We start from the raw sequence: 56983 nt of genomic DNA, 5'->3' as shown, positions 1-56983 counted from the left end.
CCTTTTTTGGTGGGTGGATCAGGTATGAGCGTGGATGGCCTGGGGTGGTCTGCAAGTGGGTGTTTTGGGTCGGAAGCAGCCCTGCTTCCGACCCGATTCACCTTGGAAAAGTGTGGTCTATCCCACACCCGTCACGAACGCCTATCTAGGGTCGATGACATCCAGCGCCCGGTTTGCCAATAGCAGGCCTAGTTCAATCAATTGTTGCAGCCCTAGTGCAACATGCCGTCGAGAATCCTCCAGGCCGAACGCCAAATCGCCGGCCATGGCATTCGCAGAGGCCAAGGTTTCGCTGAGGTTGGCCAACAGGCTTTCAGCATCGACACCCTCCACGACGGTGAATAGCTGCTCTGGAGGTGACTTCTTGTCAGGCTGGGCGGGTTTGGGGTTCAGATAGGAATCGATGACACGTTCGGCGTTGGCGTCGGCCGCGATGTCCAGGTGCAGCGGTGGAACGGGTGGGTCGGGGATGAGTTTGTCCATATGGACCTCCTAACGTCAGTCGGATCCGCCACTGTTCGCGACTAAACGAAGTGGGGTGGCGGCTGTGCGCAGGTTAGTCGACCGGGACGTTAGGAAACCGGCGCACTCGAAAGTGCCCTGCGCACAGCCACCATAAAATCAGCGAGAAAATCGTAGCCTGACTTCAAGGAGACCTTGCGCCTAACGAGATACCGAGCGACTAAACCCGACCGCTGAATTGGCAGCGGTGGACAAAGACTAGGCACCGAAATCAGCAGGCGCAAGGGACTGGAATTTTCTAGGAAATGTCCTGCAAGTCAATGGGGAATATTCGTTCCGTCGATTCCTACGACAAGCTCGTTCAACCATTCCACCACCGAAGCGCTGCGCGACGGGTGCAATGTGATTGGAAGACCACAACCATGGCTCAGCCAATTAATACAACAGATGCCATAATCCAAGCCTGCTCATACCTGAGACGGATCAATGACCACCGAACGCTACGACCAACTCGCCATCTTCGCCGCCGTCGCCCAGGAGCGCAGCTTCACCCGCGCCGCGGCCAAGCTGGGCATGTCGCAACCGGCGCTGAGCCGGGCGATGCGTCAGTTGGAGGAGCGGCTGGGGGTCAGGCTGTTGTCGCGCACCACTCGCAGTGTCGCCCCGACCGAAGCCGGTGAACACCTGCTGCGGGTGATCGCTCCGCGGTTCGAAGAGATCGATAACGAGATGGCGATGCTCAGTGAGTTTCGCGATAAACCGGCGGGTAAGTTGCGCATCACTGCCGGTGAGCACTCCGCGATCACCATCCTGCAATCCGTGCTTGCCAGGCTGTTGCCCGACCATCCCGACCTCAATATCGAAATCATCGTCGACTATGGCTTTACCGACATCGTCGCGGAGGGTTTCGACGCCGGTGTGCGGCTGGGTCCGCAGGTGGCCAAGGACATGATTGCCCTGCGCATCGGTCCTGACATGCGCATGGCGGTGGTGGGCTCGCCAGCGTATTTCAGCCGATACACCAAGCCAGTCATTCCTGACGATCTCACGACGCACAATTGCATCAACCTGCGCATGCCGACCCATGGCGGCCTCTACGTCTGGGAGTTCGAGAAAAACGGACAGGAGTTGAAAGTCCGGGTGGAAGGCCAACTGGTTTTCAACACCATCGCGATGCGCCTGGAAGCTGCCCTTCAAGGGTTGGGGCTGGCCTTCATGCCGGAGGACCTGGTGCAGGACGCCGTCGCGCAAGGCCGGTTGATTCGGGTGCTGGAAGATTGGTGCGAGCCGTTCTCCGGCTACCACCTCTACTACCCCAGTCGCCGCCAAAGTTCACCGGCCTTCACGTTGCTGCGCGAAGCCTTGCGTTATGAAGGTTGACTGGCCTGGACGGTGTCCAACGCGTCACTGGCACGCTTGGCCGCGGCGGCGTCGCCCTGCTCGCCCAGTAACTGGATCAACTGCCGCAACTGGGCAGCGCTCAAGCCGACTCGCAGGCTGGCGGCCATGTGCGAGCGCAGTTGCGACTCCACGCCGGGGGTGACCGCCAGCGCGGCGACTGTCGCCAGCTCACGGCTTTGCCAGTCCAGGTTGTCACGCTCGAAAATGTCGCCGAACAGGTGCGTCTGCAAGTACTGGTTGATGACCGGGACGAAGTCGAACAACGGCCCTTGGACGGGTGCACCGGCAATGCGCGTCTGATTGGCCTTGCCCGCCGCCAGCAGCGCATCGCCGGTAGGCACCGGGCGAGCGGGCTCACGACCCGGGTCGTCCTGGACGCCGCGCTGCTTGCGAGCCTCGACCACTTTCATCAATTCGCCGAGGGCGTTGAGGCTGCGGGGAAAGCCGCTGTAGGCGTAAAGCTGCACCAGGATTTCCTTCGCCTCGCTGACGGTGAGGCCCGCATCCAGCCCATGATTCAAGGCGGTATTGAGGCCAGGCATGTTGCTCGTCGCCATGGCGGCGGCAATCAGCGGGATGGCTTGCTGCTTGGTCGATAGGGTTTGCGAAACCGCCACGGCATCCGGCTTGGCCGATGGCGTAGCCGTTCCAGCGACACCGTACTGTTCTTCGCTGACCTTCTCCAGCCACTCCACGTTTTTGCCCTCCACCGTACCGGTCACGGCCAGGTGGGTCATGGCGCTCGTCGGCGCGGCGCCATGCCAATGCTTGACGCCTGGCGGGCAGACGATCACGTCGCCCGGGCGGATCTGCTGCACGGGTTTGCCCCATTCCTGCGTCAGGCCGACACCGGAAACCACCACCAAGCGTTGTCCGGCGGGATGGGTATGCCAGGCCGAGCGCGCGCCCGGCTCGAAGCTGACGTAGGCGCCGGAGACGTTGACTTCATGGGTTGCCGGGAATAATGGATCAACGCGCACTCGCCCGGTGAAATAGTCCGCCGGGCCTGCGACTGAAGCCTGGCTGCCGGCTCGGCTGATCTGTTGCGAAGTCCGCGACTCGCTGGTGCTTTCTGTACTGGCGGCGCCGGCAAAAGGCGCCGCCGCGCATAGCGCAAAACAAAGGCTACCGGTTGAACGCAGAGTCATTTGGCTTTCCTCTCGATTGATATCGTAGAGAAACAAATTACCCGCGCCGCATTAATCGATAAACCATCCCAACTACATAGCACTCATATCGCAATCGCATAAATCCGATTTACTTGATCTCAACCAACCGCACGGCCTGTGCCCCGTCCAGAGACAGGTGAATCACGGCGGCCCTGCTTGGGAAATTCGGCGCGTCCTCGTCGGTATTCTCCATCACGGGAATGTCGATCAGGGTCTGCTCACCCGTCGGATCGCTGACCAGCTTGGCATCCAGTTTGTCGATGGCACGCCAGCTGTCGCCACCGATGCGCATCACGTCCAACAGGCTGTAATGCGGCACACCTTCTTCGTTCTCTTCGGGCGTAAAGGCCGCCAGGTATTGACTGTAGTTGTTGCCCATGCCGAAACCCTCGACGGTGAAGACCGCGAGGGTGACCTGGCTGTCCTCGCCGGTGTCCAGCGTCTGCACCAGCGTTGCTTCGGGGTAGCCGGTGGCGTAGCTGTCCTTGATGAGCGCGACCAGGTGTCCGATCTGTTCTTCCAGGGCTTTGGGAACGGGTTTCGATTCAGCGGCGTGAGTCAGGGTGCAGGTGAACAACAAGGCAGCGGTCAGCAGGCGCAATTTCATGAAAGTGAAGTCCGGGTGTCAGGAGGTCAGCGCGCAATGGTAGCGGTTGGCAAGGGATTGGGTGGCGAATTGTTGATGGGTTCTGTGGCGGGATTCACAACCTCGAACGTTGTGGCAAGGTTGCCGAGCATTTTGATGAGTGGGGCACGCCCTGTGCCCCTTACGGCGTCCCGCCCAGCGTCAGGCTTCTGAGCGAATGCGCTCGACCAGACGCGCCTGGAGTATTTCCAGCTCCTCGGGATCGGCCTTGCCCCTGCCATGCACACCGGGCGCCTCACCTTCCCAGCGAGGGATGATGTGCATGTGAATGTGATAGACCGTTTGCCCGGCCACAGCACCATTGAACTGCGCGACCTGAACCCCGTCCGGCTGCAATTCGTCCACGATGATCCGCGTCAGGCGCTGCACGGCAGACATCATCGCGCCCAGGACGGCGGGCTCGACCTCGAGGATATTTCGCGCCTGGGAGGCTTTGGGGATGACCAGGACATGACCGCGCGATTGAGGAAAGAGATCCAGGAAGGCCAGCACATCGGCGTCTTCGTAAATCTTGTAGCACGGCGCATCGCCGCGAAGGATCAGCGCAAAGATGTTCTGCGGATCGTAATGACCGTGGAGACTCATGATCACTCCTTGAATGGGTTTGGAGAGGTGGGTTGCCGGTAAGAGATTTAGCACAGTCCAGGGGCGACGTCTTGTCGAGGGCTGCTTGAACACCGGGACTGGGCTTGCTGGGGAGGGTGTTGGATCAGTGGGGATCGGTGCTGAATGTCGGGCCGCCATCGCGAGCAGGCTCACTCCCACAGGGGGATTTGTGGAGGTCACTCAATCACAGCCCACCGCCGATCCATTGTGGGAGCGGGCTTGCTCGCGAAGGCGGCGGACCTGTCGGCATCGTAGTTGATTGACCCACCGCTTTCGCGAGCAAGCCCGCTCCCACAGGGGACTTGTGGTGATTACCCACTTACAAGTCCACCGCTACCCCATTGTGGGAGCGAGCCTGCTCGCGATGGCGGCGGGTCAGTTGGCATCGGTGCTGGATGCTAGGCCGCTTTCGCGGGCCTCCTTCAGCGTAACGGCCATTTTCTGCTGCAACTCACTTTGCGAAAATGGCTTGTGCAGGACCGGGCACCCGGCGTATTCGGCTGGCAGTCCGCTGGCGCCGTATCCGGTGCTGAACAGGAAGGGAATCTTGCGACCGTGAAGAATGTCGGCCACCGGGAAGACCCGCTCGCCCGCCAGGTTGACGTCCAGGATCGCCAGGTCAACCTGCGCCGAGCCAGCGACTTCACATGCTGCAGCGAGCCGCGCGACCGACGCCACCACCTCGCATCCGAATTCCTCCAGCATCTCTTCGATCAACAGGGCAATCGCGCCTTCGTCCTCGACGACCAGCACCCTGACGCCAGCAAATGGGGTCATGCCCCTGTCATCCCAATCAGGAACGAAAAGCGGCAGCAAACGCCTTGCGGAGCGTAGGTGAGGTCGAACTGGCCGGCCAAGTCGCGCTCGATGCAGCGCTGCATCAAGCGTGAACCGAGCCCTTCCCGTTCCGGCGGTGACACCGGTGGCCCTCCTTGTTCGCGCCAGTCGAGGGTCAGCAACGTTCCGTCCGCCTGGGCTTGCAGCTGCCAAGTGACGGCAAGCGTCCCGGTCTCGACCGACATTGCCCCATATTTCAGCGCGTTGATCGCCAATTCATTGAGGGTCATCGTAAGGTTGAGCGCCACGCGAGTGCCGACGTCCACAGAAGAGCCTTCAATCACGATGCGGCCAGGCTCATGCCCAAACACCGGCATCAGCACTTCGTGGGCCAGGGTGTCGAGCGGCGTCTGCCCCCAATGCCGTTTCGTCAAGAGATCGTGTGCCCGCGACAACGCCAGGAGTCTTGCCTCGAAACGCCTATAGCCTTCTTTCGCATCCTCGGCATTGCGCGCCGTCTGGGCTGCCAGCGATTGCACCGTGGCCAGGGTGTTCTTGACCCGGTGATTGAGTTCATCGATCAGCGTCTTCTGTCGATATTCCGCCTGTTTTCGCTCGGAGATGTCGACCAGCATGTTGATGGCGCCCACCAGGTTTCCATCGGCATCATGCAAAGGCGTGGGATAAGGCGTGAACGGAACACGGCTACCGTCCGGCCGTTCTGCAACGGCCTCGACGCCGCGTATCGGCCGGTTTTCCTTCAGGGCCACCGCCATCGGGCATTGATCGTGGGGTAGCGCGGTGCCGTCCGTGTTGAACAGTTTCCAGGTCACGCACCACATGTCGCCCAACTGAGGCATGCGCCCGGACAGTTCGACAGCGGCGCGATTGTAGAAGGTGATGCGGCCATCGGCGTCGGTGGTGTACACCGCGGCAGGCAACGCCTCGAGCAGATTGCGCATGTGCCGTTCGCTTTCACGGATCTGGTTTTCCATCCGCCGCGCCAGCGTGACGTCCTGCAGCACTCGCACGCCATAACGAAACGTACCGCTGGCGTCCCTCACCGACGAGCTATGGATGTCGAGGTAAACCACCTCGCCATCGGGCTTCAGGGCGCGCTTGCGCAGCACGTAGTTATCCAGCTCACCGGCCACCTGGCGGGCGTACAACCCCGCGTCCTGCGGGATGCAATCCGGGTGGGTATAGTCCAGGAATGTCATCGACAGGAGCTCTTCCCGCGACCGGCCCAGCATGTTGCACAGGGCGTCGTTCACCCGGAGTAAGCGCCCATCCATATCGACCTCGGAAATCCCGATGGTCACCGCCTCATAGGTCGCCGAAAGCCGGTCATCGCTCTCCTGGCGCGCCGCCTCCGCCGCGTGAACGCAGCTCCTGTCGAGGGTGAAGCAGCGTGTATTGAAGAGTTTTCCGTCCTCGAACCGGCCATTCGAAGTGATCGTGACATGCTTGATCGAGCCATCCTTGGCCCTCAGTCGCGCCGGATAGCTTTGCAGGCAGTCGCCGCTGCCCAACTTGGTGAGGATGTCACCAATGACCGGCTCGTCGACATGAAACTCGGTGATGTGTCGCCCGATGTATTCGTCTGCCGGATAACCCAGCAGCGCCAGCTCCGCCTTGTTGGCGCGCAGGATGATGCCCTCGCCACTGACGATATGCAGGCCCACGGCGCTGTTTTCGAAAAAGTCTTCCAGGTCGGCACTCTTGCGCCGAAGTTCCTCGGCCATGGCATGGTGCGCCGAAACATCCTGGAAGCAGTTGATCACCCCTTGAATGACGCCCCGCCAATCCCTGAGGGCGCGGATATTCATCAGCGCCACGAACCGCGAGCCATCCGGGCGCTGGATGAGCACTTCCTGATTGCGCGAGGCAATGCCGGTATCGAGTGCCGAGGCCGTCGGACAGTGTTCGAACGCCAGCGGCGTACCGTCGGTCAGGAACAGCCGATGGGCGCCGCAGAAACGGTCAGCGTTCTCTCCAAGTGCTGGCGCCCTTCCCCACAGCTCGGCCGCCTCGCTGTTGTACCTGACGAGCCACCCCTGGCGATCACAGAGGTACACGGCACCGGGGATGGCATCGAGTGCGCTCGTCCCCATCGCGATCAAGCTTTCGTACTCGCTTGGCGCACGCGTTTCCCTGGGTAGCTCTTCAATGTTCGACATCAGTCATCCTCAAACCGCCTGAATGGAGTCTAGATCCCTATTCACTGGGCGAGTTCAGGAAAACTTGACGTCACAGGCCGCGCGCCTCAAAACCTGAATAATGCCTGGGGTGCCTGGACCAATAACGCCTGCATCAGCGACGCCGAACATTCCAATGCGCGCAACTGCCCCATGACCGTTTCGAAACCGACATGTTCTTCATGCTGCGTGTGCGGCCAGTCGCTGCCCCACACCAGGCGCTCGGGGCCAAAGCTGTGTTCCAGCAACGTCAACGAGGCGCGGGCGAATTCATGATTCTGCGGCGCCGTTGCGCCCAATCGATAGATGCCGGACACCTTCATCCACAGGTGCCCGCCCTGTCCAAGCTCCATCAATTGGGCAAAGCCAGGTTGATCGAGGCCCAAACGCGCATCCGGGCGACCGAAGTGATCGACCACCAACGGGATGCCAAATGGCAACAGCTGATCAATCAGCCCCGGTAAGTCCATCAGGTTGGCGTGCAACTCGACATGCCAACCCAGTTCTGCGAGGTGCCCCAAGAAACCGTTCCAGGCAACGTCGCGAAAGTCAGGCAAGGCTTCGCCCATCAGGTTCAAGCGAACACCGACCACGCCCAACCGGGCCATGTCATCCAGCTCGGCGCGGCTGATATCTCGCGCCACCACCACGACCCCGCGCAATTGCGCTGGCGCCTGCCGCAGCGCGGCCAGCAAGTAGCGGTTATCGGTGCCAAGAAAACTCGGCTGCACCAGCACGCCATGGCTCAAGCCATGGGCGTGCAAGTGGCCCAGGTACTGGGCGAGCGTGGCGTCATAGTCGGGTGTGTAGCGCCGGACAGCGGCCAGTTCCAGCCCGCGGCTGAATACGTGGGCGTGACAGTCAATGCCGGTGATCGGCGTAGTACGGGTATCAACCATGGGTTTCATCTATCGAAAATAAGGAAAATCAGGCTCGGGCGCCCTGGCCGTCACTCTCCACCTCAGGCGCCGATGCAGCAGTGGCTTCCAGGCTGCGACCGCGGGTTTCCGGCAGGCAAAGCGCCGCGATCACCGCCACGCCGTAGGCAATCCCGGCGTCGATGCCAATGGCCGAGCCCAGGGACATGGAGTCACTCATGTGCCCGACCAGGAACGGGAACACCGCCGAGAGCACCCGGCCAAAGTTGTAGCAGAACCCCACGCCGGCGCCGCGGACATCCGCCGGGTACAGCTCGTTGAAAAACGCCCCGAGGCTCGCCGGAATGCCCGCCGCGAAGAAGCCGAGCGGGAAACCCAGGAACAGCATCTGGGTGTTGCTCAACGGCAGGAACACATAACACTGCACGGTCACCACGCAGCACAGCGCGAATAGCACGATGTTCTTGCGACGTCCGATACGATCGATCAACAAGCCACTGACCACGCAGCCGCACCAGAAAGCGAAGATGATCACCGCCAGGTAACCGCCGGAGTTGAGTACCGACAGGTTGCGCTCGGTCTTGAGGAAGGTCGGCAGCCAGGTCATCACCGCGTGGTAACCACCGTGTGCCCCCAGCCCCAGCAACCCGCCAAACAAGGTCACGCGGATCAGCTCGGGGCGAAAGATACCGCCCAGGGATTTGAAGAAGCTTTGCGGGATGACGTTTTCTTTTTTCAGGCGCTGGAAACTGTCGGGCTCTTCAACGTTGCGCCGCACCCAGATAATCAGGAACGACGGCAGCAGCCCCACGACGAACATCACCCGCCAGGCCATGTCTTGCGGCACAAGGGAGTAGATCAGCGTGAAGACGCCGACCGCCAGCCCCCAACCCACCGCCCAGGCGCTTTGTACCGTGCCCATGACCTTGCCGCGGTACTTGGGGTTGATGGTCTCGGCCATCAATACCGCACCAGCCGCCCACTCCCCGCCGATCCCAAAGCCCTGCAACGCCTTGACGATCAACAATTGGTGGAAACCGGTGACGAACGCCGACAGGAAGGTAAAGAACGAAAACCACAGGATCATCCACTGCAGCGTGCGCACCCGACCGTAGCGGTCCGACAGCGTCCCGCCGACCCAACCGCCAATGGCCGAAGTGACCAGGGTCACACCGCTGACCAGCCCGGCATCACCCTTGGTCAGGGCGAACGCGGCGATCAACGCCGGTATCGCCAGGCCGAACATCTGTACTTCCAGCGCGTCGAGCGACCATCCGCCGAAACAGGCCCAAAACGTTTTGCGCTCGCGCGCAGTGACTTGGCGATACCAACTGAACATGATTTTTATCCTTATGGCTGGAACGAAAGGCAGCCGAGAGCGAACCGCGCCGCTGCAAGGCCAGTCATGGCAAACAAAACGATAAGGGCTGCGGCGACCGACTCGCCGCTAGCCAGGTGGGGTCAGCGGATTTCCACGCGGTAGCGGAAATGCTCGGCGTGCCCGCGTGAGCGTCGCCACTCAAGGGGGTTGCCGGCGTAGTCCCGCGCCAGACGCTCGATCACCACCACCGGGCTGTTGACCGGTACTTGCAGCAATCGCGCGTACACCTCGTTCACCGATTCGGCGGTGAGAGTTTCTTCGGCATAGGCGACCACCTGACCGCAGGTTTCTTCATAGATGGGATAAAGCAGCGGTCCCTTTTGACTCAGGTCGATCTCGAGCAAGGGTTGGAAACGGTTGCGGGGCAGCCAGATTTCTTCGGCAAGCACCGGCGCAACTTCCAGCAGACGCACCCGCACGATGCGAATCACCGGCGCATCCGCCGGCAACCCCAGCGCCTGGGCCACCGCAGAAGGCGCGGCCACCGGTTCCACGGACAGGATCCGGCTCTCGGGAACCCGGCGTTCGCCTGAAGCGCTTTGAAAGCGGAAAAACCGGAACAGCGACGATTGAAACTGCGGCCGGCGAATGAAGGTGCCACGCCCCTGCTGGCGCTCCAGGACGCCCTCGCTGACCAGCGCATCGATGGCCTTGCGCACCGTGCCGGTAGACAACTGGTATTCGGCTGAAAGTGCCGCCTCAGTAGGAATCGCCTCCCCCGGACGCCAGCGGTTATTGGCGATCTGCTCAGCCAATTGATCGCGTAAACGTTGATACAGCGGCAGGCGGGCATCACTGGAGAGAGATTTCATTGACCTTATTCACCTTGTTATCTAGTCATATATATGAATATGGATGCGAGTATTTGCTCAAGGTCGATTGATTGTCAAGAATGCCTGGGCTAGCTGGCTGACGAATGGCCGACGGCAACGGTGGCAAGTGGTAGCCAGACCCGAACCTCGAACCCCTCCTCTCGGTCTTTTGCCGGAGACAACAGTTCGATTCGTCCATTGATCCCCTGCACAATCGTCTTGACGATCGCCAACCCCAATCCCGACCCACTGGTTTCGCTCTGGCCGCGCACGAAACGTTCGGTCAGGTGCTGCAGGACGGCCACCGGCACCACCGGTCCGGCATTGATCACCCGCAACAGCGCCTGGTCCGTGAGGGTGACTTCGATGGGTTGATCCATCGCACCGTACTTCAATGCGTTCTCGATCAGATTGCGCAACAGAATGCCAAAGGCATCCGGGTCGACGGTCGAATACACATGGGCCTGGGCAGGAAGTTGCAGCTCGATCTGACAGGTGTTGTTGTGCCGCCACTCATCCACCACGTGAGCCAATAATGGGACCAGGTCCTGGGGCGCTTGCGAGAGCAGTCCGCCCCCTTCAGCCTTGGCCAATTGCATGAGTTTTTCCGATAACCGGGCCAATTCGCGCAAAGCGCTTTCGATCTTTTTTGCACGCAAACGCAACGGACCTTCAGGGGCCTCCTGGTACAACCGCTGGACTTGCGCCAGTGTCGCGGCCAAGGGTGTACGCAGCTCATGTGCGCTATTGGCAGTGAAGCTGCGTTCGGCCTCCAGGGCCTTGCGCAAGCGCTCCAACAGGCGGTTTACCGCATCCGCCAAGGGGTTGATTTCTGCCGGCAGGCGCGACACCTTGATCGGCGACAGATCACCCACGCCACGGGCCTCTACCGCGTAACGATAGGCCAGCACGCTGCCCAGGCTCATGCGCACCAATAACCAGGTCCCCAACAGGCTGATGGGGACCAGCGCCAATAACGGCCACAACAAGGTAAACAAGGCCTGTCGTGCGGCCTCGCGGCGATGGCGCAACGGCTCGGCGACTTCGATGAATACCGTCTCACGCAGCGCACTGGCGCCATACAGACGGTACTTTCCAGTCGTGGAGAAACCTTCAATCGGATGTTTGCTGAATACCTTCGGGTTGGCATCGTGGGACTGCATCAGGACCTTGCCTGCAGCATCGCGCACCAGATAAGTCAGGTGCTCCTTGTGCATCTTCAGGGTGGCAACCTGTTGCACCTCCCCCGGGTTTTCCCGGTTGCTGATTTCCAGCACGGCCAGGGGGAGGATACGTTGGGCGGTCTCCTCAAGTGCGCTGTCAAAGGCCTCGTTCAGCTCATGTTGCACCCCGCGCCAAGTGCCGATTGTCGCCATCAGCCAGAGCAACGTCATGCCCAGCGTCAGTCCCAGGCCCAGACGTTTTTGCAGGCTGAAGGTCGTCTTCATGCCGACACCATCCGGTAACCCATGCCCCGCACGGTTTCAATCAGGTCGCGCCCGAGTTTCTTTCGCAATCGACTGATATAGACCTCGATCGTGTTGCTTTCAATTTCGGCGCCGAAGGCGTACAGCCGATCTTCGAGTTGCCCCTTGGACAGCAGCGCGCCGGGACGCTGGATGAATGCCTCCAACAGCGCCCATTCCCGGGCAGTGAGGTCCACGGCCATGCCGGCCCGATGCAACGTACGGGCCGTCATGTCGACGTGCAGCTCACCGAGCCTGATCTGGGGATTGGGGTTGCCGCTGTAACGACGGGCCACCGCAGCCACACGGGCCGACAGTTCAAACAGGTCGAAGGGTTTGACCAGGTAATCGTCGGCGCCGGCATTGAGGCCGGCGATTCGATCAGAGATCTGGTCCTGGGCCGTCAGGATGATCACCGCAGTCGCCTCACCTACGCTGCGTCGCTGGCGCAGGAAGTCCAGTCCTCGGCCGTCCGGCAACATCAAGTCAAGCAGGATCAGGTCATAAGCGGTCGTGCTCACGCTACTGCGTGCATGGGCAAGGTTCTGCACCCAATCAACGGCATGGCCGTCATCGGCGATCTGCTCGCGCACCGCCTCCCCCAACCTTGGCGAGTCCTCAACCAATAAAACCCGCATCGGGCAGCTCCTGTCATCGTGGTTTGCCGCACCTTAGCGGCCTTACCTGACGTGAATCTGAAGATTCAGCTGGCTGTCAGGAATGCACCGTAGGGTATGCCCACAACGAAGCCCCGGCAGGAGACAGATCATGAAATCAGGTTTTATCGCCAGCACTGCGCTGATAAGTGTGCTGGCCAACGGTTACGCCTTGGCCGATGACGACTGCAGCGAACCGGTCAACGACTGGCAACCACGGGAAACCCTGCGCCTGCAGGTGGAACAGCGGTACGGCTGGAAGGTGCAGCGCATCAAGGTCGACGACGGCTGCTACAAGCTCAAGGGCCTGGACCGCCAGGGCAATGTCATCGAAGCCCGCTACACACCAGCGTCGCTGCACCTGCGCGAGCTCGAGATCTACTTCCGGGACGATGACGATGCCAGCGCCTACCTCGCCCCTGCTCCCGCACCGTGACATTTCGACGCGTTGATCCTGCCATTCAGGTTGCTGTCAGCAAGCAGGTCCAGGCTCTCGCCCCAACGATCAAAAGGACACCTCCCATGAAAAAAATCATCGCTGCAATCTGCCTCGCCGGCGCCATCATCCTGCCGGGGCTGGCTCAAGCCCGTGAAGTAACCCTCACCACCCAGCTCAAGCGCTACAGCGGCAACGATGCGTACCTGGCGATCTACGTCACCGACGCCAGCGGCCAGTACCAGAAAACCCTCTGGGTGGCCGGCAAAAAGGCCAAGTACTACAAGCACCTGGCCGACTGGGCCCGTGGAAGCAAGCTGAGCCCCAGCGAGTACGACGGCGTCAGTGGCGCCAGCGTTGGCAGCGGCGACACCCTCAAAGTCAGCGTCGAGCTGGCAGACACCCTGATCGATGCCGGGTATCAGATCCGTATCGATAGCGCCGTCGAGGATAAGCGTGAAGCCCGGGCCGACGTCAGCGTGCCACTGACCAGCGAAGGCGCAGGCAAGCCGGCGGCCGGTAATACCTACGTCGAATCCTTTACCTACGATTTGTAGCACCTACCTGTTCGGAGGCCGAACATGCTTCGCCAGCTCCACTCCCTGCCCGGTCTGATCGCCGCCCTGCTGGTCATGCTCTTGGCCATCAGCGGCGCGATGTTGTCTGTCGATCCGGCCCTTGAACGCCTGAACAACACGTCCACTGCGATTGGGCAAGTCAATGTCGGCCAGTTGGCCGGACGCGTTGCCAGTCACTTTCCGGGCGTGGAGCAGATCCAGCGCACCGCGTCCGGGACCGTCATCGTCTACTTCAATCAGGACGGCCGGGTCGGGGCCGAAAAGGTCGACCCGCTGACCGGGCGAGGCCTGGCCCCGTACGAACCCTCCGCTTTCTCACGCTGGATGAAAGACCTGCACCGCTCGCTGTTTCTTGGTACGCCGGGCCACGGGGTGTCAGGCGTCGGCGCGCTGTTCATGCTGATGCTGTCGGTGTCCGGGGCGCTGTTGCTGGTCCGGCGGGTCGGCGGCTGGCGCAACCTGCTGCGGCCATTGCGGGGCGACTTCAGCCAGCGCTGGCACGCAGAGGTCGGTCGATTCGCGTTGCTTGGGCTGCTGTTATCGGCACTGAGCGGGCTCTACATGTGCGCCACGACCTTCGACTTCATCGCCGATGGCAGTCAGAGCGAACCTGCATTCCCCGACCACATCAGCGCGGGCTCGGCCTCGCCCGTGGCGAGCCTGCAAGCTTTGCAGGCCACCGATCTGACTGATCTGCGCGAGCTCGTCTACCCCAGCCCGAATAATCCGCAAGACGTGTTTTCCCTGCGCACGGCCCAGGGCGACGGCTACGTGGACCCGGTCAGCGGCGCCCTGTTGTCCTATCAAGCTCACGACTCGATGCGCAACGTCTACGAGTTGATCTATCAGTTGCACACCGGTGAAGGGCTCTGGTGGCTGGGCCTGTTGCTGGGCCTCTGTGCCCTCGGCGTGCCAGTGATGAGCATCACCGGCATCCTGATCTGGTGGCGTCGCCGCCAGGCCGGGCCGAATATCCGCCACAACAGCGCAGCACAATCCGCCGACACCGTTATCCTGGTCGGCAGCGAAACCAACAGCACCTGGGGCTTTGCCAACACCTTGCATGAAGCCTTGCATCAAGCCGGCCACCGCGTTCACAGCGCGGCAATGAATCAATACGCCAACGACTACGGCAACGCTCAACGCGTGTTCATCCTCACCGCGACCCACGGTGACGGCAATGCCCCGGCCTCGGCTTCGCAGTTCCTGGCACGGCTGGCCGAAGCCGGCCTGAAACCTGGCCAGCCGTTTGCCGTGCTGGGTTTTGGCGACCGGCTGTTTGCGCAGTTCTGTCAGTTTGCCCATCAGGTACAGGAAGCCTTGTTGCAGGCTGGTGGCACGCCGTTGATCGGACTGGAAACCATCAACCGCCAGTCATCCCAGGAATTTGCTCGCTGGGGCCACGCCGTGGGTGAGGTGCTGGGGCAAGACCTGACGCTGATCCACACCGCACAGCCGCCCCGCACCCATCAACTGATCCTGGTCGAGCGCATTGCCTATGGTGAACAAGTCGGCGCGCCCACCCACGTGCTGCGGTTCAAAGCCTCAGGGACATTACCGGCCTTTGAAGCCGGTGATCTGGTCGGCATCCTGCCCCCTGACAACCCCCTCCCTCGGTTCTACTCGCTGGCCAGCAGCTCACAGGACGGCGTGCTGGAGATCTGCGTACGCAAACACAAAGGAGGTCTGTGCTCATCATTCCTTCACAGCCTGGAGATCGGGGCGACCATCGACGCCTTTATCCAACCGAATCCACAATTTCGCCCAGCGTCGGGGGCGTACCCAGTGATTCTGATCGGCGCCGGTACCGGCATCGGCCCGCTAGCCGGTTTTATCCGGAACAACAAGGCCCACCACCCCATGCATTTGTATTGGGGTGGGCGAAACCCGGCCTCGGACTTCCTCTACGAAACCGAGCTCAACCATTACCTGGCTGACCGGCGCCTGACGGCGTTGCACGCGGCCTTTTCCCAGGTCATGGACCGTTCCTACGTGCAAGACCGGCTGATCAGCGACGCCCTGATGTTGCGTCGGCTGATCGAAAAAGGCGCCCAGGTACTGGTTTGCGGCGGTCGCGAGATGGCCAAGGGCGTGATGCTGGCGCTGGATGAAGTGCTGGCTCCCCTCAACCTGAATGTGCTGACCCTCAAGGCACAGGGACGCTACCGTGAAGATGTCTACTGAATGGCGACGCTACAGCCTGAACGGCGAAACCATGGGCACGCGCTACACCGCTCTGTTCTACGCCCTGGCCGAACCCGATATCCCCGCAATCAGCCACGCCCTGGCAAGTGCCGTGGCCCGGGTGGACCAGCAAATGTCGACCTGGAAGGCCGATTCGGAGCTCAATCGCCTCAACAACGCACCTTTGCAAGCATGGATAGCCGTGCCCGAGGAACTGACCACGGTATTGTCTGCTGCGCTGCGCGTCAGCCGGCAATCGGGCGGCGCCTTCGACATCGCCGTTGGTGATCTGGTAGACGCCTGGGGCTTCGGCCCCGGCGAGCTGTCCATCACCGAACCGGCGCTCGATGGGTTGCCTGCGCCCACTCGACGCTCGACTTGTGCAGCGCTGGTCGTTGATTCACAACGCAACCAGGTGCGCAAACAGGCACCGCTTAACCTCAACTTGAACGGCATTGCCAAAGGTTTTGGTGTCGATGAGTTGGCCCGCTGCCTGGACAGGTTTGGCATCACACGCTACCTGGTAGGCATCGACGGCGAGATGCGCGCGCGCGGCAGCAAACCTGATGGGCAGCCTTGGGTCGTGGCCATGGAAAAACCCCGTCGGGGCGTGCGTGAGGTCATGGGGGTGATGGAACTCAGCGACGCCGCCATCGCCACCTCCGGGGATTACCGACATTGGGTCGACGTCAGGGGGCAGTCCTACGCCCACACGATGAACCCAGCCACCGGCGCCCCCCTGTGCAACCCGCTCGCAGCCGTCACGGTGGTGTCGACTTCATGCATGCTCGCCGACGCCTGGGCCACAGCGCTGATGGTACTGGGCGAAACCCAAGGCCCCCGCCTGGCACAAGAACGCGGGATGGACGCATTGTTCGTCGTGCGCGACGGTTTGCAGCTCAAGGAAATATCCATAGTCGGCGGACAGTTGCAGGCTCAGGTTCAAACGCGCTGACGCCGACGCTCGGGGGTTGAGTCAGAAGAACAACCACTCACGCACCAGCCGGAGAAGGTCATCATGCACCCGCCTCACAGCGCAAACCTTGCAGCCATGTGCTGAGGGAGTGCAGCGTCCGGTGTTGCACCTGAACGCTGCCCCCTGTGGGAGCAAAGCTTGCTCGCGATAGGGCCAAAACAGCTGAACGCAATTAACAACGTTTAACTCGCGCGCGCGCGTCCCATGCCCAAGAATGAAGCTCTTGTCTTCCTGGCGCGAAAGCCCTCCTTCGCCCGCCCAATGTCACATGGAAATGAAGCATGTTGCCTGCACCACACCACTCAACCGTCGCCCTGAAACCGCTCTGGCTGCTTGCCCTGCTCACCGGCAGCGCCGCACCGGCGATGGCAGCGGAACTCGCGCAAAACACGCCTGGCTTTCTCGACGGGGCAACGCTGCAAGTCCTCAGCCGCAACTTCTACCTTAACAATGACTATCGCACCCCGACCCCGGCAGGCAAAAGCTACAAACAGGAATGGGCCCAGGGCTTCATCGCCTCGTTCGAGTCCGGCTTCACCCCCGGCACGATCGGCGTAGGCATCGATGCCCACGGGTTCCTGGGGTTGAAACTGGACGGCGGCAAAGGGCATTCCGGAACGGGATTATTGCCGCTGGATGAGAACGGGCGAAGCGAGGACCATTACTCCAGCGCCGGCGGCGCGCTGAAATTCAACACCTCACGCACCACCCTGGCGGTCGGCGAAATGACTGTGCAGAGCCCGGTATTCGATACCGCCGACAAGCGCCTGCAACCCGAATACGCCAGCGGCCTGCTGCTCTCCAGCCGCGAGTTCGAAGGGGTCGACCTGCAGGCGGGCCACTTCAGTGCGTTCAAGAATCAGGACGCCTCGACCAGCAAGGGTGATTTTTCCGGGTATGGGGCGACGACGCGCCACGGCGCCATCGACTTCATCGGCGCCGACCTGCTCACCGGCCAAGCCCTGGGCGGCGCGCTCTACACCTCCGAACTGAGCGATACATGGCGCCAGTACTATGCCAACCTGCATGCCACCCTTGGCGAACTGTTCCTCGACGGCAACCTGTACCACACCCGCGACGATGGCAAGGCCATAGCCGGGGCCATCGACACCACAGCCTATAGCCTGAGCGGCAAGTACCGGCTCAATGCCCAGGCGTTCACCCTGGCCTATCAGAAAATCAACGGCGACACGCCCTTCGATTTCGTCGGCGGCGACTCCATCTACCTGGCCAACTCGATCAAATATGCCGACTTCAACGGCCCCGGCGAGCGCTCGTGGCAAGCGCGCTACGACCTTGACCTGGGCACCTTGGGCATCCCCGGCCTGAGCTTCATGGCCCGCTATGTGACTGGGCGCGGGATCGACGGCAGCCATGCCCCCCAAGGCGGTGCCTACAACCCGTTCGATAGCGACACCGGTACTTACAGTCCGCAACAAGGCGCTGGCGGACGCCATTGGGAGCGAGACCTGGACCTGCACTACATCGTGCAGTCAGGCCCGGCCAAGGACCTGTCGTTGCAACTGTCCCACGTCACCCATCGCGCCAACAGCAGCCAGGGCGGCGATGACATCGACCGGCTGTATATCGTCGTCCAGTACCCACTCAAGCTGGGGCCGTTCTGACCCAGCCTCAATTGATGCCCAAAACTTTATCCGTTATGGCAGCGTCACCGGTTTAACCGCGACTGACCGAAGCCGGCCTGACGATCACTTCGCAATTCACCTTCAAGCCAGTCGAGCAGCGCGCTTACCTCAACCCGACCTTCCTCGCCCGGCCGGCTGAATACCGATATCGCGTCAGGCAAAGGAACGCTTTCTGCGCAAGGTCTCACCAACGCACCGCTCTCAAGCAGCCCTTGGGCGGTGCGCCGCCACCCCAACGCGATGCCATGCCCCTCGACCGCCGCCTGGAGCATCAATGGATAGCTATCGAACACCGAGCCCTTGGGAGCGTCGTCGAGCGACAGTCCAAACGCCTGGAACCAGGCACCCCACTGCATCCAATGAGGCGGCGTAGCGTGATAGTGCAAAAGGGTGTGGGACTTCAGGTCACGGACTTGCAACGTTTTGTGGGTACGCAGGTAATGAGGACTGCATACGGGAAACACTTCATCAGCGGCGGTAAACATCAAGCCATGGACGCCGCTGGGCCGTCCTGTGCTTTGCAGGGCCACGTCAAAATGCTCATTGAACTCAGTCAGCGGCCCGGTGGATGTGGCCACCTGGATCTCGATTTCCGGGTATCGCTGGTGGAACGTCGAGAGCCGCGGCATCAACCAATAGAACGCTTCGCATAATTGGCACAGCAAAACGACGCGGTTTTTACCTGGCGATTGACGAAGGCTGACAGCACTGGCACTGATACTTTGCAACGCGTTACTCACCACACGTCCCAACTCACGCCCTTGCTGGGTCAGGAAGACGGCGCGGTTACGACGGCAGAAAAGCTTCAGCCCCAAGTCCTCTTCGAGCCCTCGGATCTGCCGACTGATCGCCGCTTGGGTGATGTGCAGTTCCTCGGCGGCCTTGGAAAAACTTTCCAAGCGCGCAGCCGCTTCGAAGGGCAACAAGCTGGCAAGCGGCGGTAATGACTTTCCAAGGGTATTCATAATCAGAGGTAATGCATCCAGGGCCGAGAACTCGTTTGTAGCATAGCTGCGACGCTGTGCAACATGAGCTCAATGCCTTAAGGATATGCATGAATGCCCAATGCCTACTCGAACACCCTCGCCGGCGTGAGCCTTGCCGTCGTCGCGACGCTGAGCTGGGCGTTGAATTTCATTGCGCCTTACGTCGTCGGTGCCTACACGATCCACGATCTGATGATCATACGGTTCCTGATCGCCGGGGCGCTGGGTGTGGCTGTCGTGGTGGGCTATCGAACCCAGCTTCGGCGCCTGCGCCGCAGCCAACTGCTACTTGGCGCAAGCCTGGGGGTCATCGGGTACCTCGGTTACAGCAGTTGCATTGCCGCAGGCGTCATGTTTGCCGGGCCGGTACTGACCCCGGCGTTTATTGGCATGGTGCCGGTCTTGCAGGCACTGCTCGGCAACGCCACCCACAAAACCCTCCCATGGCGAAGGCTGGCGATACCGCTGGCTTTTTTAACGGGAGGGCTATTGCTGTCGAACCTCAGCAGCATCCAGCAGCCCCTGAGCGACGACGGTTCATGGTTGACGGGCGTGTTTTTCTCGATCGGTGCGGTGCTCCTGTGGCTCGTATTCAGTTGGTTGAACCAGGGCGCCTTGGTCAACCTGTCGGCCAGCGCTTCGGGGGCCTGGACCGGCCTCATGATGGTCGGCGCAGGGATCGGCACCTTGTGCTTGTTACCGGCGGCGCAAGCGTTTGATCTTCTCAAGCTGCCAAGCCTGGGTTTCAGTGTTTCCCTGGCGGGACACTTGTATACCTGGGGTCTTGTGATTGCGCTGATGTCGTCAGTCATCGGGGCCTGGGCCTGGAACGCGGCGTCCCGTCGCCTTCCCATGGTGCTTTCCGGGCAGTTGATATCCCTGGAATCACTATTTGCCACACTACTGGGCTTGTTGTTTCATCACCGGCTGCCAACGCTTCTAGAAGCGTCAGGTCTTGCTGGCGTGCTGGTGGGGGTGGTGATGGCAGTTCGTATCATTTTGACGTCCACTGTCCCTGATAGAAATGCCTCCTTCATCCGCTGATTACTTGCGCGTGGCCTTATCGGTCATCCGAGTGGCGCGGATGCTTGCCTCTTCAGCGGTACGTTGCGCCTGCTCGGCCATTATCTCGGCCTGCTCAGCCTTCCTGTAGGCCTCATCCGCCCTGAGTCTTGCCGTTGCGGCGTTATTTTCCGCCGACTCCAGTCGGGCATCCACTTCTTGGTGGACACCGGGGCCCGTCTGCTATTGGAAAGGGAAACCCTGCCCTTTGAAGAATTTGCACCGTTTCTACCGATCAAGCGCCCGGTGGCAGCGCTGCGACTTCTTTGACAGCCCTCTTTGCCCAAAGGTTGTCGCGATCCGCGCCTGGCAACCTTGTACAAAACAGGTACAAACCGATACTGAGCAGATTGCACTGACATCACTGTGATATCAATCATGACGGCGCATACTCCCGCTATCCTCAAGCAAGCGCCACTCCGGGAATGCTGAAAACAAAGCCAAGGACGTCCTGAGTAAAAGGGACACCGCGACTCCGAAAGGGTAAAGGCCATGTCGAACGATAAAGAAACCGGCGAACATTGCATAAATAGCACTATCGAACCCTGTCGCTCATCCTCCGAGTCCCCCTACTGGAACGGTCACCCCCCTCATCAAGACACCTCGCACGCCTCCCCTTCCCTGGACCCTCAGGTCAATGATGGAAATTGCCCCTCGATCAATAAGGCTGCTATTGCCAATATCCAGGTGGGTTCTACGACGCTGAATGAAGAGCTGATCACGGCGAGGAAACTCTGTCGCCAATCGAAGTCGGCAGTCGTTGCGATGTTCAGTGATGCACGAATGGGGCGTGCCATTTCCATCGACCAAGCGGATAAACTCGTCGACGATATAACCCGTTCAATCATGCGTCACCCAAGTGCTTTCATCAGTCTGGTCCGACTTAAAACGGCGACTGAATACACGTATATGCATTCAGTCGCCGTCAGCGCCCTGATGATTGCCGTGGCTCACCAGCTGGACTTTCCTGAAGAGCTTATTCATCAAGCTGGACTTGCGGGTTTATTGCATGACATTGGCAAGATGGCCATTCCCGGCATCATTATTAACAAGCCGGGAAAACTGACCGATGATGAATTCGCGGTCATTCGTCAACACCCGCGGCTAGGCGCGCAAATATTGCGAACCTCGGCACCGCTCTGCGAAGCGGTGATTGACGTGTGCCTGCATCATCACGAAAAAATGGACGGGTCTGGCTATCCAGATCGGTTGATCGGTGAGCAGATAAGCCTCTTCTCCCGCATGGCGGCCATTTGCGATGTCTATGACGCAGTCACATCGGAGCGCCCCTACAACGAAGCCTGGTCCCCCGCCGTTGCCATTCAAAAAATGTCGGGATGGAATCGACATTTCGATAAAACGGTATTCCAGGCCTTTGTAAAGTCAGTCGGTATTTATCCGGTTGGCTCCATTGTTCGCCTCAGCGGCGGCGCTATCGGCGTGGTCACTGAACAGAACCCGTGTTCGTTATTGAGCCCAAAAGTAAATACCTTCTTCTCCACCTCTTTAAACGCCTACGTCACCCCCTCGATCATCGACTTGAGTGAGCCGACCTCAAGCGAAAAGATCATTGAACGAATCACGGCAAAACAATACGGCTTCAAAAATACAGAAACATTGTGGAGCGAACTTCCCGCATAAAGCTGACACCTAGCGAAATAACCCAATTGCTGCCCCAGCTAAACGACGAATCGACCGAGGGTATGGCTTTAGCCGACAAAAAACAGGCGCGACGGGATAGTTCTTCTATGCTTGGTTCACCCAAAGGAGTTCATCCCTGTGCCCGAGCCCGAAGCCCGACTTCTACACGTGCACTCCCTCAAGGCTGCGTGCTCGAACTGCAGCGTGCTTGAACTGTGCCTGCCCATTGGCCTGACGGGTGGTGAAGTCGAGCGCCTCGACACGCTGATCGCCCAGCGGGTCAAGGTCAAGAAAGGCGCTGCGCTGTATCGCACCGGCGACCCTCTGCGCTCGTTGTATGCGGTGAGATTGGGTTTCTTCAAGACCAGCGTCCTTTCGGTAGACGGTCGCGAACAGGTCACCGGTTTCCAGATGCAAGGCGAAATGCTCGGCCTGGACGCTATCAGTACCGATCACTACGCCTGTAATGCCATTGCCCTGGAAGACAGCGAAGTCTGCCCGCTGCCTTTCAACCTCCTGGAAAAACTGGCCCACGACTTACCGTCGTTGCAGCACAACCTGAACAAGCTCCTGAGCCGGGAAATCGTGCGCGACCACAGCATGCTGTTGATGCTCGGCAACATGAACGCCGACGAACGCCTGGCGGCGTTTCTATTGAACCTATCCCAGCGGCTTAACATGCGCGGTTATTCCTCCAGGGAATTCGTGCTGCGCATGAGTCGCGAAGCCATCGGCTCCTACCTGGGCCTGCGCCTGGAAACCATCTGCCGGGGCATCGCCCACCTGCGCCAGGAGGAACTGGTGGACATGCATGGGCGCAATGTCACGATTCTGGATTTACCCGGTCTCAAGCAAAAAGTCGCCGGTTGCCATCGTCATGCGGAACTGTGATGCATCGTTGACGCTGCCGGCCGCCTTCGCGAGCAAGCTCGCTCCCACATGGGGTCGTGGCGGGCACAAGTCCGGCGATCACAGAAAATCCCCTGTAGGTGCGAGTCTGCAATCTGCCCTCCCTCAGTCCAGGCAAACCAAGCCCTGGAGCGCCGGACCGCGCAACGTGGCCGTACTCATCCCTTGACCGCCAGCACACTGCCCGGCACCGAGTACAAGGCGCGCTCTGTCGTGCTGCCAAGCAAACGCTCAAGACCGGCGCGATGCACAGTGCCCATCACCACCACGTCGGCCTCGAATTCGTCGATGAACGCCTGGATGACCGGCACCGGCAGGCCAACGACAAAGTGCCGACGTTCCGCCGGTACGCCACAGCGCTCGGCCAGGCTGATAAACGCCGCATGCAGCGATTCGCGCAGGGCGTCGGCAAAGTCGTCATCCCAAGCCCCGGCCAGCAACGAGGCTTCGCCATTGAAGGCCGGCGACAGGTCGCAGGCGTACAACAGATGCAACGAGGCGTCGCATTGCCGGGCCAGCGCGGTGGCCGTCTGGACGATACGCTCGTTCAACGCATTGGCCTCGGGGTCCGAGGGGTCCACCGCCGCCACCACCCGGCGCGGCAAGCCGTGTACCGCCTGGTTGACCAGATGCACCGGCACCGGACAATCGCGCAACAAATGACAGTCCAATGGCGTTGCGAACACGCGCTTGAGCAACGGTTCGAGGGTGACGTCCTTGATCAGCAGGTCAGGCTGGAACTGCTCGACGTAGCGCAGGATGTCCAGCAACGGATGAAGGGTCCACACCACGTGAGTCGTCACATCCAGGCCTTCCTCCCTGAGCAGCGCCGCCTCCTCCACCATCCAGCGGCGGTAGCGGTGCAGATAGCGCTGCACACTCGCTTCATCGATTTTTTCACCCCATAGGTGAGTGCGGGCCGGTGGCTGGACGAACGCGCACAAGTGCAGTGCTGCGCCGCTGGCCCGGGCCAGGGCACAGGCCCTGCGCATCGCTGCGCAGGGGTGCAGATCAGGTTCGACGATCAATAGCAGACGCTGGTATTGCCCCATCGCACACCTCCATCGAATTGCCCACACGAAATCCAGAACCTTGCACCGGCCTTTTCCGACGCGATCTTCAGCGTGCGCCCATCAAGGCCCCGGACGGTTTGATCTGAATCAAAGGCAAGACAATCGACGGACGGATACGCGGGCACTGATCCAGATCAGAATCGATCGCCGTGGCGGGCGTAGAACAGTATCGAATGCGCAGCTTTTTATCGCACCGCACGTGCACATCCGAGGGAGGATCGCACCATGCTCACTGTCAAAGACCACAACGAACGCGCCGCAGCCCTGTATGCCAGCATCAGTGGCAAACACTGGATCCAGGCACTCAAGGACGGCCGGCATGTCTTGATCCGCCCGCTCAGGGACCAGGATCGCCAGCGCGAATACGACTTCATCATGCGCCTGTCACCGGAGTCCCGGCACATGCGCTTCCTGGCGCAGATCAATGAGCCGGGTGCGGCGCTGCTCGATCAGTTGATGGACGTCGACTGCAAGACGCGCATGGCCTACATCGCCCTGGTCCATGACAACGGCGAGCTGATCGAGATCGGGGTCAGTCGCTATTGCGCGACCCAGGAACACGAATGCGAGAGTGCGGTGACGGTCGCCGACCCTTGGCAACACCTGGGGCTGGGGACGTTGTTGATGGAGCACCTGATCGACACCGCGCGTAAAAACGGCTATCGCCAGATGTACTCCGTCGATGCGGCCAGCAATGCCCCGATGCGGGACTTGGCCCATAGCCTGGGTTTTGAAACCCACAGCGATCCTGATGACACCCGGCAAGTCATCCACCGGCTCTACCTTTAGCGCCGCACGCTGCGCGAGGCCTTGGTATGGCCTCGCGCAGCGTTGATCCCGTCACGCTTGCGGCTTGATTGCCAACACGCTGCAAGGCGCCCGTTGCAGCAGGAGTTCGGCGGTAGTGCCCAGGCGCTTGTCCAGGCCACGATGCGCCGTGGTGCCCATGACGATGACATCGATCTGGTGATCGCTGGCGAAGGTGCAAATGCTGTTCAGCGGCGCCCCTTCGATGAAGTGGCGCTGCTGCGGTGCGACCCCATGCCGCTCGGCCAGGGACTCGAACACCTCATGTTGTGCCTGGCCCAATGCTTCGTAGAGCCCGGTGGCCAGGGGCAGCGCACCTACGCCCATGTCCGAGGCGTAGACCGCCGTCCAATCGAAGGCGTGCAGCAACTCGACCTGGGCGTTGCATTGCTCGGCCAGTTTGACCGCGGCGTCGACGATCCGGTCGTTGAACACCAGGTCCTGCTCCTCGCTGCGCAGCACATCGACAATCGCCAGGACCCGCCGAGGCCGGGGGTTACGCGAATCCGTGACCAGCTGCACTGGCACCGGGCAGTCGCGCAGCAAGCGCCAGTCCAGGGGTGTGAAAAACACCCGCTTCATCGCCGGTTCCGGCTGCGCGTCCTTGATGATCAACGCCATCGGCATCTCCTTGACGTATTGCTGCAAGGCTTGGAAGGCATCCTTGCTCCAAACCACCTCGCAGGTCACCTCGACGCCGTGCCGGCGCGCCAGTTCGGCCTGTTGCCACAGCCAATGCCGATGGGTTTCCAGATAGCCCTCACGCGCTTGCTTGACCTGCTCCGGGGCGAACAGACCGGCCACCGAGAGCAACTCCAGGTAGTCGAACGCCACGATGTGCAGGGGCAGGTCCAGCGCCAGGGCCAACTCGGTGGCGCGGTCGAACGCCGGCGTACGGATCATGGCGTCGGGCGCCACTAGCAACAAACGTTGAGTCTGGGACATGGAACACCTCGACACGTGGCGACAGCCACTTAAAGGATTGAGGGTTCCAGAATGGACGCCTGCCAGAAACAGGACTTGATCTTCATCAAACAGCCATCATTCATTCAGGCTGACAAACTCGGGAGCAACAGCCCCGCCCACATCGCCAGCGTGACCAGCACCTGGCCGGGAATCACATACCCGGCGAACCGTCGCCCGCCACTGAGCCAGGCGACGGCGCATTTGCTCAGGGAGTTGCTGCTCAGCGCCATCAGGACCGGCACGGCGATGCCGTCGAAGGGCAACAACCCGCCCTTGGCCAGGGAAGCGATAGAGGCCGTCGAGGCATGGGCGTCGAGCAACCCGCTGAAAATCGCGGTGACGGTCACCCCGGCCTGGCCAAACGCATCGAGCATTGCCGACGAGAGGACGGTGATAGCGGCCATCGCCAGCACCATCGTCAACGCCAGCTTGAGGCTGAAGGCACCGCCATGCTTGATGGGCTCATCGGCCCGCACCCTTGGCCGGGGAAACATCAGCACGCCGGCGTAGAGCAATACCATCAGCATCCCGCACACCAACGGCCCCCACATCCAACGCAGCAGCGCAGGGTCCACGGCCGCGAGGATCAGCCCCATTTGCGCCACCGTCGCCAGATTGGATAACACCGCCGCCGCGCTCACCACCTTGAGATTGATCGGCTCTTTGGCCGCGATACCGCCCATGGTCGCGACAGTCGCCGTGGCAGAAGCGAACCCCGAGGCAATCGCACTGAGGGCGTAGCCATAGCGGGTCCCCAGGGTTCGAACCGCGACATGCCCCAGCGCACCCACCGCCATCAGCATGACGGTGAGGGTGCACAGGTTGCGCAGGTTGATGGCGTCATAAGGCCCGAGGAATCGATCCGGCGCCAGCGGCAGCACGACCAGCGCGGCGATCAACAGCACCAGGCCATCGCGCAGCTCGGTGGCGGTCAATTGGTTGCGGGCAAAGTGGTGCAGAGCCTGGCGGCTGGCGAGCAGCCCGGCCATCACCACGCCAATCGCGGTCGCCAGGCCCGGGGCGCTCGCACAGAGCCCACCCAGTGCCAATACCGCGAATAACGCCACCTCGCTGGTAATCCCCGGGTCCTTATCGAGATTTCGCCAATAGGCCACGGTCACCAAGGCGCCCAGGGCAAGGGTCATGCCCCCCAGCAACAAGGGACCGCCCGCCTGGATCGCCAGGTAACCGAGCACCGACGTGATGGCGAAGGTGCGCAGGCCGGCGAAGTCGCGCCGGTCACCCTCGCCTTTGCGCCGTTCGCGTTCAAGCCCCACCAGCAGGCCGATTCCCAGCGCGGCGGCGGCATTGGCGAAGGCCAGGGTTTCAGTCATGGTTACGGCTCTCTGGCGCCCTGGGGCGACTGATCATGCTCAAACATAGCGCGATTGCCTCGCCGCCGCTGCCTTCGATGCAACGCTTTGAAGCGTGTTTGATGCAAATCAAGTTAGCGAGCTCCGTGGCGCTCATGATCGATGACAGACACCACGCCGCGCGAAACCTCGCCCGGCGCCAACAGGTCCTTGCCCGGGAGGTTTGTCATGTCTACGCAATCACGCTTGATGCTGGTCGTCTCGCCACTGATGGAACACAGCCCGGCGTTCGACCGGGCCGCCGCACTGGCCAAGGCCGAAGGCGCCGCGCTGCATATTGTCGCGTTTGACTACCTCGAAGGCCTGGCCACGGCCGGCCTGGTCAATGAGCAGGCACTGGAGCAGATGCGCCTGGGCTACATCGAGCGCCATCGGCAGTGGCTGGAGGAACAGGCCAGGCCCCTGCGCAAACTTGGTATCGAGGTCACGACAGAAGTGACGTGGGTCGAGCGCCCCTTGCAGGAGATCCTGGTCCACCTCAAGGAAGCGCCGATGGATGCGCTGATCAAGTCGGTGGACCCCGAGTCGTGGTTTTCCCGCCTGATGTTCACGCCGCTGGACGTGCATCTGCTGCGCGAATGCGAAGTACCGCTGCACTTCGTCAACAAGGTTACCCACGCCCGCCCGCGCAAGATCCTGGCGGCCATCGACCCGTTTCATCAGGACGGCCGCTACGAAGGCCTCAATGAGCGGATACTGAGCGAAGCCAACAAACTGGCCAGTAGCTGCGACGCGACGCTGGAAGTCATCTACGCCTATGACCTTTCGTCCATTACCGCCGCTGAATACGGTTTTGGCAACGGTTCGATGTTCTTCTCCTCGACCCTGGCCCGCCAGCTCTACGAGTCCCAGGGCGCCGCCTTCGATGCCCTGGCCGAACGCAATGGCATCGCCGCGGACCAGCGACGCATGATCATGGGTGACCCGGCCAAGGTGCTGGCGAGCTACGCCGCGTCCCATGACATTGATGTCATCGTCATGGGCCGCGTGCGCTACGGCAGCCTGGACAAGCTGATCGGCAGCACCGTCGAAGGCCTGCTGTACAAGATGCCCTGCAGCGTGTGGGTGATTGCGCCGCAGCAAGTTGGCTGAGGCGGACCTGCGCCGATGGCCTGCAGAACAACCGCTCCGCACCCACAGGAACGCGGCTGATGAACCGACCGAGCAACATACCAGCGGCGCACCCGACAACGCCCTCGCAGAGCCTGGCCTGGTACACGTTGCCCGCCGAACAGGCGCTCAAACACCTGGGTGTCGATGAGCAAGCCGGGCTGGACATCGCCGAAGTCCAGGCCCGGCTTGAACGTACGGGTTTCAACCGGTTGTCAGCGTCAGCCCGGCGGCCAGCGTGGCGGCGATTTCTGCTGCAGTTTCATAACATCCTGATTTATGTGCTGCTCGGTTCCGCTGCCATCACCGCAACGCTGCAGCACCTGTGGGACACGGTGGTCATTCTCGCTGTCGTGGTGGCCAATGCGATCATTGGCTATGTCCAGGAAGGCAAGGCCGAGCAGGCCATGGATGCCATCCGCAACATGCTGGCGCCCCGTGCAACGGTGATACGTGCCGGCGAACGCCTGGGCATCGCAGGCGAGGAACTGGTACCCGGCGATATCGTCTTGCTGGAGGCCGGCGACAAAGTCCCGGCGGATCTGCGCCTGCTGCATGCCAATCGGCTCCAGGTCCAGGAAGCCATCCTGACCGGAGAGTCCGCTCCGGCTGAAAAAAATACCGAACCGGTGCGCATCGAAGCAGCCCTGGGTGATCGTGCCTGCATGGCCTTCAGTGGCACCCTGGTGACCTGCGGACAAGCAACAGGGGTCGTTGTCGCCACGGCAACCTCGACTGAAATCGGGCGCATCAGCAACCTGCTGTCGGCAGTGGAGCCACTGACAACACCCCTGATACAGCAAATGGACGTCTTCGCCCGCTGGCTGACGCTATTGATTTTGCTGATCGCCGGCCTGCTACTCGCTTATGGTCACTTTGTCGGGCATTACGTCTTCACCGAGATCTTCATGGTCGTGGTGGGCATGTCGGTCGCGGCCATACCCGAGGGGTTGCCCGCCGTACTCACCATCACCCTGGCGGTGGGCGTGCGGGCGATGGCCCATCGCAACGCCATCGTTCGGCGCCTGCCGGCCATCGAAACCCTGGGTTCGGTATCAGTCATCTGCACGGACAAGACCGGCACCCTCACCCGTAACGAGATGATGGTGGCATCCGTCGTCACCAGTGACCTGACCTTCACGGTCGACGGTGTCGGCTACCAGCCTTCGGGCAACATGAACCTTGCCGATCAGTTGATCGATACCTCCCATCACCCGGTGCTGGCCGAACTGGGGCGCGCGACCAGCCTTTGCAATGACGCAAGCTTGAGGCAGCACGAAGACGCCTGGAAAGTCGAAGGGGATCCCATGGAAGGCGCATTGCTGGTGTTTTGCGCCAAGGCCGGCATCAACGGCGCAGAGGAACGCGGCACCTGGGCCCGCACCGATGCCATTCCGTTCGACGCCAAACACCGCTTCATGGCGACGCTGCATCACAACCATGACCGGCAAGCGGCGATTTATGTCAAAGGCGCGCCAGAGCAGATTCTGACCATGTGCACGCGCCAGCGTAGCAGCACGGGGGCAACGGCCCCGCTCGATGCCGACTATTGGCACACGCAGGCCAATGCCATCGCCGGCAAAGGCCAGCGCGTGTTGGCGCTCGCCGTCAGGTCAGTCCCGCCCGAACACACCCTCCTGGAATTTGCCGATGTGCAAGGGACACTGACCTTGCTGGGCCTGGTCGGGATGATCGACCCGCCCCGCCCGGAAACGATCCAGGCGATCAAGCAATGCCAGGCGGCCGGCATTGTCGTGAAAATGATCACCGGCGACCACGCCGGCACCGCCTGCGCCATCGCTGATCAGATCGGCCTGGACAACCCCGACAAGGTCCTGACCGGCAACGACCTGGACGCCATGAACGATGCCACCCTCAGGGAATCGCTCAAGCAAGTGAACATCTTCGCGCGTACCAGCCCCGAACATAAGCTGCGGCTGGTGACGTTGCTGCAACTCAACGGCATGACCGTGGCCATGACCGGCGACGGCGTCAACGACGCGCCAGCGCTCAAGCGCGCAGATGCCGGCATCGCCATGGGCGGCAAAGGCAGTGAAGCGGCCAAGGAAGCCGCGGACCTGGTACTGGCGGACGATAACTTCGCCTCCATCGTGGCCGCTGTACGTGAAGGCCGGACGGTCTATGACAACATCAAGAAAGTGCTGAGTTGGACGTTACCCACCAACGCGGGCGAGACAATGACCCTGATTGTCGCGCTGCTGTTTGGCCTTACATTGCCAGTCACGGCGATACAGATCCTGTGGATCAACCTGATTACCGCCATCACGCTGGGTATCGCGCTGGCGTTCGAACCGACCGAAGACAACACCATGCGCAGGCCACCGCGCTCACGACAGGAACCGTTGATCAGCGGCGCACTGGTCTGGCATATGGTGCTGGTTTCCATTCTGTTCCTGTGCGGTGTCTACGGTATCTTTACCTATGCCCTGGACCGAGGCTACTCCGTCGAACTGGCCCGCACCCTGGCGGTGAACACCTTGGTCGTGATGGAAATTTTCCACCTGTTCTTTATCCGCAATCTCTACGGCACGTCGCTGACCTGGAAGGGCCTTCGGGGTACGAAGGTTGTGTGGGCGACCATCGCGGTGGTGACCGTCGCTCAGTTCGCCATCACCTACGCGCCGCCGCTGCAAACCGTGTTCGCGACCCAAGCGGTCCCCTTCATGGACGGACTGCTGATCATCGCGGTGGGCGTTGCGCTGTTCGCCATCATCGAAATTGAAAAACAGCTTCGACTGCGTTTAACCGAGTCCGATCGTCAACCGTGACGATCACTCCCCTGCCCACCCACCCCGCAAGGACCTGAACCATGAACGCATCCAGACTCGCCGCCATCGCTCTGACCGCGGTGCTTTTCCCCACGCTGACCTTTGCCCAGCAAGCCACCGACGCCGCCAAGCCGACGCCGCCATCGATGAGCATTGAACAATTTGATCAGCAGATGGCGAAGGCCCAGGAAAACCTGAAGAAGATGCAGGAGCAAATGAGCCTGATCCAGAAAACCAGCGATCCGGCGCAACGCCAGAAACTCATGCAAGATCACCAGGCCATGATGCAGCAAGGCATGCAGATGATGAATGGGATGATGGGCGGCGGCATGATGGGCGGCCACATGAAGGGGCACGGCCCGATGATGGGTTGGAAACAAATGGGCAACCACTATTCCCAGATGACGCCCGAGCAGATGAAGCAGCACCAGTACATGATGGACAACTACATGGGCATGCAGCAAATGATGATGGAGCAGATGATGCAGCATCAGCAGAATATGGGCACGCCAGCTCGCTAGCTCTGTCTCCCGGCGATCAGGCCAGGCCCTGTTCCTTCAACCGCCTGTATAACGTGCGCTCACTCACGCCCAGGTGCCTGGCCAGTTCACGGCGGGTGCCTTTGAAAGTGGCCATGAGCTGTTCCAGGTCCCTGCTGTCGGGCCCAGGCACCACGGCTGGGGCGGACAACGCCACGGGGGTCGCGGGCAGATGCAAGGCGTGAATGACACCGTCATCGGCAAACAGCGCAGCCCTTTCCAGGACATTGCGCAGCTCGCGGATATTGCCCGGCCAGGCAAACCGCTGCAATTGCATCAGCGCTTCGGGATCGATGGTCAGCCGACGTTTACCAATGCCGGAACGTTGCAGGAACGAATCCACCAACAAACCGATGTCTTCAAGGCGATGCCGCAAGGGCGGTAAATGGATGGGAAAAACGCTGATGCGGTAGTACAGGTCCTGCCTGAACTCGCCTTTCTCGAGCATTTTCTCCAACGGCTTATGGGTCGCGGCCACCAACCTGAAGTCCGCGTGCAGGGTTTCCACACTGCCGACACGGCGATAGGTTCCAGACTCGATCAATCGCAACAGCTTCACCTGCATCGCCAGGGGAACGTCGCCTATCTCATCGAGAAACAGCGTACCGCCCTGGGCCGTCTCCACCAGGCCCACCTTGCGCACGGTGGCGCCGGTAAACGCGCCCTTCTCATGACCGAACAGCTCGCTCTCGAACAAGGTTTCGGTCAACCCGGAGCAATCGACCACGACAAAAGGTCCCGCGGCCCGCTCACTGGTTTCATGGACGGCGCGGGCAAACAGCTCCTTGCCGGTGCCGGACTCTCCCAACAGCAGGACCGGTAACATCGAGGGCGCTACCCGCTGCAGTTCCAACAGCGCCTGATTAAAGGCCGGCGAACTGCCCACCAGCCCCTCATTACTGGGCCGGGCCGATGCGCTACGAACCTGGGTAAGACGTTCCACATAAGCGCTGATGACGCCATGCTCATTGAGGATCGGGCGCAGTTCCACGTCGACGTGTTCGGGCCCGCGCGGGGTGTGATGAATGTGCAAGACCCGATCCGGACTGCGCATCTCCCTGGCCTTTTTCATCGGACAGTGCTCACCGGCCTGGTCACAAGGCACATCGTAGTGGTGGGAAATCCGATAACACTTGTGGCCAATGAACGGTTTGTCGGCGCTGCCGAACTGACGCAGGTAAGCCGTGTTCGCCGCCAGAATGTTGTAATCGGGATCGAGGACGATCATCGGCTGGGGCTCGTGCTCCAGAAACGAGACCAGGGATTGCACCTGGTCTGGATGTGGAAGCAGGTCTTGGGTGGGCGGCAGGCTGTGTGTCATCGCGGCTCCAGTGATTCATCCAGCAAGGGTGACACTGCCACTATGCCAACAAACGCTGCCAATGGCAGTGCAATTGTCTGGAGATTGTGATGCGCCTTGCCAGCACCCACGAATTTAAATGAATAAAATCATAATGTTATCCATCTAAATCGCTCCCAGAATCAACATGGCAGCATTATTGCTGTGTCTGTCCCTCAAGCGGCCGATAGCCCCGAAGGAGACCGTTCATGACCGTAAAACCGTACGTCGAAGGATTTTTCGATCCTGAGACCCACACTGTCAGCTATCTGGTGCTGGACGAAGCGACCCGCCAGTGCGCGTTGATCGACAGCGTCCTGGATTACGATCCCAAATCAGGCCGTACCACAACCACCTCGGCCGACAAGCTGATGGCCCGGGTGATCGAGCTGGGGGCGAAGGTCGAATGGATTCTTGAAACCCACGTTCATGCCGACCACCTCACCGCCGCCCCGTACCTGAAGGAAAAACTCGGTGGCACGATAGGGATCGGCAGCCAGATTACCGCCGTGCAGGAAGTCTTTGGCACGCTGTTCAACATAGGTGGGGAGATGCCCCGCGATGGCAGTCAGTTCGACCATCTGTTTGTCAATGACGAGTCGTTCACGGTCGGTACGCTGCAATGCCGTGCGCTCCACACACCGGGCCACACCCCCGCCTGCATGACGTATGTCATCAGCCACGGCCAGGAAACGGCGGCATTCGTTGGCGACACCTTGTTCATGCCCGACTACGGTACCGCACGGTGTGACTTCCCCGGTGGCAACGCGCATGCCTTGTTCCGATCCATCAACAAGGTCTTGAGCCTGCCGGCCAACACCCTCCTCTACACCTGTCACGATTACCAACCGGATGGCCGCGAGGTGCAATTTTCCAGCACCGTCGCCGAGCAACGTACCGACAATGTCCACGTCCGTAACGGCATCAGTGAAGAAGCATTCGTGACGATGCGCACCCAGCGCGATGCCTCGCTGGACATGCCGACGCTCATCCTGCCATCGGTCCAGGTCAACATGCGGGCCGGGCATTTCCCGGAGCCGGAATCGAACGGCACGCGCTACCTGAAAATCCCGCTCAATCGGCTCTGACGCCCCCGCCCCCCATAAGAAAAACAGTCATCACGGAGACAGTCATGGACATCCGCCACCTTGCGTCCGGCCTCTCGATATCAGGGCAGATTCATCCCGAACAATTGAGTGAGATCAAAAACAGCGGCTTTCGCGCCATCATCTGTAACCGCCCTGATGGTGAAGGCAACGATCAACCTTTGTTTGCCGACATCAAACGCGCGGCACAGGCAATGGGCATCGAAGCGCACTACCTTGCCGCAGAGTCCGGCAAGGTGACCGACGAACAGGGCGTTGCCTTCGGTAAATTGTTCGAGTCCTTGCCCAAGCCCGTGTTGGCGTATTGCCGCTCCGGTATGCGCTCGACCACGATGTGGGCACTGTCCCAGGCCGGCCAGCAGCCCTTGCCACAGATTGTCGAAACAGCCAGCAAAGCCGGCTTCGACATGAAAGGCGTCATTCGCAGAATTGCCAACGAAGGACGCACGCCTGTCGGCGTGGCCGAAGCCCGGCATGCCGTGGTCATTGTCGGCGGCGGCGCGGCGGGCATCGCGGCAGCGTCAAGCCTATTGGCCCGCGAGCCGGGCCTGGACATTGCCATTATCGACCCGGCGGATGTGCATTATTACCAGCCCGGCTGGACCCTCGTCGGCGGTGGCGTCTTCGACGCACACAAAACGGCCCACACGATGGGCGCGACTATTCCCCGGGGCGTACATTGGATCAAGGCGGCAGTGGCTGCCTTCGAACCTGAAAACGACGCCATTATTCTCGATGGATGCCGCATGGTCCGCTACGAGCAGTTGATCGTGTGCCCGGGCCTTAAACTGGATTGGCATGCCATAGAAGGCTTACCGCAGACACTGGGGCGCAACGGCGTCACCTCGAACTATCTGTACCACCTGGCCCCCTACACCTGGGAACAGGTGCAGCAACTGCGCAGTGGCCGGGCGATTTTCACGCAGCCCCCCATGCCGATCAAATGCGCCGGAGCCCCTCAAAAAGCGATGTACCTGTGCGCCGACCACTGGAGGCGCCAAGGCGTACTCGGCGATATCGAGATCGACTTCTGCAGCGCCGGGACAGTCCTGTTCGGCGTTCCCGACTACGTGCCGGCCCTGATGGAATACGTCCACGCCTATGGGATCGACCTGAGTTTCGGCAGTACGCTGGCGTCTGTCGATGGACCGGCACAAACGGCGACCTTCAGCAGCGTCAAGGTCGATGGCAGTACTCACCTGGTGACGCACGACTTCGACCTGCTGCATGTGGTGCCCCCTCAGGTCGCTCCGGATTTTATCCGCGTAAGCCCTCTGGCCGATGGGGCGGGCTGGATCGATGTCGACCCCGACAGCTTGCGGCATAAAACCTGGGCGAATGTTCACGCATTGGGCGATGCGACCAATACCAGCAACGCAAAAACCGCAGCGGCAGCGCGCAAGCAGGCGCCCGTGGTCGCCCATAATGTGCTGGCGGCCATGGGCAAGACCAAGGGCAGCGCCCATTACGACGGCTACGGTTCCTGCCCGCTGACCGTGGAACGGGGCAAGGTCGTTCTCGCTGAATTCACCTACGGCGGCAAGCTCGCCCCCAGCTTCCCGTCCTGGCTGATCGACGGTACTCGGCCTTCGAGACTCGCCTGGCTACTTAAAGAGCGCATTCTTCCACCGCTGTACTGGAAAGCCATGCTCAAGGGCCGTGAATGGCTGGCGAAACCTGAACTGGCGGACCTATGAAATCAAACCTCTGCTCCAGGAGACCGAGATGATTACCGTCCTGGTACTGGGCTTTGCGGTGGGCGTGATCCTCGCGCTGACCGGTGCCGGCGGCGGCATACTCGCCGTCCCGTTCCTGGTTTTTGGCGTGGGCATGGGCATGGCCGAAGCCGGGCCCATTGGTTTGCTGGCAGTGGGCCTGGCCGCCACCCTGGGCGCCGTGATGGGTCTGCGCAATGGCATCGTGCGCTACAAGGCTGCACTGCTGACGGCCAGTGCGGGGGTCATCTGCTCGCCATTGGGCCTTTGGTTGGCGCAGCGCACGCCCAACCGCCCGCTGACGATCTTGTTTGCCTTGTTGCTGATGTACGTGGCGTTCCGGGCCTTTCAAAAATCACTGCCGTCTCATGTCGGGGCAAAGGCCTGCGAAACACGCAAGCCGCCACCCTGTGTCCTGGACGAAAATCGCGGCAAGCTGAACTGGACCGGCCCTTGTGCGTGGGCGCTCACGGCTTCGGGCACGGTCGCCGGGGTTCTATCCGGTTTGCTCGGCGTCGGCGGTGGTTTCGTCATGGTTCCGGCGCTCCAGCGGTACACCAATTTGACTACGCAGTCGGTGCTCGCCACGTCGCTGACCGTCATCGCTTTGGTTTCCATGTCAGGGGTGCTGGCGAGTTCGGCGACGGGCCACCTGCAATGGCCAATAGCGCTACCCTTTTCCATGGGGGCCATCGTCGGCATGCTCGGCGGGCGCCTGGTCGCTGCCAGATTGCCGGAACCCTATCTGCAAAGAGGCTTCGCCCTGGTGTCGACGCTGGTAGCGGTCGCCCTGCTGGTAAAGGTCCTGGGTTGAATCACGTAGTGGAATATCAACGATGTGTAGCGGAGAACGCTGATGAATATTGACTGGCTCAACTTTACGCCGTGGTCATCCCTGGCCGGCGGTATGTTGATTGGCTTGGCGGCCAGCCTGTTCGTGGTCGCCAACGGCCGGATCGCCGGCATCAGTGGGCTGATCGGCAGCCTGCTGCAGCGTGGCAGCGAAGGCCTGGGCGAGAAGGCCCTGTTTCTCCTGGGCCTGCTCGTCGCGCCGCTGTTATGGGGCGTGTTTGCCACCTTGCCGTCGATCGAGTTCCAGAACGGCTGGTTCGGCCTCACCGTCGCCGGCCTGTTGGTGGGGGTCGGTACTCGTTACGGTTCGGGCTGCACCAGTGGCCATGGCGTGTGTGGTCTATCGCGCCTTTCACCGCGTTCGATGGTCGCCACGGCGTGTTTCATGCTCAGCGGTTTCGCCACAGTATTTGTCCTGCGTCACGTGATGGGGGTTTGAACATGCGCAAACTGACGGCATTCATCGCCGGCCTGCTCTTTGGCCTCGGGCTGCTCCTGGCAGGCATGGCCAACCCGAAAAAAGTGTTGGGTTTCCTGGACCTGGCCGGCGCCTGGGATCCGTCCCTGGCGCTGGTGATGATCGGGGCGATTGGCACCGCCATCGTCCCCCTGGCCTGGGCACGCCAACAGACTCAGTCGCTGCTGGGCAGCCCCATGCAGTTGCCGGTCAAGCGAGAACTGGACCCACGCCTGATTGGCGGCAGCCTGGTGTTTGGTATCGGCTGGGGCATCGCCGGCATCTGCCCTGGCCCTGCCGTGGCCATCCTGCTGACCGGACACTGGCAAGCCTTTGTGTTCATGCTGGCCATGTTGGCGGGCATGTTGTTGTTCACCGCGCTGGAAACCCGGCGCAACCGCTGATCGGGAATTCACCGTGAATCCGTGGCGAGGACTTGCTCCCGCTTGTAGGAGCTGTCGAGCGAAGCGAGGCTGCGATCTTTCCCATGACACTTGAGTCCCAAGCGGAAGATCAAAAGATCGCAGCCTTCGGCAGCTCCTACACCGCAGCCCAGCGGGAGCAAGCGCCGGGAACGTCATTTAAAAGCGCCCTATTTCCAAGGTCGCGCACAACCCACCTTCGACTCGATTTTCCAGCCGGACCTGGCCTCCCAGGCGTTCGGCGATGGTGCGTACAATCGTCAGCCCCAACCCCGCCCCTTGGTCATTGCCGCGGCTGTAGAACCGTTCGAATAGCCGCTCACGCTCGGCCTCGTCGATACCCGGCCCCTGGTCTTCGACGGACAGCTCGTAGTGATCACCCTTCCTCGCCAGGCGTACGGTGATCGTGCCCTTGGCCGGCGAAAAATTGGCCGCGTTGGTCACCAGGTTGTTCAAGGCGATGTCGATGGCCACCGGGTCGATTCGAACCGGGCCGATGTCATCGCTGACATCCAGCACCGGCTCGAGCCCCTTGCTCAACAACCAGGGCGTCAGTTGAACCAGACTCGCACGCACCGTGGCGGGCAGGTCGATGACCGCAGGCGTCGGAACACCTGCCTGCGGTTCGAGCCGCGCCATGGTGAGCAGTTGATTGACCAATCGCGTGGTGCGATCGACGCCAGCGAGCAGGTGTTCCAGGGACTCGCGACGGCTTTGCTCGCTCCCCGCCTCCATCAGGTTCTGTGCATGCACCCGCAACACGGCCAAGGGCGTACGCATTTCATGGGCGGCGTCGGCAATGAAACGCCGCTCACGGCCCATCACCTCCTGGATCTGCGCCAATACACGGTTGAGGGCCGCCTGCATGGGCTCAAGCTCCGTGGGGAGCGGCATCATTTGCAGGGGTTCCAGCGAGCCGGGATGCCTGGCGCGCAACTTCGCCGCCATATCGACCAGGGGTTTGAGGCCCCAGCCGATGGCCAGCCAGATCACTGCGGCAAGCACCACGCTGCCAATCAGATTGGGGATGACGGTGTGACGAACAATGCGATCGACCAGGTCGGCACGCACGTCATCACGCTCGCCGACCCAGATCTTCAAGCCGTATTGCGCGTCGTCCAGGACGAACGCCCGCCACTTACGGTTTTTCTGGTCCACAACCTCACTGAAGCCAGGCGCGCTCGGCGGTGAGGTGAACGACGGTGCGCTGGACGTATGCACCAACACCGAACCTTGTGAGTTCCAGACCTGGAAAGCGATCTTGCTTTCATAGGGATGACCGTCGACTTTGGGCACTGCCTGCCCCAACGCCGAATTGAACGCCTGATACAGTTCGGCGTGCTCCTTGCTCGCCATCGGCATGCGCATCACGCCCTGCAACAGCCGGGCATTCTGCGCCAACTGGGCATCGTAGACCTCGGCGATTTCGTGGTTGCTGTCATGCAGGTTGAATACGGTGATGATCAACAGGCCAAGAAACAGCAGGCCGAGGATCAACGTGAGCGTACGCCGCCGGATCGAACTCATCGACGCTCCTCCACCAGGTAACCGACACCACGAATGGTGCGGATCAGGTCGGTGGAGAATTTCTTGCGCAGGTGATGGATGTGCACTTCCAGCGTGTTGCTCTCGGCCTCCTCGCTCCAGCCGTAGAGCAACTGCATCAGATGATCGCGAGTCATGACGCGGCCCGGCGGCGAGAGCAGTTCATGGAGCAGTTGATATTCCTTGGGGGTCAGGGCCACCGGCTTGCCCTGGTAACTGACTTGCTGGGTAACGGGGTTCAGGCTGATGCCAGCATGTTCGATCAACGCCTGGGCGCGGCCGGCGCTGCGGCGCAACAAGGCCCGCAGCCGGGCCTTGAGCTCCGCCAGGTCGAAGGGCTTGACCAGATAATCATCGGCCCCGGCGTCCAACCCGGCGATGCGATCCTCGGTGGCATCCCGGGCGGTGAGGATCAGCACCGGCAGGTTGGAGCCACTGTCACGCAAGCGCCGCAACACTTGCAGGCCGTCCATGCGAGGCAAGCCAAGGTCAAGCACCGCCAGGTCGAAAGTTTCACTGAGCAGCGAATGCAAGGCGCTGCTGCCGTCCTGTACCCAGTCGACGGTATAGCCTTCGCGACTCAGGGCCTGATGGATGCCCTCACCCAAGGCCACGTCGTCCTCGATCAGTAATAAACGCACATGCGCTCCTGTCAGTTCAGTTGCTTGTTCACATCCACCAGTAACGCGTCGATCTCCTTGCGGCGTCCGGCATCGGCCGTTTCCCGACCCGGCCGCGGCGCTGCCTGCAAGGCTTTTTGCAGCGCTGCCTTGGCTTCGCTGTAGCGCTTCTGACGGTAGAGGTGATCACCCCAAAAGTACAGGCTGTCAATGCCGTTCGGGTTGAGTTGCAAAGCCTGCTGGAGCAATTGCTCGGCCTTGTCCGAGTCGCCAAAACCCAGGGGCCAGCCCGGCACCCGGTCGTAGAGTGCGCCGAGGCTGGTGTAGGCCGAGCCTTGCAGGGCCTTGGGGTCCAGGGTCAGGGCTTTTTCCAGGTCACCCTTGGCATCCTTGACCTTGCCCAACGCACCGATCCCACCCTTGGCACCGGCCCAACTGCTGTTGACGATGCCAGACCAGATCCACGCTTCAGCCACCGATTGGCGCTCCTGCTTGAACGCCGATGCCTGGACGGCGAGTTTTTCGAACGCATCGGCGCGTTGGCCTTCGGGCACTTCATATTGAATGTGGGCCCAGCTCTGCTGGATGTCGCTGAGACGTTGCTGGTCGGCCGCTTCCAAGGCCCAGACGCTTTGGCTCAGGGTGCCGATCAATAGGTAAGCGAGGACTTTTTTCATGGCTTGAGGTGCTCGTTTTCAGGTTTGTGACTGAGGCGGCGCACCAGCGGCAATTGCTTGCGCAGGCCACGGTCCACCAGGTTGGGCAGCAGGCTGTTGAGGCCGACGAAAAAGCGTTCGGGCCAACCCAGATACAGCTCGCGACGGTCGCCGATAATCGCGTGGATCACCGCCGCCGCCACGGTTTTCGGGTCGTCGACGTTGGCCTTGAGAGCCTGGTTGAGCGCATCGGCCGCCGGGCTGTTCATCGAGGTACGGGTGGCCCGGGGCGCTACGTAGAGCACCCCGACACGGGTATCGGCCAACTCCCGGCGCAAGGCTTCGGAAAAACCGCGCAAGGCAAACTTGCTGGCGCAGTAGCTGGCATAGCCCGGGTAACCGATTGATCCATAGGTCGAGCCGACGTTGACCACCATCGCGCTGTCAGCCTGCTTGAGCAGTGGCAAGAGCAGTTTGGTCAGGCAGATCGGCGCGCTGATGTTCAGCGCCAGCATGGCGTTGATCTCGCTGTCGTCGAGCTGTTCGAGCATGGCGAAGTGGTTCACGCCGGCGGCATTGATCAGCAGGTTGATGCCGCCCTGGGCCTCGGCGGCGACCAGCACTTTGCGCCGGTCGGCGAGGAAGGTCAGGTCGGCTTCGACCCAGCTCAAGTGCTGCGGATAACGCTCCAGCAACGGCTGCAAGGCTTCGCGATGCCTGGCCACGGCCAGTACCCGCGCGCCACTGGCGCACAGGGCGGCGGCGATGGCCTGGCCGATTCCGCCGCTGGCGCCGGTCAGCACGACACGCGCATCACACAGGCGCATGTTCGTGCTCCCCGTCGCGCGGCAGGCCGCGGAACATGTCGGTGTACAACCGGTACACCACCTTGGAGGCATGGATCACCGCAGTCTGGTCCGCCGGATCGTCCAGCCGGTTCATCAGGCCGCGATAAGTCTGCATATGCCCGATGTCGAGCGATCCATGGGAGCTGAGGTAGCTGAACGCCGTGGGCGGCAATTCCAGGCGCTGACGGATGCTGTCAGCGGCATGGGTCGCCAGGGCGATACTGGTGCCCTCCAGCACATTGACCATGCCGAACAGGCCTACCGGGTTGCCTCGGGCGATCAAGTCATAGAGGTAACTGACCATCAGTTCGATGGGCAACGAGGGCTGGCCGTTGCGCACCGCCTCCTTATCGCCACCGCACACGGCAATGTCATCCAGCACCCATTGCTCGTGGCCGTACTCTTCGTCGATGTATTCGCACACGGCCTTGCGCAGCCATTCCAGGTGCGTTGGCAGGCGCGCCCCGCAAGCCATCATCAACGGTACCGTGTGGCGCACGTGGTAATACGCCTGGATCAGGAAGCCCCGGTAACTGGCCAGGCTGACCTGGCCGTTGAGGGCGTCACGAATGATTGGCAGATTGAACAGGGTCTGGCGTTCTTGCTGGGTGGCTTCTTGCAACGTGTCAAAAAAACTCATGATAGGGATTCCTCGGACAAGACAGATGAAGTGAGCTGCGCGCGGTAATGCTCGACGATGGCCTCCCGGCGTGGCCGGCCATTGGCGGTGAGCAGGCCATTGCCAGCGCTGAAGGGTTGGTCCAGACGCGTCCAGCGATGGACCCGTGCGTAATCGGGCAGCGTGTCGTTGGCCTTGGCCACGGCCAACTCCAGCGCTTGATCGGTACAGTTGGCGCGGGCGGGCCAGAGCAGCGCATGGTTGTGCGGCATGGCTTCGCCATAAACGAAGGCCTGGGCAATGTCACCGCCCTGGGTGAGTTCGGCTTCAACCCATTCGGGGTTCACGTTGCGACCGAAACTGGTCACGAACTGGTGCTTCTTGCGCCCGCGCAGGTAAAGGAAACCGTCTTCGTCGAACTCACCCAGGTCACCGCTGGGCCACCATTCGCTGGTGTGCGGTGGCTCACCCAGGTAACCGAGCAGCGTCGAGCCCTTGATCAGGACTTCGCCGTCATCGGCCAAGCGCACCTCCACATGGGGCAGCGGCTGGCCGACACTGCCGGCACGATGAGTCTGTGGCCGATTGAGGCAGACCACCGAGGCGCATTCCGACAGCCCATAGCCTTCAAACACCGCCAGGCCAACCCGCCGGGCTCGCTGCAACAAATCGTGGGACACCCGTGCCCCGCCAACGGCGGCGAATCGCACGAGGTGCGGGTTGAACAGCTTCTGTTCGGCGGCCGTGACCAACATCAACAGCAGTTGCGGAACCAGGATCAGGCTGTGCGCCCGACGCGCCGCCAGGCATCCCAGCAGGCGCACCGGGTCGACCCCGCTGGCGCCCTGGATGCCGAGGGTCTTCTGGCTGGGCAGGCTCAGCATGGCACCGGCATACAACGCCGCGTAGCAGCCAAGGTTTTCCAGCAGAATCGCCAGGGGCAGCAACGCCAGGTGATGCCTGGCCTCGACCGGTTGGCTGGCCTGCTCCAGTTCACGGGCCACCCGCAACAGGCTGTCGGCGCTCAGGCAGACACCTTTGGGCGTGCCGGTGGTACCGGAGGTGAACGTCAGCTTGGCGGTGCCGGCCGGCAGACGGCTCGGTCCGTCGAAGTGCCGCCGCCAGAACTCGCCACTGTGCTGGTATCCGGCAGCTTGCAGTTCCGCTTCGAACGCAGGCTCGGCAATCACTCGCTCGGCCTGGCTCTGTTCCAGGCAGTGCCGACGTTGAGCCTGGCTGAAAAACCCGGGCAGGAAGACGCAGGTCAGCCCTTCGAACAGTGCGGCAAGGTCCCAGAGCATCGCTTCGATGCCATTGTCCAGGGCCAGGGCGACAACACTGATGTGTTCATCGCGCAGGCGTTGCTGGCGGTACACCACTTCGGAATAAAGTGTCGCGTAGTCGAGCTGCGAGCCGTCGCCCCACAGTGCCACGGCATGGCCCCTGCGCTCGGCATGACCACGCAGCGTGCGCTTGAAGCGTTCCATTTCAGGCGACATGGCTGGTTTCTCCGAGGTCCGTCGGCAGTCCCAGGCGATTGAACAGGCCGCTATTGCGCAGATGAATGAAACCGGCGCGGATGTTCCCGACATGAACCCACGGCTGGCTTTCGTAGTAGCGACCCCACAGGTGGCGGTCCTCGCCGAGGCGCTGCGGGTCGGCCGGGCACAGGGTCACGGGCTTGAGGCCCAGGCGATGGAAGCTGTTGACCAGGCCGATGTTGCCGGTGAACGCGACCCACTCCAGGCCGCCCATGGCCAACAGATATGTGATCGCGATGATGCTCAGCCGGGCGCTCCCCGTGTCGCTGGCGGCCAGGTTGCCGACCTCGACAATGCCGGCGCGATCCACCGCACGGTCGGCGGCGGCGCTGATCAAGGGCTCGATGGGGCTGTCCAGATAACGCTCGAGAAACAGCGCCCCCTGAGCGGCCCGGCGCACACCAGCGGCTGCGCAGAGCGTGCCGTGGACATCGTCGAGCCCGAACAGCTGCGGCATGAAGTGACGAATATCGGCGCCGTGGACCTGGCGAAAACGCTGCTGGATGAACGCCTCGAGCTCAGCTCGCCGAGGTTGTCCCGGCAAAGCCCGGTGCAGGTGGCGAACCGGCGGGCCGGCGTCGCCAAAGGCCAGCGGCAGATGGATGTTCCAGTCGAAATCGGGCATGGGTCAACGTTCTCCCTCGGGCTATTGGGAGAAAGTATCGGGGCCGTTTCTTAACGAAGTCTGAAGGTGGCAAATTTGGGTTCGTTCGACAAATAGTCCGGTCAAACCGGAGCTGCCCTTGATCGTTTTTCCGTAGTACAGTAGGCAAAACCCGATAAATATCCACTTTGAGATGACCCTGACGTGCCAGGCCCCAACCTCAACGGCCCCGCACACCCCGTCATCCTCCTGCCGCGGCGGTAACTGCATGATCGACATCACCGAAGTTTCCATTGCCCAACTGCGCGCCGCGCTGGAGTCGGGCCAGACCACGGCGGTAGCGCTTGTCCAGGCTTACCTCGCAAGGATCGATGCCTACGACGGCCCCGATACGCCCACAGCCCTCAACGCGGTGGTGGTGCGCAACCCCGATGCATTGAAAGAAGCCCGGGCCTGCGATGCCCGTCGGGCCAACGGCCAGACCCTGGGGCCGCTCGACGGTATTCCCTACACGGCCAAGGACAGTTACCTGGTCAAGGGCCTCACCGCCGCTTCCGGCAGCCCGGCGTTCAAGGACCTGGTTGCTTATCGCGATGCGTTCACCATCGAACGGCTTCGCGCCGCCGGGGCCATTTGCCTGGGCAAGACCAACATGCCGCCCATGGCCAACGGCGGCATGCAGCGCGGGGTGTATGGGCGTGCGGAAAGCCCGTACAACGGCGACTACCTCACCGCACCCTTTGCCTCGGGCTCCTCGAACGGTGCGGGCACGGCAACTGCCGCCAGTTTCGCAGCGTTCGGCCTTGCCGAAGAAACCTGGTCGAGCGGGCGCGGTCCAGCGTCGAACAATGGCTTGTGCGCGTATACACCGTCACGCGGCGTGATCTCGGTGCGTGGCAACTGGCCGTTGACGCCGACGATGGACGTCGTCGTGCCCTACGCCAGGACCATGGCCGACCTGCTGGAAGTGCTGGACGTGGTGGTCGCCAATGACCCGGACACCCGTGGCGACCTGTGGCGCCTGCAACCTTGGGTGCCGATTCCGAGCGTCGACTCGGTTCGTCCGGCCTCGTATCCGAGCCTTGCCAGCCACCCAAATGCGCTGGCAGGCGTTCGGTTCGGCGTTCCTCGGATGTACATCAACGCCGACCCTGACGCAGGCACAGCCCAAGCCCCCGGCATCGGCGGCCCGACGGGGCAGCGAATCATCACCCGCGCTTCGGTGATCGAGCTCTGGGAGCAAGCGCGCAAGGCGCTTGAGGCCTGCGGCGCCGAAGTGGTCGAGGTGGATTTCCCCCTGGTGTCCAACTGCGAGGGCGATCGTCCTGGCGCACCCACGGTGTTCACCCGCGGCCTGGTTTCCAAAGAGTTCCTGCACCATGAGTTGTGGGACCTGTCGGCCTGGGCATTCGATGACTTCCTGCGGGCCAACGGTGATCCGAAGCTGAATCGCCTGGCCGACGTCGACGGACCGAAGATCTTCCCCCACGACCCGGGCACCCTGCCCAACCGAGAGGATGATCTGGCCGCTGGCATGGATGAGTACGTGAAGATGGCCCAGCGCGGCATCACGCCGTGGAACCAGATCCCGACCCTGCCCGACGGCCTGCGTGGGCTTGAAGAGACACGTCGAATCGATCTGGAGGACTGGATGGCGCGACTGGGCCTGGACGCGGTGATCTTCCCGACCGTCGCCGACGTCGGCCCGGCCGATGCTGACGTCAACCCGGTGTCTGCCGATATCGCCTGGAGCAACGGCGTCTGGGTCGCCAACGGCAACCTTGCCATCCGCCATCTGGGCGTGCCCACCGTCACCGTGCCGATGGGCGTCATGGCGGACATCGGCATGCCGGCCGGGCTGACGTTTTCCGGGCGTGCCTATGATGATTCGAAGCTGTTGCGATTGGCTTCGGCGTTTGAATCGATTGGTTCAAAACGCCTGGTCCCACCGCGGACGCCGCCGCTGTCGGCTTGATCGTTTAGCGGGTTTGGTCCTGGGGCTGCTACGCAGCCCAGTGGGAGCAAGCTCCCTCGCCACAAAAGCAGCGCTCGACTTCATTTTTGAGTACGGGCGCCCCCCGTGGCGAGGGAGCTTGCTCCCGCTGGACTGCGCAGCAGTCCCTAGACCGGCTCTACCACCCTGATTATTACGGCGCCTACTTTCGGGATTTCGATGGCAACAAGCTTTGCGTCTGTTGCCATGACTCGGTGTCGACTTAGTCGATCGTAATGCATGGCCTATGACCAGGCGGGGCGTTCAAGATAGCAAGATCGGTCGAGCGCGTTGTGCTTGTCAGCCTCATGCTGGTGTCCTCAAAGGGGGAAAACCATGACCGTCGAGTTTCCGCAAGTCTCCCGACTGGGAGCGCTGGAGTACGACGTTCAAGCCATTGAGGTAATCGTTTATTGGCGCTTTCGTTTCCTGCCTAGCCAATGTACGAATAAACAGCGAAGTCGAACCCATTGAACGGAAAAGAAGCGACCTCTTTCATCCCCATTTTCAAGTGCGCACGAAGCGACGCTTCATTGTCTTTACGTATGAAAAGAATGCCTTCGCGCCCAGGCTCGAGCCGTCGAAGATCCGCGAACATGCGTTGGGCCAAGCCCTTGCCACGCTCTTCCTCGCCTACGCAAATCGGACCATAGACATAGGCATCCGCCGCGCCAGGATAAGCGCCGAACATCGCCTGTACGATCGGCAGGTCGGCATTCATCGCACGCGTGGTGGTCATCAGGAAACCGGTGATATGGCCATCGCGACGCGCAACAATCAGGGGCATCTCCTGCATCATCGCCATCACACGGGCTTCTGGCAGGCTCGCAGAAAGCGAGCCGCCGCGCGCCATCTGATTCGCAGCCTGAAGCACCAGGATTCCGTCAAGGTCGGCCTCATTGGCTCTGCCGACAACGCTTTCATGATTCGTCATTTGAGGTATCTCTGCTGGCAAATTAAATGACTACATTTACCGTGACTGCCAGAAGATTAGTACATGAAAACAATTTCAGGACTTGTACCTCAACAACGCGAGCCTTGATCCATAGGCAACACCCATACATTGCATTGCAACCGGATCAGTGCGGACTCGCTTGCCAAGGCGCTCGTCAATTGGGGCAACAGGAATCCGCTTTCGTGCTCTGGGTAAATCGCAAGGGAGGTATCCGGTCGAAGGTTGCCGATGCAAGTCGTGTCGATCATGAGAATCTCCCGGTGAATGGAGAGCGCTGCGACGACCCGAAACGGTCAATCGCTTCTGGGATCAGTTTCACTGGCGGACGGTTTTTAGAGAATGCCCAGGAATTACATGACCTGATTGCGCTATCTGAAACAATCGCAGTTGACTGCACAAAAAGGCTTACCGAGGTTTTGATATTCCGTTCCGATAGGGGTTATTTTTTGGTGTGCATATCCGTTGCTGCGGTAACGGCTGCTTAGGGTTTCGCCCTTACGGCGAGTCACTTTCGAAAAGCCCGGAAGCCGGCCCAGTCGAAAGTAACCAAAGCGCTCATGCCCCACCACTTGGCACCTCACCTAGGCTCGGTGTGCCTGAACGAAGGCATTGCTCCGTGGGCCCGCCGCGAAGGGCCATCCATGGCCCAGCGCGGCTATCCCGGCATCCATGCCGGGATGCCCACTCCACAATGCCTGCGTTCGGCCATCGTGGTTAACGGGGCACCGAAATCAACGTCCACCGCGAGGCGGCCTAATAGCCGACCTGGTTCTCCTGGTCGTACACCCATCAGATCTGTTTGAGTAGGACCTGTGGGAGCAAAGCTTGCTCGCGAGGCGGCCTTACAGCCGACCTGTTTCTTCGGCTGTCCCCAACCCAAATTGTGGGAGCGAGCTTGCTCGCGATGAGGCCGGCACATCCAACATCACCGCAAACTGACACACCGTCTTCGCGAGCAAGCTCGCTCCAACAGGAGAAACGCGGTCCCACCAAGAACCAGGTCGGCTATCAGGCCGCCTCGCGGTGGACGTTGATCTCGGCAATGCCTTCGTTCAGGCATGCCGAGCCTAGGCGAGACACCGAGTGGTGGGGCATGCGTTTTTGGTTACTTTTGGCAGGTCCCGCTCCCGGCTTTTCCAAAAGTGACCCGCCGTCAGGGCGGGACCCTAAGCAGCCGTTACCGCAGCAACGGCTATACACACCAATCCCAGCATTTCATCCGGTGAAACAGTCGGGCCGTCAGCCTAGACCTCGAGCACCAACGGCTCGCTCCCCTGGGCCGGTACGGCGCAACAGATCAGCACCTCACCTTCGCCAACCGGTTCGGCCGGCAGGCTCAGGTAATGCACCTGGCCGCGGCTCAAGCGGGTTTTGCAGGTGCCGCAGGAACCGCCACGACAACTGAATTCCGGGTTCAGGCCGCGCGCTTCGGCCAGTTCCAGCAGCGTCCCACTGCCCGGCTCCCAACGTGCCTCCTTGCCGGAACTGGCGAACAAGACCTTCACCGCTTCACTCGCAGCCGGCACTTGCACTGGCGCCGGCATGCTCACTTCCAGATCCCGCACAAGCGTCGAGGGCCCGAAGGTTTCCGCGTGAATGCGATCATCAGGGATGCGCAGTTTGCGCAACCCGTCGTACAGCGCCTGGGTAAAGCTGCCCGGCCCGCACAAATAGAAGTCGTAGTCGTTGAGCGGCAGCAGCTTCTTGAGCAGTTCCACATCGATCCTGCCCGCCAGGTCGTAGCCGTCAGTGTCCCCTCCCTCAGTCGGTGGCTGGCTGACCATACGCAGAACCTGCAGCTTGTCGCCGGCACGGGCGGCCAGTTCGTCGATCTCGTCACGAAAAGCCAGGTCGGCCACCGAGCGAGCGCTTTGCACCAGCCAGACCGGGCGCATGCGGCTGATGCGTTGGCCCTGGTAAACCACCTCGCGCAACATCGACAACAGCGGCGTGATGCCTACCCCCGCTGCCAGCAAGACCAACGGACGCCGCTCGGTGGCCTGGACGGTGAAATGGCCCTGGGGCGCCCGCGCCTCAATCTCGTGCAGCGCCTGCACCTGATCATGCAGGTGGGACGACACCGAACCATCGCGCTTGACGCTGATGCGCAAAAAATCATCCGACGGCGCACTGGATACACTGTAGGTCCGGATCGATGGAGCGTTCTGCCCCTCCAACAAGATCCGCACCGGCAAATGTTGCCCGGCTTCAAACCGGGGCAACCCCAAGCCATCGCTCGCCTGCAAGTAGAACGAGCGAATGTCGGGGCTTTCATCCACCACCCGCGCGACCCGCAATGCACGCCAGCGGCTACGCAGCGCCTCGGCCTGCAAGCGCTCGGCGGCCTGCTCCCAGCTGCCGGTCATCATTGAGTTGGGCGAGTCGCCTTCGTCCTGGTCCTTCCAGCGCAGGGCAATGGCCGCCGGGCGATACACGATGCGCTGCGGGGTAAAGCGCAACAGCCGCTCGGCGCCCTGGAACGCGCTGATCTCGGGGGCGTCCAGCAGCACTTGCGCCGAGCCACTCATTTGCAGCAGATCGCCCGTCTGGAAATCGACGAACACCAGACCGGCCCGAGGATTGAGCAGGATGTTGCCCAGCGTGTTGAAAAACAGGTTGCCGGAAAAGTCCGGAATGGTCAGCGATCCATCTTCATCCATGCGCACAAACCCCGGCTTGCCGCCACGGTGAGAAGCATCGACCTGCCGCTCGCCATCGCGTACCACGTAGGTGGCGATATAGAACGAATCGGCCGCCGTCACCAGACGCCGCACCAGCGGGTCGGACACGCTCAGTTGACGCGGCGCGACGGCCTGCGCGTCGACAAACTGGTACTGGCGCAGGTTGATGTAGCGAGGGCAGTTGCCATACGCCTGGCTCACTGAAATCTCGAGCCCCGGGTCGAGCTGACGACGCACGACACCGTTCATGCGGTTGCGCCGGCGGGTGTGCAACTCGATGCCCAGCATCCCGATCGCATCGCCCTCACCCATGCCCTCCTGGGCCGGGTCGTTCGGCTCGGGCTCGAGGTTGATGTGCAGGGTCTGCGGATCGGGCGAGTTCATGAAGCCCGGTTGCCCAGCGCGCAGGGTCGCCCAGACGTCGCCTTGCCGATCCACCGCCCCCAGCACCACGAAAGGCAGTTGGGCGTAGAACGCCCGATGCTGGTCCGGCATCCAGGTACGCGCCAGTTGCCGTTGACCGACACCGGCCATCATGTCGACTGCCCCGACGGAGCGCTGCAAGGCCAGCTCTCCTTCGTGCCAGGGCGAGGTTTTTGCTTGCAAGGCTTCGTCCATCAGCTACTCCTCGCGCTCGCAGCATGAACGCCTGCGCCAGTGCGCTACGGTTGGGGATTCTCCGCCATCGTTTGCACGGCTGTGCAAGTGGCTGGAGTCATCTTCTGCCCAAAGCGACGGCGCTGGAATACGCACAAACTGCAATCCACCGTTTCATAAAATGGAACGGTGGAAGCACGAGGAATGGCCCGAACGAAGGTCAGGTCCTGACGCTGGCAAAGTTCTTGGTCAGCTCGAGCAAGCTCGCTATTCTTTTCCGTCATAATCACTGGATTGTTCCAACATGAAAGGTTGTTTCAAACTTGAAACCCAAGGGGGTGGTTTAGGTTACGATTCGTGAACTGGAAGATCAGAAGGATCTGAAGCATGACGTGCAGAGTAATTGTGGCGGATGACCATCCTTTGTTTCGCGAAGGCATGCTGAGGACCATTGAACGACTCATGCCGACCGCCTCCATAGAACAGGCAGGCAATCTGGACGAAGTATTGGCGCTGGCACGCTCCGGGATGGAAGTGGACTCCCTGATACTCGACTTGCGCTTTCCCGGGATCAAATCGCTGCAGGTCATAGGCCAGTTGCGCAGTGAGTTCAAACGCACCTCGATCATTGTGGTTTCAATGGTCGATGACGTCGATGTTATTTCCCAGGTGATGGCGCTGGGTGCCGACGGTTTCATCGGCAAGAATATCGACCCCGCCGGTATTGCCGACGCCATCATGGCAATACGCGAAGGCGAAGTGGTGGTGAAGTATCAAGCCGAAAACGCGATCCTGGACGATGCACTTTCCCACCTGACCGCGCGCCAACGGCAAGTGCTTGGCTTGATCGCCGCCGGCAAGACCAACAAGGAGATAGCCCGGGACCTGGGTATCTCCCCGTTCACGGTGCGCATCCATGTCTCAAGCCTGCTCAAATCCCTCGGTGTGCCCACCCGCGCGGCGGCTGCGGCGCAGTTTTCCAACTTCCCAAGCAAGGGTGGATGGCCGGAAAGGCAAGACAATTAAATGTATAACGACCGCGAATATTAATTGAGCATCACCCTCCCTGCCTGCCCATCTCCGAGGCCATAGCACACTTGTACTATAGCTTCGCCCAGTACTCTCCTCCTAAGCTGTGGACGCTCCATAAAAGGCTGTTCGAACAGCCAAACATAAAGTAACCAACGTGCCATACACCGTGCAGTGTCACTGTGCCTATTGAAACGTTATGGCGTGCGAAGCCTATGGATTTAATAAATCGATAGGCGGCGCAATGCTGGGTCAACTTCGCCGTCTGCCCGGTTGAAATGGAATGGTCCTGACATTAACTCAAGGTAAGTCATCATGTCCTTCGAATATGGAAAAGCACTTAGAAATGGAATGGCGCTGTGCGTGCTGGCGGGCGTACTCAACGGTTGTGCAAACACCGGCGACTTGGGCAACTTGATGAGTTCCTTGAATCAGGGCGCCAAAAAATACGACGTCTCTTACCTCAAGCAAACGATCATTCCGGGCAAGACGACAAAAGGCCAGATCACTCAAATGTTCGGCGCGCCGACAAATGAAGAACTCAATTCGACGAGCTCCAGTAACGAGTCGAACTGGACCTATGAAAAGACTGATGAGGGCCTGGATAGGTACATGAAGCTGGCCCATAAGTACGTGTCGACCGAAACCAGCCTGAAGATGTATGAAACCTCGGCGCAACTGTACAAGGCGCAAACCGTAGCCAATGACGTCAGCAGCGTGACCGGCACGAAAACAGGCCAAAGCCAGACCCAAGGTTCGGTATTGACCATCTATTTCGTCGATGACGTCGTGAAGTACTACAGGGTCTACTGACGCAATCACATCGCCCGTTGGGGACAGCATCAAGTCTGTTCCCAACCTTCACCGAGGCTAGCCGCTACGCTTGGTGGCATCAGAGGTCATGCGGTGCCAAAGCCAGTGGAAAAGAACAGTGAACTCGACCAGGCCACGTTACGCCTGATCGTCAGCGCTTGTGCGCTGTTGTATATCGTCATCCTGGTCGGCCTCTATCCAGAGGACGCGGCGAGCTACGTGCCCATCATTATCTACATCTGCACGTTCATCTTCGTCTCGGTATTCCTGCGCATGTTCATCAAGCGCTGGCCAGGTCACTTCTTCTGGCGGCACCTTTTCACGATGCTGCATGACTACTCCGGCATCGCATTTGCCATGGTACTGGGAGGCGAAGAGGCATTGCCGATCTACGCAGCGCTGCTCTGGGTCACGCTGGGCAATGGCATGCGCTTCGGCTCGCGCTACCTGGCGCTGGCAACCGTTATCGCGCTGTCGACCCTGATGCTGGTTTTCTGGCTGACTCCGTTCTGGCGTACGCAGCCCTACATGTTCCTGATGTTGATCGTCACCACCATCGTGGTGCCAGCCTACGCGCACATTTTGCTCAAGCGCACACGCATTGCCTCTGAAGAAGCCATTTCGGCCAATCAGGAGAAATCACGGTTCCTGGCCCAGGCCAGCCATGACCTGCGCCAACCGATCCACTCCATCGGCCTGTTCACCGCCTGCTTGCGTGACGCCAGGCTGGGGCTGGAAGAATTACGGCTGGTGGACAACATCGACCGTTCACTGCACACCGTGTCGCAGTTGTTCCGTTCGATCCTCGATATCTACACCCTCGATCACGGCAAGCTGACCCCGCAGGCCGATACCGTCCACTTGGGCGCTTTACTGCAGGACGTCGTCAAGCAGAACACCGAGGCGGCGCGCTGGGCCGGCGTTGAGTTGCGCCTACGTGCCTGTCCTTACTGGGTCAGCGTCAATCCCGGTTTGCTGACCACGATGGTGCAGAACCTGCTGTCCAATGCCCTCAAATACGCGCCCGGCCAACCGGTGCTGATCGGCGTGCGGCGCCAGGGCAAGCGCCTGACCGTGGTGATCTACGACAAGGGGCGCGGCATTGCTGCCGAACATTTGCCCGAAGTGTTCAAGGAGTTCTACCGCGTGCGCCATGTGCGCGACAAAGATGTCGAGGGCCTTGGTCTTGGCCTGTCCATCGTCAAGCGCATCGGCCTGATACTCGGTGTCGATGTACACATCCGCTCCAAAGTCGGACAAGGCACCAGGGTGGCGATCAGTGGCCTGGAACCGGCGACACCCCGCGTCATGGTGCCCAAGGTGGTGCCCGTACAGAATCGCCTGGACGGGTTGCGGGTGTGCTTGGTAGAGGACGACGCCAACGTGCTGATGGCAACCTCGGCGCTGCTGGAAAAATGGGGGTGCGAGGTTGAAACCCACAGCGACGGCGAGGGGCTGACCAGCGATTGCGACATCGTCATCGCCGATTTCGACCTGGGCACAAAAGTCTCGGGCGCCGAATGCATCGCCGCGCTACGCGAGCAGCGCGGCTGGCAAGTCCCGGCGCTGATCATCACCGGGCATGAGATCGAGCGGATACGCCAATCACTGCAAAGCCTGAACATCTCGGTGCTGGCCAAGCCCGTGCGACCGCCGGAGCTGCGAGCGGTATTGCTTGAACGGGTCAAGCGCATGGATCGCCAGGGCGAGGACTCAGCTCACCTCAACCCACCCAGCCGATAGCCGTCTTGGGAATCACCTCGGACTCGTCGAGCTTGGACGCAAACATACTCACGGCCTCAAGTGCATCCGTGGTCCCGTTCCTGATTTGCACGATGACCGAACCGGCCTGATCTGCCAGGGTTACGCCGCGCAATGCGCCTTCATGGGTCACGTTCATGCTGGCGACGGCTTCGCGGGTCTCGGAGAGGATCATGCCGATCATTTCGGCAATCTCCGAGGTGGAGCGACTGGTGCGCCCGGCCAGTTGCCGGACCTCGTCGGCCACCACCGCGAATCCCCTCCCCTGGTCCCCGGCCCGCGCCGCCTCGATGGCCGCGTTGAGGGCCAGCAGGTTGGTCTGGTCGGCAATGCCGCGAATGGTGTTGACGATGGCCGTGATCTCTTCCGAACGCGCCCCCAACTGCCCAACCAGACGCGCGGAAGAGCCAATGTTGTCGGCAATCTCGCGCATCTCCTTGGCAGTCTGGTGAATCACCTGGGCACCCTGTTCGGCCACACGTTCGGTCTCGGCGGAGATGTGGTAGGCACGGGAAGCGCCGCGCGAGTCCTCTTCGAATTTCTCCACCCGTTCGCTGATGTCACTGGCGAACTTCACGATCTTGCACAACTTGCCCTCGGCGTCGTAGACCGGGTTGTAGCTGGCTTCCAGCCAGACGACCTTGCCGTTTTTGCCGAGACGCTTGAATTGACCGCTGAAAAACTCACCCGCGTTGAGACGCCGCCAGAAATCACTGTACTCCGAGCTACCGACCAGGCTCGGTTCGCAAAACATCCGGTGGTGCTTGCCCTTGAGCTCTGCCAGCGAGTAATTCATGACATTCATGAAGTTGTCGTTGGCAGTCAGGATGTTGCCGCCCAGGTCGAACTCGATCACCGCCATGGCACGATCAAGTGCCGCCAGCCGACCACGAGTCTCGGCCTCGTTGGCAACCTTGGCGGTGACATCGAGCGCGTACTTGACCACCTTCACGACGCGCCCTTGCTCGTCCACTACCGGGTTATAGCTGGCTTCCAGCCACACGTTCCGCCCTTGCGCGCTGCGGCGCTGAAACGTGCCAGAAACGAATTGACCGGCGCGCAACTGGTTCCAGAATTCACGGTACTCGGCGCTGCCCACCAGCGCAGGCGTGCAGAAATCCCGATGGGACAGGCTGGCCAATTGATCCGCGCGGTAGCCCATCGTGGCAAGGAAATTCTCGTTCGCCCGAAGGACCTTGCCATCGGGGCTGAACTCGATAACAGCCATCGACCGCTCCAAGGCGCCGACCAGTCCTTTGTAGGTTGCCAATTCGGCCGTCCTAGCCGTCAGTTCATTTTTTAGTGTTGTATTAAACATGACGTACCCTCGGTGAACCCTGAAAGTAAGCGGACCTTCTGTTCATATCGGCTCGCTGACTGGAGGCTGAACGGTACGCTGTAATTATGTTTCGGCGCCAAAACCCACCGAATCCATCAACCAGGTTCTAAAGGCCTGCACTTTGGGGGTGTCGGCTGTTTCATGCGGGCTCACGAAATAAAAGCCGAGATCAGACTTCAATCGCAGATCAAAGGGTGCAACCAATCGCCCGGCCTTCAGGTCATCCTCGACATAGGTTGAACGCCCGATGCACACCCCCAGACCGTCAACGGCGGCCTGAACAGCCATCATGGCCAGGTCGAATGTCAGCCGGCTGCCTTCGGCCAGTTTTTTCGGTTGGCCGGCGGCACTCAACCAGGCACTCCAGTCGTCGCGGGTCACCCCACTGACCTGCAACAAGGTGTGCTGGGCCAGATCGCGCGGCTTCTCCAAGGCCGTCGGACCTTGCAGCAGCCTGGGGCTGCACACCGGAAAGATCTCATCGGCCATCAGCCAGTCGGCACGCAAGCCCTTCCAGTCCCCGGAACCGTAACGAATGGCCGCATCGACGCCGCCCTTACGAAAATCCACCCGTTCGGTGGATGCCGTAACGCGCACGTCAATGTTGGGAAACGCCTGCTGGAATGACGCCAGTCGCGGCAACAACCATTTGGAGGCAAATGAAACCAGGGTACTGATCGTCAAGACGCTGTTATTGCGGCTCTCCAGCAACGTCTGCGTGCAATAGCGCAACTCATGGAACGCCGCGCGAACGCCTGGGAAATAGGCATGGCCTTCGTTTGTCAGGGCCAGGCCATCCTTGAGCCGCAAGAACAAGCGCACGCCCAGCTCCTCTTCCAGTCGGCGAATTTGATGGCTTATGGCTGTTTGGGTGACGTTCAACTCCTCTGCGGCTTTGGTAAAACTCATATGCCGCGCGGCTGATTCGAATGCTTTCAGACCGTTAAGGGAGGGAATTCTGGCGGCCATTTGGGTTGTCGTGCTCATGAGATTTTGTCATACGCTAGCACTGAAGATGTCCTTTGAAAATGTTTCGGCCCTCACCGATTCTGGCGGCACGTCCCCTGTCCTTGAGGAAACCATGAAACTGTACTTCGCCCCCATGACCTGCTCATTGTCCCCGCACATCGTGCTGCGGGAATTGGGTCTGCCCTTTGAATTGATTCGGGTCGACAACAAGACCAAGCGAACTGCCGATGGGCTCGATTTCCTGACCATCAACCCCAAGGGCTACGTGGCAGCCTTGGTACTGGATAACGGGAATGTCCTGACCGAGGGGCCCGCCATCATCCAGTACCTGGCCGACCTGGTTCCCGCAAATACGCTGGCGCCGGCCAATGGCACTTGGGAGCGGGTTCGCTTGCAGGAATGGTTGAACTTCATCACCTCCGAGATTCACAGCGGATGTGCGCCGCTGTTCAACGCCGATATGGCAGAGCCGACCAAGGCCATCTTCAGGGCAAAACTGTTCAAGCGCCTGGATTACCTCAGCCAGGCCCTTGAACAACAGGATTACCTGATGGGCACCTTTGGCCTGGCCGACAGCTATTTGTTTACCGTCTTGAACTGGCTGCCGTTGTTCAATATCCAGATCAGGGACTGGCCGGCGCTGGCGTCGTTCATGGCACGAATCGCCGCACGCCCCAGCGTCCGGGCGGCCATGGTTGCGGAAGCGGCATCCAATCTCGGTGCGATCTGACCACCGCTATCGCGAGCAAGCTCGCTCCCACAGGGGATCCAGGGTGTAGCTCGAATTTCATGATCACCCCGGAAAACTGTGGGAGCTGAGCTTGCTCGCGATGGCGGCGGCACATTCAACATCCTTGCCAGCTGACCCTCCGCTATCGCGAGCAGGCTCGCTCCCACAGGGATTCGGGGTGTAGCTCGAATTTCATGATCACCCCGGAAAACTGTGGGAGCTGAGCTTGCTCGCGATGGCGGCGGCACATTCAACATCCTTGCCA

49 protein-coding genes and 3 pseudogenes are annotated in these 56983 nt (G+C 61.0%); 23 read left to right on the top strand and 29 right to left on the bottom strand.

The genetic code is table 11. The features are described 5' to 3' along the window. Positions 1–141 precede the first annotated feature (141 nt). The gene (locus tag B0E42_RS11650; RefSeq protein ID WP_077506430.1) at positions 142–483 is read right to left on the bottom strand and encodes a DUF6124 family protein; all 342 of its coding nucleotides are present in this window, start codon (positions 481–483) and stop codon (positions 142–144) included. A gap of 465 nt (positions 484–948) precedes the next feature. Between B0E42_RS11650 and B0E42_RS11645 the strand changes: the two genes are divergently transcribed. Next, positions 949–1842, top strand: a complete 894-nt coding sequence (locus B0E42_RS11645) for a LysR family transcriptional regulator (protein ID WP_077506429.1) — start codon at positions 949–951, stop codon at positions 1840–1842. Here the strand turns inward: B0E42_RS11645 and B0E42_RS11640 are convergent. The 10 genes from B0E42_RS11640 to B0E42_RS11595 all read right to left on the bottom strand — a co-directional run bounded on the left by B0E42_RS11640 (position 1830) and on the right by B0E42_RS11595 (position 12434). Then, entirely contained in the window at positions 1830–3011 is a 1182-nt protein-coding gene (locus B0E42_RS11640) for a carboxymuconolactone decarboxylase family protein (RefSeq protein WP_077506428.1), read from the bottom strand. The genes B0E42_RS11645 and B0E42_RS11640 overlap by 13 nt on opposite strands. A 109-nt stretch (positions 3012–3120) precedes the next feature. Next, a complete protein-coding gene (locus B0E42_RS11635) occupies positions 3121–3639 on the bottom strand; it encodes a hypothetical protein (protein WP_077506427.1) in 519 nt (172 codons plus the stop codon). Positions 3640–3819: 180 nt separating this feature from the next. Further along, positions 3820–4263, bottom strand: a complete 444-nt coding sequence (locus B0E42_RS11630; RefSeq protein ID WP_053179302.1) for an HIT family protein — start codon at positions 4261–4263, stop codon at positions 3820–3822. A 396-nt stretch (positions 4264–4659) separates the two neighbouring features. Next, on the bottom strand, positions 4660–5061 hold the full coding sequence (locus B0E42_RS11625; RefSeq protein ID WP_077506426.1) for a response regulator: 402 nt from the start codon (positions 5059–5061) through the stop codon (positions 4660–4662). Further along, entirely contained in the window at positions 5058–7241 is a 2184-nt protein-coding gene (locus B0E42_RS11620) for a PAS domain S-box protein (RefSeq protein ID WP_077506425.1), read from the bottom strand. Before B0E42_RS11620 ends, B0E42_RS11625 begins: the two co-directional genes overlap by 4 nt. 86 nt (positions 7242–7327) lie before the next feature. After that, positions 7328–8158, bottom strand: coding sequence for an amidohydrolase (locus tag B0E42_RS11615; protein ID WP_077506424.1), 831 nt, complete (start codon positions 8156–8158; stop codon positions 7328–7330). A 28-nt stretch (positions 8159–8186) separates the two neighbouring features. After that, complete coding sequence (locus tag B0E42_RS11610) at positions 8187–9476, bottom strand: MFS transporter (RefSeq protein ID WP_018602158.1); 1290 nt, start codon at positions 9474–9476, stop codon at positions 8187–8189. Positions 9477–9598: 122 nt separating this feature from the next. After that, on the bottom strand, positions 9599–10330 hold the full coding sequence (locus B0E42_RS11605; RefSeq protein WP_077506423.1) for a GntR family transcriptional regulator: 732 nt from the start codon (positions 10328–10330) through the stop codon (positions 9599–9601). A gap of 89 nt (positions 10331–10419) precedes the next feature. Continuing rightward, complete coding sequence (locus B0E42_RS11600) at positions 10420–11778, bottom strand: ATP-binding protein (protein ID WP_077506422.1); 1359 nt, start codon at positions 11776–11778, stop codon at positions 10420–10422. Then, positions 11775–12434, bottom strand: coding sequence for a response regulator transcription factor (locus B0E42_RS11595; protein WP_077506421.1), 660 nt, complete (start codon positions 12432–12434; stop codon positions 11775–11777). Before B0E42_RS11595 ends, B0E42_RS11600 begins: the two co-directional genes overlap by 4 nt. 130 nt (positions 12435–12564) lie before the next feature. On the opposite strand from B0E42_RS11595, the gene B0E42_RS11590 reads away from it, so the two are divergent. From B0E42_RS11590 to B0E42_RS11570, 5 genes are all read left to right on the top strand, one after another. Beyond that, positions 12565–12888 carry a PepSY domain-containing protein gene (locus B0E42_RS11590; protein WP_046062249.1) on the top strand — a complete coding sequence of 108 codons (324 nt, stop codon included), beginning with the start codon at positions 12565–12567 and terminating at the stop codon, positions 12886–12888. A gap of 86 nt (positions 12889–12974) precedes the next feature. Beyond that, the gene (locus tag B0E42_RS11585) at positions 12975–13445 is read left to right on the top strand and encodes a DUF2271 domain-containing protein (RefSeq protein WP_077506420.1); all 471 of its coding nucleotides are present in this window, start codon (positions 12975–12977) and stop codon (positions 13443–13445) included. A 24-nt stretch (positions 13446–13469) separates the two neighbouring features. After that, on the top strand, positions 13470–15650 hold the full coding sequence (locus B0E42_RS11580; protein WP_077506419.1) for a PepSY domain-containing protein: 2181 nt from the start codon (positions 13470–13472) through the stop codon (positions 15648–15650). Continuing rightward, the gene (locus B0E42_RS11575) at positions 15640–16605 is read left to right on the top strand and encodes an FAD:protein FMN transferase (protein WP_077506418.1); all 966 of its coding nucleotides are present in this window, start codon (positions 15640–15642) and stop codon (positions 16603–16605) included. The genes B0E42_RS11580 and B0E42_RS11575 overlap by 11 nt, the downstream gene beginning before the upstream one ends. A gap of 302 nt (positions 16606–16907) precedes the next feature. Beyond that, positions 16908–18251 carry an OprD family porin gene (locus tag B0E42_RS11570; protein ID WP_077506417.1) on the top strand — a complete coding sequence of 448 codons (1344 nt, stop codon included), beginning with the start codon at positions 16908–16910 and terminating at the stop codon, positions 18249–18251. A 44-nt stretch (positions 18252–18295) separates the two neighbouring features. Here the strand turns inward: B0E42_RS11570 and B0E42_RS11565 are convergent, their stop codons facing one another. Further along, positions 18296–19237: a LysR substrate-binding domain-containing protein gene (locus B0E42_RS11565; protein WP_077506416.1), complete on the bottom strand. Its 942-nt coding sequence runs from the start codon at positions 19235–19237 to the stop codon at positions 18296–18298. A gap of 93 nt (positions 19238–19330) precedes the next feature. Here B0E42_RS11565 and B0E42_RS11560 point away from each other — a divergent pair, with 93 nt between their 5' ends. Beyond that, positions 19331–20302: a DMT family transporter gene (locus tag B0E42_RS11560; RefSeq protein ID WP_077506415.1), complete on the top strand. Its 972-nt coding sequence runs from the start codon at positions 19331–19333 to the stop codon at positions 20300–20302. Here B0E42_RS11560 and B0E42_RS11555 read toward each other — a convergent pair. Beyond that, a pseudogene (locus B0E42_RS11555) lies at positions 20303–20482 on the bottom strand (Lpp/OprI family alanine-zipper lipoprotein); the annotation flags it as partial. A 330-nt stretch (positions 20483–20812) separates the two neighbouring features. Here B0E42_RS11555 and B0E42_RS11550 point away from each other — a divergent pair. Further along, positions 20813–21961: an HD-GYP domain-containing protein gene (locus B0E42_RS11550; RefSeq protein ID WP_077506414.1), complete on the top strand. Its 1149-nt coding sequence runs from the start codon at positions 20813–20815 to the stop codon at positions 21959–21961. A gap of 138 nt (positions 21962–22099) precedes the next feature. Continuing rightward, positions 22100–22852, top strand: a complete 753-nt coding sequence (gene fnr, locus B0E42_RS11545) for a fumarate/nitrate reduction transcriptional regulator Fnr (protein ID WP_077506413.1) — start codon at positions 22100–22102, stop codon at positions 22850–22852. A 176-nt stretch (positions 22853–23028) separates the two neighbouring features. Here the strand turns inward: fnr and B0E42_RS11540 are convergent, their stop codons facing one another. Continuing rightward, positions 23029–23922: a universal stress protein gene (locus B0E42_RS11540; protein WP_053179278.1), complete on the bottom strand. Its 894-nt coding sequence runs from the start codon at positions 23920–23922 to the stop codon at positions 23029–23031. A gap of 246 nt (positions 23923–24168) precedes the next feature. Here B0E42_RS11540 and B0E42_RS11535 point away from each other — a divergent pair, with 246 nt between their 5' ends. Then, positions 24169–24732 (top strand): GNAT family N-acetyltransferase, encoded by a 564-nt coding sequence (locus B0E42_RS11535; RefSeq protein WP_018602132.1) that lies wholly within the window; start codon positions 24169–24171, stop codon positions 24730–24732. 51 nt (positions 24733–24783) lie between these two features. On the opposite strand, the gene B0E42_RS11530 is transcribed toward B0E42_RS11535, so the two are convergent. Both B0E42_RS11530 and B0E42_RS11525 read right to left on the bottom strand, forming a co-directional pair. Beyond that, positions 24784–25695, bottom strand: coding sequence for a universal stress protein (locus B0E42_RS11530; protein ID WP_077506412.1), 912 nt, complete (start codon positions 25693–25695; stop codon positions 24784–24786). 104 nt (positions 25696–25799) lie between these two features. Then, entirely contained in the window at positions 25800–27050 is a 1251-nt protein-coding gene (locus B0E42_RS11525; RefSeq protein ID WP_077506411.1) for a DUF4010 domain-containing protein, read from the bottom strand. Between the two features lie 207 nt (positions 27051–27257). Between B0E42_RS11525 and B0E42_RS11520 the strand changes: the two genes are divergently transcribed. The 3 genes from B0E42_RS11520 to B0E42_RS11510 are packed head-to-tail and all read left to right on the top strand — an operon-like array spanning position 27258 to position 31509. Next, on the top strand, positions 27258–28181 hold the full coding sequence (locus tag B0E42_RS11520) for a universal stress protein (protein WP_018602123.1): 924 nt from the start codon (positions 27258–27260) through the stop codon (positions 28179–28181). 59 nt (positions 28182–28240) lie between these two features. Further along, positions 28241–30988 (top strand): cation-transporting P-type ATPase, encoded by a 2748-nt coding sequence (locus B0E42_RS11515; RefSeq protein WP_077506410.1) that lies wholly within the window; start codon positions 28241–28243, stop codon positions 30986–30988. A 41-nt stretch (positions 30989–31029) separates the two neighbouring features. Continuing rightward, complete coding sequence (locus tag B0E42_RS11510) at positions 31030–31509, top strand: hypothetical protein (protein WP_077506409.1); 480 nt, start codon at positions 31030–31032, stop codon at positions 31507–31509. A 16-nt stretch (positions 31510–31525) separates the two neighbouring features. Here the strand turns inward: B0E42_RS11510 and B0E42_RS11505 are convergent, their stop codons facing one another. After that, positions 31526–32848 carry a sigma-54-dependent Fis family transcriptional regulator gene (locus tag B0E42_RS11505; protein WP_077506408.1) on the bottom strand — a complete coding sequence of 441 codons (1323 nt, stop codon included), beginning with the start codon at positions 32846–32848 and terminating at the stop codon, positions 31526–31528. 227 nt (positions 32849–33075) lie between these two features. On the opposite strand from B0E42_RS11505, the gene B0E42_RS11500 reads away from it, so the two are divergent. The 5 genes from B0E42_RS11500 to B0E42_RS11480 are packed head-to-tail and all read left to right on the top strand — an operon-like array spanning position 33076 to position 37400. Then, positions 33076–33954 carry an MBL fold metallo-hydrolase gene (locus B0E42_RS11500; RefSeq protein ID WP_053179264.1) on the top strand — a complete coding sequence of 293 codons (879 nt, stop codon included), beginning with the start codon at positions 33076–33078 and terminating at the stop codon, positions 33952–33954. A gap of 44 nt (positions 33955–33998) precedes the next feature. Continuing rightward, a complete protein-coding gene (locus tag B0E42_RS11495; RefSeq protein WP_077506407.1) occupies positions 33999–35669 on the top strand; it encodes a bifunctional protein tyrosine phosphatase family protein/NAD(P)/FAD-dependent oxidoreductase in 1671 nt (556 codons plus the stop codon). Between the two features lie 28 nt (positions 35670–35697). Next, a complete protein-coding gene (locus B0E42_RS11490) occupies positions 35698–36501 on the top strand; it encodes a sulfite exporter TauE/SafE family protein (RefSeq protein ID WP_053179260.1) in 804 nt (267 codons plus the stop codon). Between the two features lie 42 nt (positions 36502–36543). Continuing rightward, positions 36544–36978 (top strand): YeeE/YedE family protein, encoded by a 435-nt coding sequence (locus B0E42_RS11485; protein ID WP_077506406.1) that lies wholly within the window; start codon positions 36544–36546, stop codon positions 36976–36978. 2 nt (positions 36979–36980) lie between these two features. After that, complete coding sequence (locus B0E42_RS11480; RefSeq protein WP_018602108.1) at positions 36981–37400, top strand: DUF6691 family protein; 420 nt, start codon at positions 36981–36983, stop codon at positions 37398–37400. Positions 37401–37577: 177 nt separating this feature from the next. On the opposite strand, the gene B0E42_RS11475 is transcribed toward B0E42_RS11480, so the two are convergent. Genes B0E42_RS11475 through B0E42_RS11445 form a run of 7 tightly spaced genes read right to left on the bottom strand, consistent with a single transcriptional unit; the run spans position 37578 to position 43872 of the window. Beyond that, a complete protein-coding gene (locus tag B0E42_RS11475) occupies positions 37578–38945 on the bottom strand; it encodes an ATP-binding protein (protein WP_077506405.1) in 1368 nt (455 codons plus the stop codon). Continuing rightward, the gene (locus B0E42_RS11470; protein ID WP_014338527.1) at positions 38942–39604 is read right to left on the bottom strand and encodes a response regulator; all 663 of its coding nucleotides are present in this window, start codon (positions 39602–39604) and stop codon (positions 38942–38944) included. The genes B0E42_RS11475 and B0E42_RS11470 overlap by 4 nt, the downstream gene beginning before the upstream one ends. Positions 39605–39615: 11 nt before the next feature. Next, entirely contained in the window at positions 39616–40260 is a 645-nt protein-coding gene (locus tag B0E42_RS11465; protein WP_053179253.1) for a tetratricopeptide repeat protein, read from the bottom strand. Next, entirely contained in the window at positions 40257–41066 is an 810-nt protein-coding gene (locus tag B0E42_RS11460) for an SDR family oxidoreductase (protein ID WP_077506404.1), read from the bottom strand. The genes B0E42_RS11465 and B0E42_RS11460 overlap by 4 nt, the downstream gene beginning before the upstream one ends. Then, positions 41053–41727 (bottom strand): TenA family transcriptional regulator, encoded by a 675-nt coding sequence (locus B0E42_RS11455; protein WP_077506403.1) that lies wholly within the window; start codon positions 41725–41727, stop codon positions 41053–41055. Before B0E42_RS11455 ends, B0E42_RS11460 begins: the two co-directional genes overlap by 14 nt. Further along, a complete protein-coding gene (locus B0E42_RS11450; RefSeq protein WP_077506402.1) occupies positions 41724–43205 on the bottom strand; it encodes an AMP-binding protein in 1482 nt (493 codons plus the stop codon). Before B0E42_RS11450 ends, B0E42_RS11455 begins: the two co-directional genes overlap by 4 nt. Beyond that, positions 43195–43872: a thermostable hemolysin gene (locus tag B0E42_RS11445; RefSeq protein WP_053179246.1), complete on the bottom strand. Its 678-nt coding sequence runs from the start codon at positions 43870–43872 to the stop codon at positions 43195–43197. Before B0E42_RS11445 ends, B0E42_RS11450 begins: the two co-directional genes overlap by 11 nt. Before the next feature lie 247 nt (positions 43873–44119). Here B0E42_RS11445 and B0E42_RS11435 point away from each other — a divergent pair, with 247 nt between their 5' ends. Further along, positions 44120–45826: an amidase gene (locus B0E42_RS11435; RefSeq protein WP_077506401.1), complete on the top strand. Its 1707-nt coding sequence runs from the start codon at positions 44120–44122 to the stop codon at positions 45824–45826. Positions 45827–46277: 451 nt separating this feature from the next. Here the strand turns inward: B0E42_RS11435 and B0E42_RS11425 are convergent, their stop codons facing one another. Continuing rightward, positions 46278–46778, bottom strand: coding sequence for a GNAT family N-acetyltransferase (locus B0E42_RS11425; RefSeq protein ID WP_018602089.1), 501 nt, complete (start codon positions 46776–46778; stop codon positions 46278–46280). A gap of 1265 nt (positions 46779–48043) precedes the next feature. Continuing rightward, positions 48044–50098: a pyridoxamine 5'-phosphate oxidase family protein gene (locus tag B0E42_RS11420; protein WP_077506400.1), complete on the bottom strand. Its 2055-nt coding sequence runs from the start codon at positions 50096–50098 to the stop codon at positions 48044–48046. A gap of 366 nt (positions 50099–50464) precedes the next feature. On the opposite strand from B0E42_RS11420, the gene B0E42_RS11415 reads away from it, so the two are divergent. The 3 genes from B0E42_RS11415 to B0E42_RS11405 all read left to right on the top strand — a co-directional run bounded on the left by B0E42_RS11415 (position 50465) and on the right by B0E42_RS11405 (position 53662). Continuing rightward, positions 50465–51103, top strand: a complete 639-nt coding sequence (locus B0E42_RS11415) for a response regulator transcription factor (protein WP_024619759.1) — start codon at positions 50465–50467, stop codon at positions 51101–51103. A gap of 318 nt (positions 51104–51421) precedes the next feature. Continuing rightward, entirely contained in the window at positions 51422–51919 is a 498-nt protein-coding gene (locus B0E42_RS11410) for a hypothetical protein (RefSeq protein ID WP_024619760.1), read from the top strand. Positions 51920–52024: 105 nt separating this feature from the next. Further along, positions 52025–53662: a hybrid sensor histidine kinase/response regulator gene (locus B0E42_RS11405; RefSeq protein WP_077506399.1), complete on the top strand. Its 1638-nt coding sequence runs from the start codon at positions 52025–52027 to the stop codon at positions 53660–53662. Here B0E42_RS11405 and B0E42_RS31735 read toward each other — a convergent pair. The 3 genes and pseudogenes from B0E42_RS31735 to B0E42_RS11395 all read right to left on the bottom strand — a co-directional run. Continuing rightward, positions 53643–54116, bottom strand: a pseudogene (locus tag B0E42_RS31735) (methyl-accepting chemotaxis protein); the annotation flags it as partial. The gene B0E42_RS11405 and the pseudogene B0E42_RS31735 sit on opposite strands and share 20 nt — an antisense overlap. A gap of 114 nt (positions 54117–54230) precedes the next feature. Beyond that, a pseudogene (locus B0E42_RS31730) lies at positions 54231–54908 on the bottom strand (PAS domain-containing protein); the annotation flags it as partial. 174 nt (positions 54909–55082) lie between these two features. Continuing rightward, the gene (locus tag B0E42_RS11395) at positions 55083–55988 is read right to left on the bottom strand and encodes a transcriptional regulator GcvA (protein WP_077506397.1); all 906 of its coding nucleotides are present in this window, start codon (positions 55986–55988) and stop codon (positions 55083–55085) included. Positions 55989–56100: 112 nt separating this feature from the next. On the opposite strand from B0E42_RS11395, the gene gstA reads away from it, so the two are divergent. Then, the gene (gene gstA / locus B0E42_RS11390) at positions 56101–56718 is read left to right on the top strand and encodes a glutathione transferase GstA (protein WP_053179237.1); all 618 of its coding nucleotides are present in this window, start codon (positions 56101–56103) and stop codon (positions 56716–56718) included. Positions 56719–56983 lie beyond the last annotated feature (265 nt).

The organism is Pseudomonas sp. A25(2017), assembly GCF_002001065.1.
GTDB lineage: Bacteria > Pseudomonadota > Gammaproteobacteria > Pseudomonadales > Pseudomonadaceae > Aquipseudomonas > Aquipseudomonas kilonensis.
Note: the sequence above shows the minus strand (reverse complement) of the source record. Positions and strands in the feature narration are given on the sequence as shown.

What these genes read in the sequence shown, in the direction of transcription:
- B0E42_RS11575 (WP_077506418.1), top strand. Translation starts at nt 15,640, where the DNA reads ATGTCTACTGAATGGCGACGCTACAGCCTGAACGGCGAAACCATGGGC.
- B0E42_RS11500 (WP_053179264.1), top strand. Translation starts at nt 33,076, where the DNA reads ATGACCGTAAAACCGTACGTCGAAGGATTTTTCGATCCTGAGACCCAC.
- B0E42_RS11445 (WP_053179246.1), bottom strand. Translation starts at nt 43,872, where the DNA reads ATGCCCGATTTCGACTGGAACATCCATCTGCCGCTGGCCTTTGGCGAC.
- B0E42_RS11550 (WP_077506414.1), top strand. Translation starts at nt 20,813, where the DNA reads ATGTCGAACGATAAAGAAACCGGCGAACATTGCATAAATAGCACTATC.
- B0E42_RS11625 (WP_077506426.1), bottom strand. Translation starts at nt 5,061, where the DNA reads ATGACCCCATTTGCTGGCGTCAGGGTGCTGGTCGTCGAGGACGAAGGC.
- gstA (WP_053179237.1), top strand. Translation starts at nt 56,101, where the DNA reads ATGAAACTGTACTTCGCCCCCATGACCTGCTCATTGTCCCCGCACATC.
- B0E42_RS11465 (WP_053179253.1), bottom strand. Translation starts at nt 40,260, where the DNA reads ATGAAAAAAGTCCTCGCTTACCTATTGATCGGCACCCTGAGCCAAAGC.
- B0E42_RS11505 (WP_077506408.1), bottom strand. Translation starts at nt 32,848, where the DNA reads ATGACACACAGCCTGCCGCCCACCCAAGACCTGCTTCCACATCCAGAC.
- B0E42_RS11490 (WP_053179260.1), top strand. Translation starts at nt 35,698, where the DNA reads ATGATTACCGTCCTGGTACTGGGCTTTGCGGTGGGCGTGATCCTCGCG.
- B0E42_RS11540 (WP_053179278.1), bottom strand. Translation starts at nt 23,922, where the DNA reads ATGGGGCAATACCAGCGTCTGCTATTGATCGTCGAACCTGATCTGCAC.
- B0E42_RS11630 (WP_053179302.1), bottom strand. Translation starts at nt 4,263, where the DNA reads ATGAGTCTCCACGGTCATTACGATCCGCAGAACATCTTTGCGCTGATC.
- B0E42_RS11535 (WP_018602132.1), top strand. Translation starts at nt 24,169, where the DNA reads ATGCTCACTGTCAAAGACCACAACGAACGCGCCGCAGCCCTGTATGCC.
- B0E42_RS11485 (WP_077506406.1), top strand. Translation starts at nt 36,544, where the DNA reads ATGAATATTGACTGGCTCAACTTTACGCCGTGGTCATCCCTGGCCGGC.
- B0E42_RS11595 (WP_077506421.1), bottom strand. Translation starts at nt 12,434, where the DNA reads ATGCGGGTTTTATTGGTTGAGGACTCGCCAAGGTTGGGGGAGGCGGTG.
- B0E42_RS11615 (WP_077506424.1), bottom strand. Translation starts at nt 8,158, where the DNA reads ATGGTTGATACCCGTACTACGCCGATCACCGGCATTGACTGTCACGCC.
- B0E42_RS11650 (WP_077506430.1), bottom strand. Translation starts at nt 483, where the DNA reads ATGGACAAACTCATCCCCGACCCACCCGTTCCACCGCTGCACCTGGAC.
- B0E42_RS11480 (WP_018602108.1), top strand. Translation starts at nt 36,981, where the DNA reads ATGCGCAAACTGACGGCATTCATCGCCGGCCTGCTCTTTGGCCTCGGG.
- B0E42_RS11450 (WP_077506402.1), bottom strand. Translation starts at nt 43,205, where the DNA reads ATGTCGCCTGAAATGGAACGCTTCAAGCGCACGCTGCGTGGTCATGCC.
- B0E42_RS11460 (WP_077506404.1), bottom strand. Translation starts at nt 41,066, where the DNA reads ATGCGCCTGTGTGATGCGCGTGTCGTGCTGACCGGCGCCAGCGGCGGA.
- B0E42_RS11610 (WP_018602158.1), bottom strand. Translation starts at nt 9,476, where the DNA reads ATGTTCAGTTGGTATCGCCAAGTCACTGCGCGCGAGCGCAAAACGTTT.
- B0E42_RS11640 (WP_077506428.1), bottom strand. Translation starts at nt 3,011, where the DNA reads ATGACTCTGCGTTCAACCGGTAGCCTTTGTTTTGCGCTATGCGCGGCG.
- B0E42_RS11515 (WP_077506410.1), top strand. Translation starts at nt 28,241, where the DNA reads ATGAACCGACCGAGCAACATACCAGCGGCGCACCCGACAACGCCCTCG.
- B0E42_RS11580 (WP_077506419.1), top strand. Translation starts at nt 13,470, where the DNA reads ATGCTTCGCCAGCTCCACTCCCTGCCCGGTCTGATCGCCGCCCTGCTG.
- B0E42_RS11510 (WP_077506409.1), top strand. Translation starts at nt 31,030, where the DNA reads ATGAACGCATCCAGACTCGCCGCCATCGCTCTGACCGCGGTGCTTTTC.
- B0E42_RS11455 (WP_077506403.1), bottom strand. Translation starts at nt 41,727, where the DNA reads ATGAGTTTTTTTGACACGTTGCAAGAAGCCACCCAGCAAGAACGCCAG.
- B0E42_RS11585 (WP_077506420.1), top strand. Translation starts at nt 12,975, where the DNA reads ATGAAAAAAATCATCGCTGCAATCTGCCTCGCCGGCGCCATCATCCTG.
- B0E42_RS11590 (WP_046062249.1), top strand. Translation starts at nt 12,565, where the DNA reads ATGAAATCAGGTTTTATCGCCAGCACTGCGCTGATAAGTGTGCTGGCC.
- B0E42_RS11475 (WP_077506405.1), bottom strand. Translation starts at nt 38,945, where the DNA reads ATGAGTTCGATCCGGCGGCGTACGCTCACGTTGATCCTCGGCCTGCTG.
- B0E42_RS11570 (WP_077506417.1), top strand. Translation starts at nt 16,908, where the DNA reads ATGTTGCCTGCACCACACCACTCAACCGTCGCCCTGAAACCGCTCTGG.
- B0E42_RS11435 (WP_077506401.1), top strand. Translation starts at nt 44,120, where the DNA reads ATGATCGACATCACCGAAGTTTCCATTGCCCAACTGCGCGCCGCGCTG.
- B0E42_RS11560 (WP_077506415.1), top strand. Translation starts at nt 19,331, where the DNA reads ATGCCCAATGCCTACTCGAACACCCTCGCCGGCGTGAGCCTTGCCGTC.
- B0E42_RS11525 (WP_077506411.1), bottom strand. Translation starts at nt 27,050, where the DNA reads ATGACTGAAACCCTGGCCTTCGCCAATGCCGCCGCCGCGCTGGGAATC.
- B0E42_RS11645 (WP_077506429.1), top strand. Translation starts at nt 949, where the DNA reads ATGACCACCGAACGCTACGACCAACTCGCCATCTTCGCCGCCGTCGCC.
- B0E42_RS11530 (WP_077506412.1), bottom strand. Translation starts at nt 25,695, where the DNA reads ATGTCCCAGACTCAACGTTTGTTGCTAGTGGCGCCCGACGCCATGATC.
- B0E42_RS11425 (WP_018602089.1), bottom strand. Translation starts at nt 46,778, where the DNA reads ATGACGAATCATGAAAGCGTTGTCGGCAGAGCCAATGAGGCCGACCTT.
- B0E42_RS11600 (WP_077506422.1), bottom strand. Translation starts at nt 11,778, where the DNA reads ATGAAGACGACCTTCAGCCTGCAAAAACGTCTGGGCCTGGGACTGACG.
- B0E42_RS11565 (WP_077506416.1), bottom strand. Translation starts at nt 19,237, where the DNA reads ATGAATACCCTTGGAAAGTCATTACCGCCGCTTGCCAGCTTGTTGCCC.
- B0E42_RS11605 (WP_077506423.1), bottom strand. Translation starts at nt 10,330, where the DNA reads ATGAAATCTCTCTCCAGTGATGCCCGCCTGCCGCTGTATCAACGTTTA.
- B0E42_RS11420 (WP_077506400.1), bottom strand. Translation starts at nt 50,098, where the DNA reads ATGGACGAAGCCTTGCAAGCAAAAACCTCGCCCTGGCACGAAGGAGAG.
- B0E42_RS11395 (WP_077506397.1), bottom strand. Translation starts at nt 55,988, where the DNA reads ATGGCCGCCAGAATTCCCTCCCTTAACGGTCTGAAAGCATTCGAATCA.
- B0E42_RS11495 (WP_077506407.1), top strand. Translation starts at nt 33,999, where the DNA reads ATGGACATCCGCCACCTTGCGTCCGGCCTCTCGATATCAGGGCAGATT.
- B0E42_RS11410 (WP_024619760.1), top strand. Translation starts at nt 51,422, where the DNA reads ATGTCCTTCGAATATGGAAAAGCACTTAGAAATGGAATGGCGCTGTGC.
- B0E42_RS11620 (WP_077506425.1), bottom strand. Translation starts at nt 7,241, where the DNA reads ATGTCGAACATTGAAGAGCTACCCAGGGAAACGCGTGCGCCAAGCGAG.
- B0E42_RS11415 (WP_024619759.1), top strand. Translation starts at nt 50,465, where the DNA reads ATGACGTGCAGAGTAATTGTGGCGGATGACCATCCTTTGTTTCGCGAA.
- B0E42_RS11635 (WP_077506427.1), bottom strand. Translation starts at nt 3,639, where the DNA reads ATGAAATTGCGCCTGCTGACCGCTGCCTTGTTGTTCACCTGCACCCTG.
- B0E42_RS11520 (WP_018602123.1), top strand. Translation starts at nt 27,258, where the DNA reads ATGTCTACGCAATCACGCTTGATGCTGGTCGTCTCGCCACTGATGGAA.